Source organism: Streptomyces sp. NPDC107550 (assembly GCF_055639095.1).
This window is the reverse complement of record NZ_JBVKBC010000019.1, coordinates 57,672-114,344: the sequence shown is the minus strand read 5'-3', so window position 1 is coordinate 114,344 and position 56,673 is coordinate 57,672. Positions and strand designations below refer to the sequence as shown.

The window sequence follows — 56,673 nt, the reverse complement described above, 5'->3', positions numbered from 1 at the left end:
GGCGGCGGGTCTCGGTGCAGTCGGCGGCCCGGTAGCGAAAGCGCAGCCGCTCCTGCCCGGCCGCCGCCGACGCGATCACCGTCAGCGTCTCGGGCGCGATCGTCGCGCCGTCGCCCGAGGTCAGCGGCACGGTCGCGGCCTGGAGCGTGGCCACCCGGTGGCGCAGCCGGGACGGCAGCACCTGCTCCAGCTTGGCCAGCGCCCGTACCGACGCCTCCTCCACGCCCTCCACCGCGTGCCCGGCGCCCGCCCGCAGCCCGACCGCGATGGCCACGGCCTCCTCGTCGTCGAGGACCAGCGGGGGCAGCGCCTTGCCCGCGACCAGGCGGTAGCCGCCGTCGGAGCCCATCGTGGCCTGCACCGGATAGCCGAGGTCGCGCAGCCGGTCGATGTCGCGGCGGACCGTGCGCCGCGAGACGCGCAGCCGGTCGGCCAGCTCCCCGCCGGGCCACTCGCGCGGGGTCTGGAGGAGGGAGAGGAGCTGGAGCAGCCGGGCCGGGGTGTCCGTACTGGTCGTCGTCATGCCGCCCAGAATGCCGTGTATCTAGGACACGAGCTGACCTACATCACTCGTATGTTCTTCCCATGACCACCACCGCAGCAGTCGAAGCACCCGAGCCGGCCACGGACCGGCGCCGCTGGTTCGCCCTGGCCATCGTCATGACGGCCGCCTTCATGGACCTCGTCGACGTGACGATCGTGAACATCGCCCTGCCGACCATCAAGGCCGACGAGGGCGCCACGGACGGGCAGATCCAGTGGATCACCGCCGGTTACGCGCTGGCCTTCGCCGCCCTGCTCATCACCGGCGGCAGGCTCGGCGACATCTTCGGCCGCAAGCGGCTGTTCCTCCTCCGCATCGGCGGCTTCACGCTCGCCTCGGCGCTGTGCGGCCTCGCCGCGAACCCGGAGATGCTGCTCGCCTCGCGCATCCTCCAGGGCGGCATGGCGGCGATGATGGTCCCGCAGGTCCTGTCGATCGTGCACGCCACCTTCCCGGCGCACGAGCGCGGCAAGGTCTTCGGCCTGTTCGGCGCGATCGTCGGCCTCGGCGCGGTCTCAGGACCGCTGCTCGGCGCGCTGCTCACCGAGTGGGACATCGCCGGGCTGACCTGGCGCCCCATCTTCCTGATCAACCTGCCCGTCGGCGTCGCCGCCCTGATCCTCGGCGCCCGCTTCATCACCGAGTCGAAGGCGCCGCGCGCCCTCAAGCTGGACCTCGTCGGCGTCGCCCTGGTCACGCTCGCCATGCTGGCGCTGGTCTACCCGCTGACCCAGGGCCGCGAGAACGGCTGGCCGGTGTGGGGGTTCGTGATGATGGCCGGGTCCGTCGTCATCGCCGCCGCCCTCGTCGCGTACGAGCGGGCCAAGACCCGGCGCGACGGCTCGCCGCTGATCGAGCTGTCCCTGTTCCGCGTGAAGTCCTTCGCGGGCGGCATCGCCGTGCAGACCGTCTTCGGCGTCACCACCGGCATCTTCTTCCTCACCTGGACCCTGTACATGCAGCTCGGCCTCGGCTGGAGCGCGCTGCGGGCCGGTCTGACGGGCGTGCCGTTCTCCCTCGCCGTCTCGGTCGCGGCCGGGATGTCCGTGCAGAAGCTCGTGCCCCGCTTCGGCCGCAAGGTCCTCCAGGCGGGCGCCCTGGTCATGGCGGCGGGCGTGCTCGTCTATGTGTACGAGACCGAGCACTACGGCATGTCCATCGCCTCCTGGCAGATGGCGCTGCCGCTGGTCGTGATGGGCCTCGGCATGGGCCTGATCGTGGCCCCGCTGACCGACGCGGTGCTCTCCGAGGTGCCGCGTGAGCACGCCGGTTCGGCGTCCGGCCTGATCAACACGGTCATGCAGATGGGCAACGCGCTGGGCCTGAGCCTCGTCTCGGTGGTCTTCTTCAACGTCGTCGACGACCGCATGGCCTCCGGCGCGGGCCGCATGGCCTTCGTGGACGCCTTCCAGCACGCCTTGCTGTGGTCGGCGGGCATCCTCGTCGGCATCTTCCTGCTGATGTTCGCCCTGCCGCGCCGTCCGGCACACGGTGAGGCGCCCGCCGCGCCGGTCGAGGGCGGCGCCCCGGCCGAGGACGAGGCGCGGGAGACGCGTGAGCCGGCGACGGTCGCCTGATCCCCGTACGGGAAGGCACGAGGGCGCGGGCCCGGGGGGAGAACTCCCTCGGGCCCGCGCCCTTGTCCGTGCCGAGGACCTGGGCCGGCGGTCCGTGCCGGGGGTCAGTCGGAGGCGCGGCCGATCTGGTCCAGGCCCGCGAGGATCTCCGCCGGGCGGCTGCCGGGCATGACGGCGCGGCCGATGCGGTGGCGTACGGCGGTGCGCACGGTCGGCCACGAGCGCAGGCCCACCGGGTGGAACTCGGCGGACGGCATCTGGTCGACGAACGGCCACAGTTCGCGCTGCGAGCGGTCCGCGCGCAGTTGCTGCGAGCCGGTGAGCGTGACGGGCAGCGTCGACTGCCCGCCGCCGTACTTCTTCGCCGAGTTCTGGCTGAACAGGAACGTCAGGAACGCGCCCGCCGCGTCCGCGTGGCCGCCCTTCTCGAACGCCATCATCCAGTCGTTGAGGCCGACCGGCGGCGCCGCGCCGTCACCGTCCTTCTTCGGGAACGCCGCGTGCGCGTACGGCAGCCGCGCCTGGTCGGCGGCGCCGAGCAGCACCGGGTGCGCGATGAGCATGCCGGCCTTGCCCTTGAGGAACTCGGCGTACGCGTGCGTGCGGGTGAGCGTCGCCGGGTCGGCGCCCGCGAGACCCGGGGCGACCAGCTCGTCGCGCAGCCAGGCCAGGGTGCGCTCGTTGGTGGTCGAGCCGAAGTCGTAGCCGCCCGCGTCGGAGTAGCCGCCGCCGCCCGAAAGCAGCCAGGCGAGCAGTTCGTCCTCGGCGGCCTCGGGGCCGAGCTGGAGCGCGTACGGGGTGGGGACGCCGGTCGCCTTCAACGCCTCAGCGGCGGCGCGCAGTTCGGCCCACGACTTGGGCGGCCCGTCGAGCCCGGCGCGCTCGAACAGCGCCGTGTTGTAGAACAGGCGCGGCGTGCTGGCGAGGATCGGGATGCCGTACTGGACGTAGGAGACCTTGCCCGCGTCGGCGAACGAGCGGATGAAGTCGGCCTCGGTCGGCACGTCGAACAGCTTCGTCACCGGGTACAGCTCACCGTCCTCGGCGTACGGCGCGAAGATGTTGCCCTGGGCGATGTCCGGCGGGTTGCCGTCCTTGACCCGGCGCCGCAGCGTCGCGTCGATCTTCAGGAACGGCACGCGCTCGACCTCGACGCGGATGTTCGCGTGCTTCTTGTGGAACGCCTTGGTGACGTCGTCCCACTGGTCGCCGATGGACGCGCCGATGCTCTTGTCGTAGCTGGCGACGAGCAGCTTGAGGGTGGCATCGCCGCTGTCGCCGCTGCCGCAGCCGCTCAGGCCGAGGGCCCCCGCCCCCGTCACGCCCGCCGTGTTGATCAGGAACTGCCGCCGCCGCACCGTACTGCCCCGCTCACCGGCCATGCATCCGTGGCCATCTGTTCGACATCTTTGACATGATCATCTCTGGCGGTGGCAGATTGTGTCACATGGGCATACTCTGACTGTATGGCAGGTCCCGTATCCCCCCAGGCGACGACGCTGACGGAGCGGCGCAAGGCCGCCACCCGCCTGGACATCGCCCGCACCGCCGCGCAGCTCTTCGCCGAGCAGGGCCTGCGGGCCACCCGCGCCGAGGACATCGCGCGCGCGGCCGGCGTCGCGCCGCGCACCTTCTACCGCTACTTCGCCACGAAGGAAGAGGCGGTCGCCCCGCTGTTCGCGGCCGGCGCCCAGCAGTGGGCCGAGGCGGTGCGCGAGGCCCCGGCCGGGCTGTCCGTCCCCGAGGCCCTGCGCCATGCCGTCGATCGCGCCCTGACCGCCGGCGACCCGGCGAACGCGGCCTCCCTGGAGTGGGTCCGCACCCTCCTGCGCCTCACCGACCAGTCCCCGGCGCTGCGCGCGGTCTGGGCCGACACCGGCTGGGTCTCCGAGAAGACGCTGCTCACGGTGTTGGCGGAGCGCTCCGGCGCCGACCCGGCCGCGGCCCCGGTCGCCCTGCGGCTGACGGCGGCCGTGGCGTCGGCGGCGGTCCGCGTCGCCGTCGAGACCTGGGCGGCGACCGACGCCCCGCCCGCCGGTGACCTCGGCCCCGCCGCGCTGGCGGCCCGCCTGCTCCGCGACGCGCTGTCGCCCGCGCCCCCGGCCTGACCGCCCGCCCGGCGCGCCCCCTCTCGGCCCGGCCCGGCCGGCGCCGAGACCCCCGAACCTCGGAGGGACGACCTCCGGAACTACCTCCCCGAAGAAGTGGAACCCCCTCATGAACAACCTGAGCGGCAAGACCGTCATCGTCACCGGCGGAGCCCGCGGCATCGGCGGCCAGATCGCCCGGATCGCCACGGCCGCCGGTGCCAACGTCGTCATCGGTGACGTCCTGGACGACGAGGGCAAGGCCCTCGCCGCCGAGCTGGGCGACACCGCCCGCTACGTCCACCTCGACGTGACCTCCGAGGACGAGTGGCAGGCGGCCGTCGCCTACACCGTCGCGGAGTTCGGCGCGGTCCACGGCCTCGTCAACAACGCGGGCATCTCGACCGGCATGCCCTTCGACACCGAGAGCGTCGAGCGCTTCCGCAAGGTCATCGAGGTCAACCTCGTCGGCGTCTTCGCCGGCATGAAGTCCGTCGTCCCCTCGATGAAGGAGGCGGGCGGCGGCTCCATCGTCAACATCTCCTCCGCCGCCGGTCTCATGGGCCTCGCCCTGACCAGCTCGTACGGCGCCTCGAAGTGGGGCGTGCGCGGCCTGACGAAGATCGCCGCCGTCGAGCAGGGCACCGCCCGCATCCGCGTCAACTCCGTGCACCCGGGCATGACGTACACGCCGATGACCGCCCAGGTCGGCATCCAGCAGGGCGAGGGCAACTACCCGAACACGCCGATGGGCCGCGTCGGCGAGGCGGACGAGATCGCGAGCGCCGTGGTGTTCCTGCTCTCCGACGACGCCTCGTACGTCACCGGCGCCGAGCTGGCCGTCGACGGCGGCTGGACCACGGGCCCGACCGTCAAGTACGTCATGGGCCAGTAGGCACCACCGGCACCCACCCGCCGTCCGGGCCCGGTCTCCTCGCGGGAGGCCGGGCCCGGCCGTTTACGGTACGGGGGTCAGGGGGCTTTCCCGTACGGGGATCAGGGCGCCGCCGTCCGCCCGCTCATGCCCGTTCATGTCTGGCGCGTGCCCGATCGTGTTTACTTTCCCGTAAAGTGGTCGTAGCCTCGGGGGAGAGCAACAGATTCGGGCACAGAGCAAAGGCAGTCGGACATGTACGCACCGGAGCGCCAGCAGGAGATCCTCCGTATCGCCCGCGAGAGCGGCCGCGTCGACGTGCTGTCGCTGGCCGAGGAGTTCCAGGTCACCGCCGAGACCGTGCGCCGCGACCTGAAGGCCCTGGACCGCGCCGGACTCGTGCGCCGCGTGCACGGCGGCGCGATCCCCGCCGGCCGCCTCGACTTCGAGCCCGACCTCGCCGAGCGCGAGGGCACCGCCGCCGACGAGAAGGACCGCATCGCCCGCGCCGCCCTCGCGGAACTGCCCGGCGACGGCGGCAGCGTCATCCTCGACGCCGGTTCGACCGTCGCGCGCCTGGCCGCCGCCCTGCCGCTGGAGTCGGCGCTGACCGTCGTCACCCACGGCCTGCCCACCGCCGCCCGCCTCGCCGACCACCCCGGCGTCCAGCTCCACCTCGTCGGCGGCCGCGTACGCCACCGCACCCGCGCCGCCGTCGACGCCTGGGCCCTGCGCGCCTACGCCGAGATCCGCGCCGACGTCCTCTTCCTCGCGGCCAACGGGTTCTGCCCCCGCGCCGGACTGACCACCCCCGATCTCGCCGAGGCCGCCGTCAAGCGCGCCGCCGTCGCCGCCGCCCGCCGGGTCGTCCTGGTCGCGGACTCCGCCAAGCACGGGCAGGAGCACTTCGCGCGATTCGCCGGGCTCGACGCCATCGACCTGCTCATCACCGACACCGGCCTGTCCGACGAGGACGCCGCCGCCATCGAAACGTCCGGCACCCAGGTCCTGCGCGTCTGACACCCCGGCCGCGCGCCTCCCCGTACGGCACGACACCCCGACCCCCACCCCCCCCCACACGCACCAGCACGGGACAGCCCCATGATCCTCACCGTCACCCCCAACCCCTCCCTCGACCGCACCTACGAGATCCCCGCCCTCGACCGGGGCGAGGTCGTACGGGCGCGGGGTGAGCGCATGGACCCGGGCGGCAAGGGCGTCAACGTCTCCCGGGCCGTCGCCGCCGCCGGCGCCCCCACCCGCGCGGTCCTCCCGCTGGGCGGCGCCCCCGGCGCCCTCGTCGCCGAACTCCTCGACGGCCAGGGCATCGAGGTCGCCCCCGTCGCCGTGTCCGGCGCGACCCGCTCCAACATCGCCCTCGCCGAACCCGACGGCACCCTCACGAAGATCAACGCGCCGGGGCCCGAACTGACCGCCGCCGAGGCCGAGTCGCTGCTCACCGCCGTCGGCAAGCACTCCGCGGGCGCCGACTGGGTCGCCTGCTGCGGCAGCCTCCCGCGCGGCCTCGATCCGTCCTGGTACGCCGAGTTGGTCGCCCGCGCCCACGCCGCCGGCGCCCGTATCGCCCTCGACACCTCCGGGCCCGCGCTGCTCGCCGCCCTGAGCGAGCGGCCCGACGTCGTCAAGCCGAACGCCGAGGAGCTGGCCGGCGCGGTCGGCCGCCCCCTGACCACGGTCGGGGACGCGGTCCGCGCCGCCGGGGAACTGCGCGAGCGCGGCGCCGCCCGCGTCCTCGCCTCCCTCGGCGCCGACGGGCAGCTCCTCGTGGACGCCACCGGCGCCTGGTTCGCGTCGGCGCCGGTCGACGCGGTCCGCAGCAACGTCGGCGCGGGGGACTCCTCCCTCGCCGGGTTCCTCATCGCGGGCGGCGACGGACCGCAGGCGCTCGCCTCGGCGGTCGCCCACGGCGCGGCGGCCGTCCAGCTCCCCGGCAGCGCCATGCCCACCCCGCACGACCTGCGCCCCGGCGCGGTCCTCCTGACGGCCGAGGTCCCCCGGGACCGCCCGCTGACGGAACCGGCCCGATGACCAGCCCCGCAGCCTGCGCAGGTCCTCTGGCCCCCGCAGTCCCCGTAGCCCCCGCAGTCCCCGTACTCCTGCCGCCCCCCGTCCCCACCCCGCCGATGCGTGAGCAAAGGAGCCCGCGATGACGGAGATGATCACCGCGGACCTGGTCGACCTCGACCTGTCCGCCGACACCAAAGAGGCGGCGGCACGTTCGCTGGCCGAGCGCATGGTCGCGCAGGGCCGCGTCACCGACCTCGACGGCTTCCTCGCGGATGTCGCCGCCCGCGAGGCCCAGATGCCGACCGGCCTCGACGGCGGCATCGGCATCCCGCACTGCCGCAGCACCCATGTCACCGAGCCGACGCTCGCGTTCGGCCGCGCGGCCGGCGGCGTCGACTTCGGCGCGCCGGACGGCCCGGCCGACCTGATCTTCCTGATCGCCGCGCCCGCCGGGGCCGACGACGCCCACCTGACGATCCTGTCGTCGCTGGCCCGCCAGTTGATGGACGAGGACTTCAAGGCGGCGCTGCGGGCCGTGCGGGACGCGGGGGAGGCGGCGGCGCTGATCAGGGGCGACGCCGAGCCGTCCGGCTCCCCGGCCGGCACCCCCGTACCGGACGCGGCGCCTGCGCCTCACGCGGCACCCGCGCCGGAGGAGGCGCCCGCGCCGGAGGAGGGGGCGGCGGCTCGGCCCTTCAGGATCGTCGCCGTCACTTCCTGCCCCACCGGCATCGCCCACACCTATATGGCCGCCGAGTCCCTGGAGAACGCCGGCCGCGCCACCGACGGCGTCGAACTCGTCGTCGAGACCCAGGGCTCCGCCGGCTTCACCCGCCTCGACCCGGCGCTCATCGCCGCCGCCGACGGCGTGATCTTCGCCCACGACGTCCCCGTACGGGAGAAGGAACGCTTCGCCGGCAAGCCCACCGTGGACGTCGGCGTGAAGGCCGGCATCAACCGCCCCGCCGAACTCATCGGCGAGGTCCGCGAGAAGGCCGCCCGGGGCGAGACCACCGGCGCCGCCGACGCGCCGTCCACACCTGTGGACAACGCGGGCGATTCCGCGGACGGTTACGGGACGAAGCTGCGCAAGTGGCTGATGTCGGGCGTCAGTTACATGGTGCCCTTCGTCGCGGCCGGCGGTCTGCTCATCGCGCTCGGCTTCGCCATCGGCGGCTACAAGATCTCGGACGTGAAGGTCCAGACGCTGCTCGACAGCTTCGACTGGGGCTCCTCGCAGAGCTGGGCCGCGCTCCTCTTCTACACCGGCCAGGCCGCGTTCGCGTTCCTCGTCCCGGTGCTGGCCGGCTATATCGCGTACGGCATGGCGGACCGGCCGGGGCTCGTGCCCGGGTTCGTCGGCGGCTCCATCGCGCTCACCACCGAGGCGGGCTTCCTCGGCGGTCTCGCCGCGGGCCTGATCGCGGGCGGGGTCGTCATGGCGATCCAGAAGGTGAACGTGCCGGCCGTGCTGCGCGGCATCATGCCCGTCGTCGTGATCCCGCTGCTCTCCTCGATCGTCGTCGGCTTCCTGATGTTCGTCGTCATCGGCAAGCCCATCGCCTCGCTGCAGAGCGCCCTCACCGACTGGCTCAACTCGCTGTCCGGCGCCAACGCCCTCGTCCTCGGCGTCATCCTCGGCCTGATGGTCTGCTTCGACCTCGGCGGCCCGCTCAACAAGGTCGCGTACGCCTTCGCGGTCGGCGGCCTCGCCAGCCCCACGGACGGCTCCCTGAAGGTCATGGCCGCCGTGATGGCCGCCGGTATGGTGCCGCCGCTGGCGATGGCCCTCGCCACCACCGTGCGCGGCGCGCTGTTCACCAAGTCCGAACGGGAGAACGGCAAGGCGGCCTGGGTGCTCGGCGCCTCCTTCATCACCGAGGGCGCGATCCCCTTCGCCGCCGCCGACCCGCTGCGCGTCATCCCCGCGTCGATGGCGGGCGGCGCGGTCACCGGCGCCCTGTCCATGGCGTTCGGCTGCACCCTGCGCGCCCCGCACGGCGGCATCTTCGTCGTCCCCCTCATCGGCAGCCCCTGGCTCTACCTGGTGGCCGTCGCCGCCGGTGTCTGCGTCACGGCCGCCCTGGTGGTGCTGCTCAAGGGGCTGCGCCCGTCGAACCCGGGCGCCCCGGCCACCGAGCGGCCCGCGGCGGAGGAGGCGGCGCCCGCGACCGTCTGACCCGGGGGCGGCGCCCCCGGCCCGCCAAGGTCGAACTGTCCGTTCATGCGAGATACGTCACGGTCCGGGACCAAAGTCCCGGACCGTGGTGTTCACTGGACGCATGCCTGAGCACGTGTCGATCCTTCAGCAGATAGGTCTGGCGCTCCTCGCGGTCGCCACGGTGGCCTGGGTGGTCGGTCTCGTCCGCCTCGTACGCGTCGTCGCCCTCGCCCCGCCCGAGCCGCTGCCCGCGCTGCCGCTCGGCGCGCTGCCGGGACAGGCGCGGGCCCCCGCCGTGGAGTCGGTGCCGCTGACCGCCGACGAGCAGGACGCTTTCGCGGGCCTGGTACGGCAGTTCACCCGCTGACCGGCTGACCGCTGACGGGCTGACCCGCTGACCGGCCCGCGCAGCTCGCGCCGGCTCAGTTCGTGGGCGCGCCGCCGCAGCCCCGCGCCCGTGGTGCTCTCGCCGTGGCGGCGCGGCGGTCGATGGCCGCGCGGGCCGCTTCCTGCGAGAGATACACCTCGCACATGTGCCGCCCGTCCGGCGTCGCCGTGTGCTCGACCTCCCAGAGGCTGACCTCGGCGCCGTCGCGGAGCAGGAACGCGTGCTCGTACAGCGCGAACCCGTGACTGACGCGGCGGCCGAACGCCTGCGTGATCTGGTGCGCGCACGCCTCCCGCAGCAGCCGCGCCGTGCCGGGTCCCGGGCGCGTCTCCGGCTCCGGGTTCTCCGCGCGGCGCAGCAGGCGGCGCGCGTGGTCGACGGAGCCGCGCGGGTCCGCCGGGGTGAAGCTGTGCCGCTGGGGCGGCAGCGGCGGCAGTTGCTCAGGGGCGACCGCGCAGCGCAGGTCGAGGTCGGGGGCGGCCTCCGGCGGCAGCGGGAGCCGGCCCGTCGCCAGATGCAGTTCTTCCTCGCTGACGTACACCTCGTGCTGGGGCAGGCCGTCCCGCCCGGTGTTGTGGACCAGCTCCCACAGGGTCAGCGAACCGCCGTCCGCCAGCAGCCAGGTGTGCCGGTACGTCTCGCGGTGGCGGCCCGCGCTGTGGTGCGCGGAGTGCAGCGAACCGGCGTACACCAGCGCGCTGTCGAGGCGGGCGAGGACCTCGTCGGGCAGTTCGAAGGAGTTGAGCGCGCGGCCGAGCAGGCGTGTCAGATGCTCGGCGGGTGACGTGTGCGACTCGGTGTCGTCCGCGCAGCCGGACGCGACGCCGGACTCGACGGCGGACTGGAAGTCGTGCGGAACGCTCAAGGCACCTCCCGGTATTGCTTCGTGTCACCTCGTGGGTGCATACCGTAGCCCCTGGGTCCGACATCATGTCCGCGAAATGGCAAACGGCAAGCGGGAATTGAACAACGTACTTGCATAACGCGCGGGCCGCGCGGGAGGTTCCCGCGCGGCCCGTGGAGACGGCCGCCGCTGCGAGGGGCCGTGAGGGGCTGTGAAAGCCCGTGTGAGGTGCCGTCAGACGGCGCTGCCGGCCTTCCACTGCGACCAGTCCATGTTCCAGCCGTTGAGGCCGTTGTCCGGGGCGATGGTCTTGTCGTGCGAGTTGCGGACCTCCACGACGTCCCCGACCAGGGAGTTGTCGAAGAACCACTTGGCGGTCGTGTCGCCGCCCGCGCCCTTCACGTCCCGCATGCCGACACAGCCGTGACTCGTGCCCTGCGCGCCGAAGATGCCGGGCGAGCTCCAGTAGTTGCCGTGGATGAACGTCCCGGACTGCGACAGCCGCATCGCGTGCGGCACGTCCGCGATGTCGTACTCGCCGCCGAAGCCGACCGTCGACCCGTTCATCCGGGTCTGCACGAACTTCTCGGAGATGACCATGCGCCCGTTGTACGTGGGGTGCTGCGCGCTGCCCGTCGACACCGGGACCGAGCGCAGGGTGCGGCCGTCCCGTACGACGGTCATCTTCTGCGTGTTCACGTCGACCGTGGAGACCTGCTTGCGGCCCACGGTGAACGTCACGGTCTTGCTCTGCACGCCGCGCACGCCCGGAGCGCCCCGCACGCCCTCCAGGTCGATCTTCATGGTGACCTTGGAGCCGGCCTTCCAGTAGTCCTCCGGCCGGAAGTCCAGGCGCTGCGCGCCGAACCAGTGGCCGACGACCTGCTGGCCGCTGCTGGAGCTGACCTTGATGTGCGACTGCACGGCCTTCTTGTCGCTGATCGCCTTGTCGAACGTGAACGAGACCGGCATGCCCACGCCGACCGTCGTGCCGTCGTCGGGCGTGTACGTACCGATGAAGCTGTTGGCGCCGGAGACCGTCGTGAAGATCGAGTTGGCGGCGGCGGTGTGGCCCTCGCCGTCCTTCGCGGTCGCCGAGACGCGGTACTTGGTGCCGCGGTCAAGCTGCTCCTTCGGCTTCCACGTGGCGCCGTCGGCGCTGATCGTGCCGGGCACGGCCTTCCCGCCGGCCGCCGGCACCATCGTGACCTGGGTCAGCTTGCCGGCGCTGACCTTGACGCCGGTGGCGTTGATGGAGGCGCCGGTCGAGCCGTCCTTCGCGGAGATCGTGATGCGCGGGGAGTCGTCCGCGCGGTCCGCGCCGCCCTTGGGGTTGTCCGCGTTCGCGTTGCCGCCGCAGGCCGTGAGGGTCAGTGCGCCGAGGGCGAGTGCGGCGTACGCGACGACGGTCTTCTGCCTGCTCACGGGTCTGCTCCTGTTCCGTGGGGTGTTCTTGGGTGACGGGGGCCCAGCGCCCCGGTGGCCGGTCGTGACCGGCGTCAGGAGAGAGCGCCGGCTGACCGGAAAGGTTCCTTCGGGGCGGTGTGAGAGCAGACACGGAGACGGTTCTGTTACGTCTGTTACGGGGCGGGTGTGAAAGGGGGCCGGGGTTGGAGGCGTACGGGGCACTCCCGTGCGGGGTTGCCTGCGGGCTGGTGGGGCTCGCCCCTAGGTAGGTGGGTGGCTCCGGCCGGTGGGTTTCCTCGACTTTCGTCGTGGCTGATCGCGCAGTTCCCCGCGCCCCTGGAGGGGCGACTACGTCGCCACCTCCCCCCGGGGAAGCAGGGGCGAAGCCCCGCTTCCAGGGGCGCGGGGAACTGCGCGAGAAGCCCCACCGGCCGGAGGATGACCACGCACGGTAGTGCCCCGAAGGGGCGCGGGGAACTGCGCGAGAAGCCCCATGCACCCGCGGATGACCACGCACGGTCGTGCCCCAAAGGGGCGCGGGGAACTGCGCGAGCGGCCACCCACCGGGCCGCAGGTGAACGACTGCCTAGGGGCGCGGGGAACTGCGCGAGACGCCCCACCCACCCGCAGATGGTCACGAAGCCGCAGCCGCAGGCAGCCCGTAGAGGTCCGTGTAGGACAAATACGGACCCCCCGCCTCGGCGGAAACCGACACCGCCGCCCGCACCGCCCGCACAACCGCCCGGGTGACAAGATCCGCCCCAGCCTCCAGAACCGAGTTCAACGCAAGCGCCCCCGAGGGCAACGCCCGCACCCCCGTAGCGAGGGCGAACACCGTGTCACCGTCGTTCAGACCATGCACCGGCCGCACGGCCCGCGCCATCCCGTCATGCGCCGTCCCCGCGACCTTCCGCGCCTGCGCCCGGCTCAACACGGCATCCGTGGCGACGACGGCCAGCGTCGTGTTCAGCGGGGCCGGACCCTTCGCCGCCGCGACCCGCGCAAGCCGCTCACGGGCCGCCCGGTGCGTCGCGGGGTCGGGGTAGCTCACCGGCCCGGCGCCCGCGAAGAACTCCCCGTACAGCGCCCCGGTAGCCGCGTCCAGCGCGGACCCCGCCGCGTTGGCGACGACCAGCGCACCGACCGTGATCCCCGACTCCAGAACCGTGGACGCCGTACCGACACCGCCCTTGACGCCCCCGACGAGCGCACCGGTGCCCGCGCCGACGTTGCCCTCGGCGACCGGCGCCCCGAGCGGGCTCGCCGCCGCCGCCTCCACCGCCGCCCGGCCCGTCGCCGCGTCGGGTCTGGCCCGCCAGTCGCCGCCCCGGCCGAGATCGAACACGGCCGCCGCCGGAACCACCGGCACCACCTGCCCCGGCCCGCCCACCGGCACCCCGCGCCCCTGTTCCTCCAGCCACGCCATCACCCCGCTCGCCGCGTCGAGCCCGAACGCGCTGCCGCCCGTCAGCACCACCGCCTCCACCCGCTGCACCAGATTGCGCGGGTCGAGCGCGTCCGTCTCCCGGGTGCCGGGGCCGCCGCCGCGCACGTCGACGGCGGTGACCGCACCGCCCTCCGGCGCGAGCACCACCGTCGTCCCGGTCAGCAGCCCGCCGCCCACGCGCGTGGCATGCCCGACGCGCAGCCCCGGCACATCGGTCAGGGCATCGTTGAGAGTCGTCATGCCCCTTGCGTACCACGGCGCTCGCGCCCGGCGAGGAGCACACCGGCGGCGACCGTCAGCGCCGCGACGACGCCCGCCCAGAGCACCGCCCACCGCCCGGTGAACGTGCAGGCCAGCACCAGCACCGCCGCCACCGGCAACGTCAGTTGCTGCGCGAGCCCCCGCTTGAAGTGCCGTGCGTGCAACGCCCACACCATCAGCAGGAACACCGCCGAGGGCACCGTCACGGCCGCCGAAGCCGCCGTCGTCGACAGGTGCGCCGAGCCGACGGCCTGCTCGACGGCGACCTCGATCCCGGCGCCGATGGCCGCCGCCGACGCGAAGATGAAGTAGTGGCCGTACCCCCACAAGAAGGCCTGCCGGTTGGCGTGCAGCCGGTCGTGGATCGGCACCGCGAAGTAGATCCACCAGGCGGCGAACACGATCAGCAGCCCGCCCGCCGCGATCGGCAGCAACTCCCCGAGCGCGTCGTTCTCCGCGATGCCGGACTTCACGGCGACGGTCGCCGCCGCGATGGTCTCGCCGAGCACGATGATCGTGAACAGCCCGTAGCGCTCCGCGATGTGGTGCGGATGCCACGCCGTCTGCCGGTGCCGCTCGGCGACCATCGGCACGCTCAGCTCCGCCAGCACCATCACCAGGAAGACCCAGCCCTGCGCCCCGGCCGGCGCGAACATCAGCGCCACCCAGCCCACTTGGCACAGCAGCACCCCGCCCGCGTACCGCAGCGCCACCGCCCGCTCCGCGCCGGTCGTGGCGCGCGCCGCCCGCAGCCAGTGCGCCACCATCGCCAGCCGCATGATCACGTAACCGATGAAGACGACCGTGAAGTCGCCGTCCTCGAACGCTCGCGACACACCCGCCGCCAGCACCAGCACCCCCGCGATCTGCACGAGCGTGACGACCCGGTAGAGCACGTCGTCGTTGTCGTACGCGGAGGCGAACCACGTGAAGTTCATCCACGCCCACCAGATGGCGAAGAAGATCCGCGCGTACGCCAGTACTCCGTCGCCCGCGTGCCCCTCGGCGACGGCGTGCACCAGCTCCACGCCGCCCTGCGCGACCGCGACGACGAAACACAGGTCGAAGAACAGCTCAAGCGAGGAAGCGACCCGGTGCTCCTCCTGCGGACTGCGCTCCCGCATCCGCCGCAACGCTGACCGCCGCAGCTCGTGAGGTGGGCCGGGGTGGTGTGGCTGGTGGGGGCGGTGTGACTGGTGGGGTTGGTGTGACTGGTGGGCTCGGTGGGGCTCGTCCGGCGTGGGCGTCATGCGCCCAGGACAGCAGATCAGGCGGCGGCGTGTGCGGTGCGGCACGCCTGCCCGGGCTCCGGCGCCTCCAGTTCGCCCGAACCCTCCTGGTATCGCCGCTCCCCGGCCTCCCGGTACCGGCGTACGACGAGGTCGGCCACCGCCGGATGGTCGGCCAGCGGCGCGGTGACGAGGTCCGCGCCCATCGCGTCCAGCGCCCGCGTGAACCGTCCCGGCGCCAGCAGATGCGTCACGACCCCCACGCGCCGGTACCCCGCGCCCCGCAGCTCCGCCAGGGCCTGCGGCACGGTCGGCGCGGACGCCGAGCAGTACGCCGTGACCACCGGCGTCCCGTGCAGCCGGGCCGCGAGCCGCCGCGCCGCGACCAGGGCGCCGCCGTTGCCCCCGGGGCGGGAGGACCCGGCAGCCGCGAACACCCACGCCTGTGGCCCGCCCCGGACGCCCGCCCCGGCGCCGCCGAGCGCATCGTCCCCGCCAAGCGCCTCGGTGACGCGGTCGGCCAGGGCCGCGTCCAGCTCGGGCGCCCCGCTCAGGCTCGGCGTCAGGACGCACCGGGCGCCCCCGTGGGCGGCGAGGACGGCCGGGATGTCGACGGTGCGGTGGAAGCCGTCGCCCAGCAGCAGCGGGACCACGACGGTGTCCCCACCGAGATCACCGGGGTCGCCGGGATCACCGGGATCACCGGGACCACCGGGGTCGGCGGACACCCCGGGCTCGCCCGCGCCGGGGCCGCCCGGGACCGCGTGGGCCTCCAGCACCTGGGCGAGGGAGGGGAGTTGATGATCGAGATGCCCGACCGCGGGCCGCGTACCGAGCCGGTCCTCGACCGCGTCGAGCAGGCGCCCCACGGTGGCCCCGGCGGCGGGCAGCGCGCTGCCGTGGACGGCGAGTACGAGAGACATGGCCGGGCCCTCCAAGCCGCCTGCCACCGACAAAGCGGCACCCCGCGCCCCGGCCGGACGGCCGCCGGCCCCCGCGCCCCGGGTCCGCCCGCGCGCGTACAGCCTGCGGCGGGCGCGCGGATCACGCGCACCCGGCGGGCTCGCGGGCCCCGGTCGCGGGATGGTGTCGCGCACCCCGCGGACCGGAAGCCGCGCCGCACGGGCTGCGTCGGTGAGGTCGGGGGCAGCCCGTCGAGAACGACGCTACGCCCCGCCCCGCACCCCGCGCCGCCGCCGAAGGCCCCGCCTTCCCGGGGCGTTGGTCCCGCGCCGCCGGGCGCTTCGCCCCGGACGCCGCCCGCCCGCGCCGGCCGGGACCAACGGCCCCCGCGCCCGGGCCGCAGGTCCCCCTTCGTCGGGCCCAACGCGCCCTGGCCCGCGCCCCCCGCCCGCCTACCGTCGAAAGAGCCGACCGAGCCGAGACCGCCGCCACCGGCGCGACCCCCTGTCCCCGCACCTCCGGAGCGCGAGCCATGCCCCACCATCTGGTACTCATCGGACACGGCATGGTCGGCCACCACCTCCTCGAACTCCTCGCGGAGCGCGGCGCCCTCGGCGACTGGCGCGTCACCGTCCTCGCCGAGGAGGACCGGCCCGCCTACGACCGGGTGCACCTGTCCGCCGCGTTCACCGGCACCGACCCCGGCGAACTGGCCCTGTGCGGCCCCGACTTCCTCACCGAGCACGGCATCGACCTGCGCCTGGGCGACCCCGTCGAGCACATCGACACCGCCGCCCGCACTGTCACCACCACCTCCGGGTCCACCGTCGCCTACGACGCGCTCGTCCTCGCCACCGGCTCCTACCCCTTCGTGCCGCCCATCGACGGCGCCGACGCCCCCGGCTGCTTCACCTACCGCACCCTCTACGACGTCGAGTCCCTCACCGCCTACGCCGCCCGCGACGAGGCCCGCACCGGTGTCGTCATCGGCGGCGGCCTGCTCGGCCTCGAAGCCGCCGGCGCGCTGCGCACCCTCGGCCTCGCCACCCACGTCGTCGAGTTCGCGCCGCGCCTGATGCCGCTCCAGGTCGACGACGGCGGCTCCGCCGCGCTGCGCTCCACCATCGAGTCGATGGGCGTCGCCGTGCACACCGGCGTCGGCGCGCGCGCCGTGGAGACCGACGCCGACGGCCGCACCCGCGCCCTGCGCCTGACCGACGGCCGCGCGCTCGGCGCCGACGTCGTCGTCTTCTCGGCGGGTGTGCGCCCCCGCGACCGGCTCGCGCGCGAGGCCGGGCTCGCCGTGGGTGACCGGGGCGGCGTCGTCGTGGACGAGCACTGCCGCACCACCGACCCGTACGTCTACGCCATCGGCGAGTGCGCCCAGACCAGCGACGGCCGCGTCTACGGTCTCGTCGCGCCCGGCTACCAGATGGCGGAGGCCGTCGCGGACGCCCTCGCGGGCGACGGCACCACCCTGTTCACCGGCGCGGACACCTCGACCAAGCTGAAGCTGATGGGCGCCGACGTGGCCTCCTTCGGCGACCCGTTCACGCCCGAGGGCGGCGAGGCCGTGTCCGTCGTCTTCTCCGACTCCCGCGAGGGCGTCTACAAGAAGCTCGTCCTCGGCCCTGACGGGCGCCTGCTCGGCGGCATCCTCGTCGGTGACGCCGCCGCCTACGGCACCCTGCGCCCGCACGCCGGCCGCACCCTGCCCGGCGCCCCCGAGGCGTACATCCTGCCCAACACCGGCGAGCAGAACGTGCCGGGCGCCGACGCGCTGCCCGACGACGCCGTCGTGTGCAGTTGCCACAACGTCACCAAGGGCGCCGTCCGCGAGGCCGTCACCGCCGAGGGGCTCACCGACGTCGCCGGCATCAAGCGCTGCACGAAGGCGGGCACCGGCTGCGGCGGCTGCCTCGGCACGCTCCAGTCCGTCCTGGACGCCGAACTCGCCGCCGCCGGCGTCGAGGTGGCCCGGGGGCTGTGCGAGCACTTCGCGCTGACCCGCGCCGAGCTGTACGCCGTCGTCCGCGCCGAACGCATCGCCTCCTTCAGCGAACTCCTCGCCCGGCACGGCTCCGGTTCCGGCGCGGGCGCCGCCGACGGCTGCACCGTCTGCAAGCCCGTGGTCGCCAACATCCTCGGCACTCTCGCCCCCGAACTCGGCCTCACCCACGTCCTGGAGGGCGAGCAGGCCGCGCTCCAGGACTCCAACGACCTCTTCCTCGGCAACCTCCAGAAGGACGGCACCTACTCCGTCGTCCCGCGCGTCCCCGGCGGCGAGATCACCCCCGAGCAGCTCATCGCCATCGGCGAGATCGCCCGCGACCACGGCCTCTACACGAAGATCACCGGCGGTCAGCGCATCGACCTGTTCGGCGCCCGCAAGGAGGAACTGCCCGCGATCTGGCGCCGCCTCGTCGGTGCAGGGCTGGAGTCCGGTCAGGCGTACGGCAAGTCGCTGCGGACGGTGAAGTCCTGCGTCGGCTCCAAGTTCTGCCGGTTCGGACAGGGCGACTCCGTGCAGCTCGCCATCGACCTGGAGCTGCGCTACCGCGGCCTGCGCACCCCGCACAAGATCAAGGGCGGCGTCTCGGGCTGTCTGCGCGAGTGCGCCGAGGCCCGCGGCAAGGACATCGGCGTCATCGCCACCGCCGGCGGCTGGAACCTGTACGTGTGCGGCAACGGCGGCACCAACCCCCGCCACGCCGACCTCCTCGCCACCGACCTCACCCGCGACGAACTGCTGCGTCTGACCGACCGGTTCCTCATGTACTACGTGCGCACCGCCGAGCGCCTGGAGCGCACCGCGCCCTGGTTCGAGCGGATCGGCGGCCTCGACCACCTCAAGGAGGTGCTGATCGCGGACTCCCTCGGCATCGGCGCCGAGCTGGAGGCGCAGATGGACCGGCACGTCGCCGCCTACCGCGACGAGTGGCAGGCCGTCCTCGACGACCCCGAGGCGCTGGCCCGCTTCGAGGCCGCCGCAGGCGCCGATCCCGCGTTCCTGGAGCCCGGCCGGGGCCGCCCCGCCGTCCTCGCCGACGGCACCCGCGCCGCCCTGTTCAAGGACGCGGCCGGCACGGTCTACGCCCTCGACGACCGCGACCCGTTCTCCGGGGCCCGCGTCATCGCCGACGGCATCATGGGCGTACGCGGGGGAGTGCCGGTCGTCGCCTCCCCGATGCACAAGCAGGAGTTCGACCTGCGTACCGGGCAGTGCCTGGACGACCCCGAGGTGCGGCTCGCCACGCACGAGGTCCGCGCCGGCGCCGCCAGAACGGGCGCCGCAGTCCCCGAGGGGGCCTGAGCGCCGACGGGACCTTGGTCGCCCCCCGACCAGACCCTTCGGCGCCTCCGGAAGGCGACCAAGTTCCCTAACGCCCTTTATGTCGCGGCGGGAGCCTGGAGAGGCAAGAAGAACCCACCTCACCACCAGGAACACGCCATGAGTCCTGCCATCCAGCAGACCGCGTCCGTCGACGACGCGACGCGGTCCTACGACCCACAGCAGTACCGCCCAGGCCAGGTCATCTCCGACTGGGAACCGGAGAACGACCTCTTCTGGAAGTCCGTCGGCAAGCGGGTCGCCACCCGCAACCTGTGGATAGCGGTCCCCGCCCTGCTCGTCGCCTTCGTGGTGTGGCAGGTGTGGAGCGTCACCGCGACCAACCTGGCCGACGTCGGCTTCAATTTCAGCACCTCGCAGCTGTTCTGGCTGACCGCGGTGCCCGGCCTGACCGGCGGTACGGCCCGGATCTTCTACACGTTCCTCGGCCCGCGCATCGGGCAGCGCCGCTTCACCGCCCTGTCGACCGTGGTCCTGGTGGTGCCGCTGATCTGGCTCGGCTTCGCGGTGCAGGACACCTCCACCTCGTACGCCACACTCGTCGCCATCGCGGCGCTGTGCGGCTTCGGCGGCGCGAACTTCTCCTCCTCGCTCGCCAACATCGGCTTCTTCTTCCCCAAGCGCGAGAAGGGCAACGCCACCGGCATCAACGGCGGCCTCGGCAACCTCGGCGTCTCCGTCGTGCAGCTGCTGACCCCCATCGTCATCACGTCCTCGGCGCTCGCGCTCGGCTCCGCCCAGCACAAGGCCGACGGCAGCTCGGTGTGGCTGCAGAACGCCGCGTTCCTGTGGGTGCCGGTCCTCGTGCTGCTGGCCGCGCTCGCCTGGTTCGGGCAGAACGACCTGAAGGTCGCCTCCACCCCCTTCAGCCAGCAGAAGGTCATCTTCAAGCGCAAGCACAACTGGCTGATGACCTGGCTCTACGTCGGTACCTTCGGCTCGTTCATCGGCTTCGCCTCCGCGCTGCCGATGCTGATCAAGACGACCTGGACCCCGATCGACGCCGCCTACACGGCCGCCACGTACGCCTGGATCGGCCCGGCCGTCGGCGCGCTCGCCCGCTGGGGCGGCGGCTGGCTCAGCGACAAGCTGGGCGGCGCCCGCGTCACCATCATCTCGTTCGTCGGCATGGCCGCGTCCATCATCGGCGTCATCGCCTTCATGCCCTCGAACGGCGCCGGCGGCTCCTTCACCGGCTTCCTCCTCTGCTTCTACGCGGCCTTCCTGTTCAGCGGCTTCGGCAACGGCTCCACGTTCCGCCAGATCCCGGTGATCTTCCGCAACCAGCACCTCAAGGGGCTCACCGAGGGCACGCCCGAGTACACCAAGGCACTGAAGCAGTCCGAGATCGAGTCCGGCGCCGTCACCGGCTTCACCGCCGCCATCGCCGCCTACGGCTTCTTCTTCATCCCCGCGATGTTCGCCAACTTCGCGGTCACCAGCGCCCTGTGGTGCTTCGTGGGCTTCTACGCGACCTGCGTCGTCGTCTGCTGGTGGTACTACGCCCGCAAGGGCGCCGAATCCCCGAGCTGACCACCCCGGAAAAATCTTGTGAATACTTTCACAAGGTCTGTCGGGTCCAAAGACCCCGACGTATTCCCAGGTCAGACGGGCAATCCCGGCCCGGGCCGCGGCGGAAGCAGGCCCTTTGGTCCCGAACTCAGGACCAATGCGGCGCCTTACGCGGCCCCGCCGGGAGTCCAATGAATATGTAGCAACGAACCGGCCGAAGAGATGGGGAAGGTGCCGCAGATGACTGCCACTCCCGCGGAAAAGACGACACACGGCGAGGCATGGGACGGCTTCAAGGGCGGCCTGTGGCGCGACGCCATCGACGTACGCGACTTCGTGCAGCAGAACTACACGCCCTACGAGGGCGACGGTTCCTTCCTCGCCGGCCCCACCGAGCGCACCACCGCCGTCTGGAACAAGCTCCTCAGCATGTTCCCGACGGAGATCGAGCGCGGCATCTACGACGTCGACGTGAAGACCCCCTCGCGCATCGACGCGTTCAAGCCGGGCTACATCGACGGTGACGCCAAGGACCACAAGGACCTCATCGTCGGCCTCCAGACGGACGCCCCGCTGCGCCGCGCGATCATGCCGAACGGCGGCTGGCGGATGGTCGAGGGCGCCCTCAACGCCTACGGCTACGAGGCCGACCCCGAGGTCCGCGACATCTACACCCACCTGCGCAAGACCCACAACGAGGGCGTCTTCGACGCGTACACCCCCGAGATCCGCGCCTGCCGCTCCTCCGGCATCATCACGGGCCTCCCGGACGCCTACGGCCGCGGCCGGATCATCGGCGACTACCGCCGCGTCGCCCTCTACGGCGTCGACCACCTGATCGCCGCCAAGCAGGCCGACAAGGACCGCCTGGGCGCCGAGTGGCCGAGCGAGCGCGTCATCCGTGACCGCGAGGAGATCTCGGAGCAGATCAAGGCCCTCAACGAGCTGAAGGCCATGGCCCAGTCGTACGGCTACGACATCTCCGGCCCGGCCACCACCGGCCGCGAGGCCGTCCAGTGGCTGTACTTCGCCTACCTCGCCGCCGTCAAGGAGCAGAACGGCGCGGCCATGTCCATCGGCCGCATCGACAACTTCCTCGACATCTACCTCCAGCGCGACATCGACAACGGTCTGATCACCGAGGCCGAGGCGCAGGAGTTCATCGACGACTTCGTCGTCAAGCTGCGCATCGTCCGCTTCCTGCGCACCCCCGAGTACAACGACCTGTACTCCGGCGACCCGACCTGGGTCACCTGGTCCATGGCCGGCATCGGCGAGGACGGCCGCCCGCTCGTCTCGCGCACGACCTTCCGCGCCCTGCAGACCCTCTACAACCTCGGCCCGGCCCCCGAGCCGAACCTGACGGTCTTCTGGTCGCGCCACCTGCCGCAGGGCTTCAAGGACTTCGCCTCGCAGGTCGCCATCGACACCTCGGCCATCCAGTTCGAGTCCGATGAGCTGATGCGCCCGAAGTACGGCGACGACACGGCCATCGCCTGCTGCGTCTCCGCGATGGCGGTCGGCAAGCAGATGCAGTTCTTCGGCGCCCGCGTCAACGTCGCCAAGGCGCTGCTCTACGCGATCAACGGCGGCCGCGACGAGAAGTCCGGCAAGCAGGTCGTCGGCGGGTTCGAGCCCATCGAGGGCGAGTACCTCGACTACGAGACCGTCGCCGAGCGCTACGACGCGATGCTCGACTGGCTGGCGAAGACGTACGTCCACGCGCTCAACGTCATCCACTACATGCACGACAAGTACGCCTACGAGCGCATCGAGATGGCCCTGCACGACCAGGACATCCTGCGCACCATGGCGTGCGGCATCGCCGGCCTGTCCGTCGCCGCCGACTCGCTGTCCGCGATCAAGCACGCGAAGGTCAAGGTCGTCCGCGACGAGACCGGCCTCGCCGTCGACTACGAGATCGAGGGCGACTACCCGGCCTACGGCAACAACGACGACCGGGCCGACGAGATCGCCCGCTCCATCGTGCACGGCTTCATGGAGAAGGTCCGCAAGCACCCGACGTACCGCGACGCGGTCCACACCCAGTCGGTGCTGACGATCACCTCGAACGTCGTCTACGGCAAGAAGACCGGCAACACCCCGGACGGCCGCCGCGCCGGCACCCCGTTCGCCCCGGGCGCGAACCCGATGAACGGGCGTGACGAGCACGGCTACATCGCCTCCGCCCTGTCGGTCGCCAAGCTGCCCTACGACGACGCCGAGGACGGCATCTCGCTGACCAACACGATCACCCCGGACGCCCTGGGCCGCACCCCCGAGGAGCGGGTCCAGAACCTGTCCGGCGTGCTCGACGGCTTCATGGCCAGCGACGGCTTCCACATGAACGTCAACGTGCTCAACAAGGCGACCCTCCAGGACGCCATGGAGCACCCGGAGAACTACCCGCAGCTCACCATCCGGGTCTCCGGCTACGCGGTGAACTTCGTCCGCCTGACGCGCGAGCAGCAGCTGGACGTCATCAACCGCACCTTCCACGGCTCCCTGTGAGCCGGGAAACCCCCTGAACCGCGAGCCCGGGGCCGGGCCCTCACCCCGGCCCCGGGCGCCGCGATCCCCTCTTTCCCCGCATGTGGCCCGAGGAGCCCAGCCATGACCGTGCTGCTCACCCAGAACCTGACCGTGCACGACGCCACCACCCCGGCGGCCGCCGCGACGCGCCGGCCCACCGAGGGCTCGGTCCACTCGTGGGACCTGTCGACCGGCGTCGACGGACCGGGCACGCGCTTCGTCACGTTCCTCTCGGGCTGCCCGCTGACCTGCCTGTACTGCCACAACCCCGACACCTGGCGGATGCGTAACGGCAAGCGGACCTCGGCCGACGCCGTCGTCGCGGAAGCCTCCAAGTACACCCGGTTCATCGAGGCGGCGGGCGGCGGCGCCACCATCAGCGGCGGCGAACCCCTGCTCCAGCCCGTCTTCGCCGGCGAGCTGCTGCACCGCTTCAAGCACGAGCTGGGCCTGCACACCGCCCTGGACACCTCGGGCTTCCTCGGCGTGCGCGCCACCGACGCCCTGCTGCGCGACGTGGACCTCGTCCTGCTCGACATCAAGTCCTGGGACCGCGACACCTACAAGAAGGTCACCGGCCGGCCGCTGCGCCCCACCCTGGACTTCGCCCACCGCCTCGCCGACCTCGGCAAGAACGTCTGGGTCCGCTTCGTGCTCGTCCCGGGCCTGACCGACGCCCCGGAGAACATCGAGGGCGTCGCCGCCTTCGCCGCCTCGCTCGGCAACGTCTCCCGCGTCGACGTGCTGCCCTTCCACAAGCTCGGCGAGGCCAAGTGGGAGCGGCTCGGCAAGACCTTCGAACTGCACGACACGCCCTCGCCGGCGCCCGAGCAGGTCGCCGAGGCGAAGGCGATCTTCGCCTCCCACGGCCTCAAGGCCGTCTGAGCCCGCTGAGCCCGCTGAGTCCGCCCTCCCCGGGGCCCGGGCGCCGCCCCGCCCAGGGTCCGCCCCCGCGACGTACCCTGGATTCATGAGCAGCGCCCCCGACACCGCCCCCGAGCCCCGCGACCCCAAGGCCGCGCTGATCTTCGACGACCCGCTGTCCGCCCAGTCGGCCGACGACACGGACCGCGGGTGGGGCGAGCGCCCGACCGCCGCCGACAACAGCGCCGCGGACCTGGCCCGCTTCCTCGACGAGAAGCCGCCCCACCACCTGTGAAGGCCGGCTAGGAGTCGGTGTGGCCCGCGCCGCGCTGCGCGACGAGCGAGTCGCGGATCTCCTTGAGGACCTCCAGCTCGGAGACCTCCAGCACCTCGTGCGTGCCCTCCTTCTCCGCCTCCAGACGCGCCTTGCGGGCGAGGTACTTCGCCATCGGCAGCACCATCAGGAAGTACACGACGGCCGCCGTGATCAGGAAGCTGAGCGCCGCGCTGAGGACCGAGCCCCACATGATCGGCACACCGGTGACCACCTCGCCGGCCTTGTCGGTCTTGCAGGGGCCCTTCAGACAGGACGAGTAGCCGTTCAGGTCCTGCGTGCCGAAGGCGCCCACCAGCGGGTTGATGATCCCCTTGACGACCGCGTTCACGATGTTCGTGAACGCCGCGCCGATCACGACGGCGACCGCGAGGTCGATCACGTTGCCGCGCATCAGGAAGGACTTGAAGCCCTCCCACAGACTGGGATCCTTGGTCTCGCTCACCAGAAGGCCTCTCTTCAGTTGCACAGATTGTGGGGCAAACGGCTTCGCAACCTACGACAGTTCGGGTGAGACCTGTCCAATTCGGTAACTCGATCGGGGGACTTGACGAGAGGTACGTCACCACAGCGTCACCGCCAGTCGTGCCGTGGCCCCCGCTCCCGCGAGCCGCAGCGCCGTCGCGCGCTCCACCCTCAGCACCACCAACGCCCCGCCCCCGCCCGAGGTTTCGCCCCCACCGCCCTCGAACCCACCGCCCTCGGGCCCCGCGTCACCGCCCGCCGTATCCCGCCCCGGCACGGAGGCGACCCGCGCCCCCGCCGCGAGGACCCGCACGCCGGGCCTGCCGTCGGCCCGCGCCGCCACCACGTCCACCCGGTCACCGGCCCGCAACAGCCGCACCGCGCCCGCGTCCGCGATCCGCACCGGCGCCGACACCGTCACCGCCGGCCCGCGCCCCGGCCCATGCCCGCCGCCGGCCCGCGCCCCCGCCCGCTCCACACCGGGCCCCGCGCCCGAGGACGGCACGGCCAGCGCCAGCGCCACCGCACCCAGGGCGAGCCCCGCGACAGCCGCCGGGCGCCGCCGGTGCCGACCCGGCCGCCCGCGCCGCCACCGCCCGGCGCGCACCCGCACCGGAGGGAAGAGCGGCACCTCGCACGTCGGCGGGATCGCGGAGACGGAGGCGTCCGACGCGGCGGAGGCGGCCGGGAAAGACGGGCGGGAGGCAGCAAGGGCGGGCGCCGGAGCGGATGCCGGAGCGGGCGTCGGAAGGGAGGGCGTCGTGGTCATCGCGGTCACCGCCGGTACGGAAGGGCGCACCCGGCCCCGTACGGCGGGACCCGGCACGGACGGGCACCTCGCCCGTCACGCCCTCACGATCCACGCCCGGCCCGCATCCCGCTGAGCCCCGTGCACTACCGACGGGTTGTGGAAAACTCCCTCACCCGAACGGGACGTTCCAGCCCGCCGAGCCCTCGGCACCCCGTTCAGGGCAGCCGGATGCCCGGGTCCATCCCGCCCAGCGCCCCCACGCACAGGCACGCCCGGTCCTCCGTGGCCGGCAGCGCGGCGACGGCGTCGAACAGCACCGTCCGCAGCCGGTCCACGTTGGCCGCGAACACCCGCAGCACCTCGTCATGGGAGACGCCCTCCCCGCTCTCGGCGCCCGCGTCCAGGTCCGTGACCAGCGTCAACGACGTGTAGCAGAGCTCCAGCTCCCGGGCCAGCATCGCCTCGGGGTGCCCGGTCATACCGACGACGGACCAGCCCATCGAAGCGTGCCAGCGCGACTCGGCGCGGGTCGAGAAGCGCGGGCCCTCGACGACGACCAGCGTGCCGCCGTCCACCGGCTCCCAGTCCTTGCCGCGCGCGGCCGCCACCGCGGCCTTGCGGCCCACAGGGCAGTACGGGTCGGCGGGGGAGACATGCACGACGTTCGGGATCGTCCCGTCGGGCAGCGGATGCCCGTCGAAGTAGGTCTGGGCGCGCGACTTCGTACGGTCCACGAACTGGTCCGGCACCAGCAGCGTCCCCGGCCCGTACTCCGGCCGCAGCCCGCCCACCGCGCACGGCCCGAGGACCTGCCGTACGCCCACCGAACGCAGCGCCCACAGGTTGGCGCGGTAGTTGATGCGGTGCGGCGGCAGATGGTGGCCGCGCCCGTGCCGGGGCAGGAAGGCGACGCGGCGCCCGCCGACCTCGCCGAGGAACAGGGAGTCGCTGGGCGGCCCGTAGGGCGTCTCGACCTGGACCTCGGTGACGTCGTCGAGGAAGGAGTAGAAGCCGGAGCCGCCGATGACGCCGATCTCGGCGTCGGTACCTGGATGTGCGTGGGTCGCCATGGTCAGCACAGTAGCCAAGCCGCTCAGGCCGCCGACCGCCCCCCGGGGCACACCGAAGGCCCCGCTGTGCGCGACAGCGGGGCCTTGATGATCCGTACGGGGGGGCCTGCGCGGGGTCCTACGCGGCGGACGAGGACCCGGTGGAGGCCGAGGACGTGCTCGACGACGCCGTGGACTTCGAGTCGGAGGACGCCGACGACGCCGACGACGTCGAGGACGAGGCCGAGTCGGAGGACGCCGAGGACGACTTCGAGGCCGACGCCGGGCTGCTGCTCGACGAGGAGCCGCGGCTGTCGTTGCGGTAGAAGCCCGAGCCCTTGAAGACGATGCCGACGGCCGAGAACACCTTCTTCAGGCGTCCACCACAGTTCGGGCATTCGGTCAGGGCGTCGTCGGTGAACTTCTGCACCGCCTCGAGGCCCTCGCCGCACTCGGTGCACTGGTACTGGTAAGTCGGCACTGTGTCTTCCTCCTGGCACTCTCACTCAATGAGTGCTAACGACGCTCCATAGTGGCCTATTCCACGGGATCAGTCCACTGCCACCGACACGCGGTGACCGACGCCACGTGCCACAGTGCGCCCCGAGGAGGGCGGGACGAGGCGCGAACGCAGCAGCACCATGACCACCAGAGCGAGCACCGTGCCGCCCATCGGCATCAGGAAACCGGCACCGTCCCAGAAGCGGTCCTCCAGTTGTCCGGCGACCGTGACGGCCGCCGCCTGCCCGAGCGCGACGGCGCCCGTCAGCCAGGTGAACGCCTCGGTGCGCGAGCCCGCGGGCACGATCTTCTCGACCAGGGTGTAGCCGGTGATCAGGGCGGGCGCGATGCACACGCCGACCAGCAGGCCGAGCCCGGCGAGCAGCAGCATCGACTGCGCGGCCCACAGCCCGGACGCCATCAGGGCGAGCGCGGTGTACGCGACGAGCAGCCGGCGCTGCGGTGCGGCCTTCCAGGCGATGGCGCCGCAGACCAGGCCGGAGAGCATGTTGCCGGCGGCGAAGATCCCGTACAGGACGCCGTTCATGCCGGGCTGGCCGACCGCCTGCGTGTAGGCGGCGAGCGAGACCTGCATGCCGCCGAAGACGGAGCCGATGCCGAGGAAGCTGACGATCAGGACGCGTACGCCCGGGACGCGCAGCGCGGAGGTGTGCTCCACGCGCGCGTGGCCGGACGCGGCGCCCACGGGCGGCTGGGTGGCCTTCTGGGCGGCGAACAGCAGACCGCCGACGAGGGTGAGCGCGGCCTCGGTGATCAGGCCCGCCGCCGGGTTCACACCGGTGCACAGGGCCGTGGCGAACAGCGGGCCGAGCACGAAGGTGAACTCGTCGGTGACGGACTCGAACGCGGCGGCCGTCTGCATCAGCGGCGACCCGTTCAGCTTCACGCCCCAGCGGGAGCGGACCATGGGCCCGATCTGCGGGGTGGACGCGCCGGTGGGCACGGCCGCGAGGAACAGCGACCAGGTGGGCGCGCCGGACAGCGCGAGCACGGTCAGCGTGGCCCCTGACGCGGTGTGCACGAGGACGCCGGGCAGCAGCACGGCCCGCTGGCCGAACCGGTCGGCGAGCTTGCCCGTGTAGGGCGCGAAGAGCGCCATGGAGACGCCCGTGGTCGCGGAGACCGCGCCCGCGGTGCCGTACGAGCCGGTGGTGTGCTGCACGAGCAGCACGATGGAGATGGTCAGCATCGCGAACGGCTGGCGCGCGGCGAAGCCGGGGAGCAGGAACGTCCAGGCTCCGCGCGTACGCAGCAACTGTCCGTAGCCCGGACGCTTGCCGGGGGTGTCGGTGACCGTTGCCTTCTGGGGCACGGCCCTCGCCTTTCTGCCGCCTGGTAGCGCGTCCGCCCTCCTGGTCGAGGGGGAGGAGCGCGCCGAGAGCCGTCCTCATGCGCCGGGAACCGAGTGATACCTACGGTCCGCGCCAGGCGAGGTGTCCTGGCCATGCAGGTCAGCGAGGTGTGCTGCAAGGGGACCGCGGCCGCTTTGCGGTCGCGCCGGCTCTACGTCAGGCAGAGTCGGTGAAACGGTGGAACATGGGTCTTGTGCCCCCATGGTACCGGTCCCGACCGGTCCCTCCCGGTACGCAACGGCGACCGAGGCCCACACCACACCCCGCACCGCGCGCGTAGCGCCCGAAAACCGCCCGGCCCCCGGCCGCCACCCGCCTCACCGGGGCCCCGCCCCCGACCCCGACCGCCACCCGCTTCCCCGGGCCCGGTCCCCGCCCCGCGCCCGCCTCACCGGCCCGTGTCCGCGCCTCCCGTGCCGAGCCAGCCGGCGAGCTTGCCGCCGTGGGCGACGGCGCGCAGGCGGGCCTCCGCCGCGTCCCGTACCGGGTCGGTGGCGACGACGAGGAGTTCGTCCCCGCGCCGCAGCACGGTCGTGGGCCCCGGTACGAAGGACGAGCCGTCGCGCACGACGAGGGTGACGGCGGCGCCCTTCGGCATCCGCAGCTCCCCGACCTCGACGCCGTGCATCCGGGAGCCCTCAGGCACGGACACCGACAGGAGATGCCCGCGCAGGCGCTCCAGGGGCGCAGACTCGATGCCCAGGTCGGCGGCCTCCGAGGAGTCGCCGAGCTTCAGCTTGCGCGCGAGCCACGGCAGCGTCGGCCCCTGCACGAGGGTGTAGACGACGACCAGCACGAAGACGATGTTGAAGATGCGCTGGCTGTCGGCGACGCCGGTCACCATGGGGATCGTCGCCAGGATGATGGGCACCGCGCCGCGCAGCCCCGCCCACGACAGCAGCGCCTTCTCCTGCCAGGGCACCCGGAACGGCAGCAGACTGATGGCCACTTCCAGCGGCCGCGCCACCGCGGTGAGGATCAGGCCGATGACGAGCGCGGGCACGATGTCGCCCGCCAGGCTGTGCGGTGTGACGAGCAGGCCGAGCAGGACGAACATGCCGATCTGCGCGATCCAGCCGAGCCCTTCCGCGAAGCCCCGGGTGGCGGGCCAGTGCGGCAGCTTGGCGTTGCCCATGATCATGGCGGCCAGGTAGACCGCGAGGAAGCCGCTGCCGTGGGCCATGGCGCCCGCCGCGTACGCGGCCGTGGCGATGGCGAGGACGGCGATCGGGTAGAGGCCCGACGCGGGCAGCGCCACATGCCGCAGGCCGAACGAGCCGAGCCAGCCGACCGCGAGCCCGATGGCCGCGCCGATCGCCAGCTCCAGGGCGATCTCCCCGACGAGCACGTACCAGTGCTCCACGGGACCGGCGGTGGAGAACGCGACGACGAGGATGACGACCGGGGCGTCGTTGAACCCGGATTCCGCTTCGAGGATGCCCGTCACGCGCGCGGGGAGCGGCACTTTGCGCAGGACGGAGAAGACCGCCGCCGCGTCCGTGGAGGACACCACCGCGCCGATGATCAGCGACTGCCGCCACTCCAGGCCGACGAGGTAGTGCGCGCCGGTCGCCGTCACCCCCACGCTGACGGCGACGCCCACGAGTGACAGCGCGACCGCCGCCGGGAGGGCCGGACGGATCTCTTTCCACTTCGTGCCGAGGCCGCCCTCGGCCAGGATCACGACGAGGGCCGCGTATCCGATGACCTGCGTCAACTCGGCGTCGCTGAAGGAGATGTCGCCGACGCCGTCCTGGCCCATGGCGATGCCGATGCCCAGGTAGAGCAGCAGGCTCGGCAGCCCGCTGCGCGAGGAGACGCGGACCGCCGCGACGGCGACGAGCAGCACGAGGGCGCTGACGAGCAGGAGCTGGTTGAGGTGGTGGACAGTCAGGGGCTGTTCCTTCCGCGAGAAGTCGCAGGGGGCCGGTGTGGGGGGAGTGACTCCACAAGAGAGTTACTTCGTTACCTTACCTAATCGTTAACGCTTTCTTGATGGACGGACCGTCACGGCACCGCCCGGAGGGGCCTTTGTTCCCCACTCCGCGTCCGGGCCCGCTCCGCACTGCTCGTATGGTTGCTCTCGCCCGCCGCTAGCGAAGGACAGCAAGGATCGCGATGCCCTCCACTACGAACGCCTCTGCCGGGAGCAAGTCCGGCAAGAAGAAGGGGCGCCGCGCCCGACTGATCGTGATCGTCCTCGTCCTTGCCGTCGTCGCGGGCATCGGATACGGCGCCTACTGGGGCGTCGACAGCGTGCGCGCGTCGATGCCGCAGACCACGGGATCGATCAAGCTGGCGGGCCTGGACGGGCCGGTGCAGGTCAAGCGCGACGGCTACGGCGTCCCGCAGATCTACGCCTCCACCGACGAGGACCTGTTCATGGCACAGGGCTTCGTGCAGGCGCAGGACCGCTTCTACGAGATGGACGTGCGCCGCCACACGACGGCGGGCCGGCTGTCGGAGATGTTCGGCAAGAGCCAGGTCAAGACGGACGAGTTCCTGCGCACGCTCGGCTGGCGCCGCACCGCGCAGAAGGAGTACGACACCAAGCTCGCGCCCGACACGAAGAAGTACCTCCAGGCGTACTCCAAGGGCGTCAACGCCTACCTGGCGGGCAAGGACGGCAAGCAGATCTCCGCGGAGTACGTCGCGCTCGGCTTCGAGAACGACTACAAGCCGCAGAAGTGGACGCCGGTCGACTCGGTCGCGTGGCTCAAGGCGATGGCCTGGGACCTGCGCGGCAACATGCAGGACGAGATCGACCGCTCGCTGATGACGAGCCGCCTCGACGCCAAGCAGATCGCGGACCTGTACCCGGAGTACCCGTACGCGCGCAACAAGCCGATCGTGCAGGAGGGCGGCTACAACCAGGGCACGCGCTCCTACGACCCGTCCGCGTCGGGCCACGGCACCGCGGGCGGCCAGGGCACGGGCACCGGTACGGGCCTCGCGGGCGGCGGCGCCACGGGCGCCACAGGGGGCTCCACGGGCACGACGGGCTCCTCGGGTACCGGAACCGGTGCGGGCGGCTCCACGGGCTCCACAGGGGCCTCCAGCGGCCTCCAGAGCCAGCTCGGCGGCCTCGCCGACGCCCTGGACCAGATCCCCGACTCCGCGGGCCTCGGCCCGAACGGCAACGGCATCGGCTCCAACTCCTGGGTCGTCTCCGGCGACCACACCGTCAGCGGCAAGCCGCTGCTGGCCAACGACCCGCACCTCGCGCCGCAACTGCCGTCGGTCTGGTACCAGATGGGCCTGCACTGCACGAGCGTGTCCGCCAAGTGCCAGTACGACGTGGCGGGCTACACGTTCGCCGGCATGCCCGGTGTGGTCATCGGCCACAACCAGAACATCTCCTGGGGCCTGACCAACTCCGGCGTCGACGTCACCGACCTGTACCTGGAGAAGTTCAGCGGCGACGGCTACCTGTACGACGACAAGACCGTGCCGTTCAAGACGCGCAAGGAAGTCATCAAGGTCGCCGGCGGCGCCGACAAGACCATCACCATCCGCGAGACGAACAACGGCCCGCTCGTGTCCGACCGCAACGACGAGCTGGTGACGGTCGGCAAGAAGGCGCCCGTCGGCACGACCGCCCCCGACCGCGGCGACGGCTACGGCATCGCCCTGCGCTGGACCGCGCTCGACCCGGGCAACACCATGGACGCCGTCTTCGGCATCGACCGGGCGACGAACTGGAGCGAGTTCCGCAAGGCCGCCACCGACTTCCAGGTCCCCTCGCAGAACCTCACGTACGCCGACACCGAGGGCCACATCGGCTACCAGCTGCCCGGCCGCATCCCGATCCGCGGCGAGGGCGACGGCTCGCTGCCCTCGCCGGGCTGGGACCCGAAGTACCAGTGGGCCGGCTTCATCAAGCAGGCCGAGCTGCCGTACGAGTTCGACCCGAAGCGCGGCTACATCGTCACCGCCAACCAGGCCGTCGTCGGCAAGGGCTACCCGTACAAGCTGACGACCGACTGGGGTTACGGCGCGCGCAGCCAGCGCATCACCGACCTCATCAAGTCGAAGATCGACGGCGGCGGCAAGATCTCCACCGACGACATGCGCACCATGCAGATGGACAACAGCAGCGAGATCGCCAAGCTGCTCGTGCCCTACCTGCTGAAGATCGACGTCAAGGACTCCTACGTCCGTGAGGCGCAGCAGCTCCTGGAGAACTGGGACTACACGCAGAACCCGGACTCGGCGGCGGCGGCCTACTTCAACTCGGTGTGGCGCAACACACTCAAGCTGGCCTTCGGCAACAAGCTGCCCAAGGAGCTGCGCGTGGAGGGCCAGTGCCTGAGCGTGGCGCCGGTCGACAACAGCGGGCCCGCCGACGACAACCGCAAGGTCCGCGAGTGCGGCGAGCGGGACGCGTCCTCGGCGCAGCCCGACGGCGGCGACCGCTGGTTCCAGGTCGTACGCAACATCCTCGACAAGCCGTCCGACGCGTGGTGGAAGACGCCGGGCAACCGCAACAACGACCCGACGGACAACCGCGACCAGCTCCTGAAGCGGGCCATGAAGGACGCCCGCTGGGACCTGACGGCGAAGCTCGGCAAGGACATCGACACCTGGAGCTGGGGCCGGCTGCACAAGCTGGAGCTGAAGAACCAGACGCTGGGCACCGCGGGTCCCGGCTGGCTGCAGTACGTGCTCAACCGCGGCCCGTGGAAGCTCGGCGGCGGCGAGGCGGCCGTCGACGCGACCGGCTGGAACGCGGCGGGCGGCTACGGCGTGAACTGGGTGCCGTCGATGCGCATGGTGGTCAACCTCGCGGACCTCGACAAGTCCAAGTGGATCAACCTGACCGGCGCCTCGGGCCACACGTTCAGCGCGCACTACACGGACCAGACCGACAAGTGGGTCAAGGGCGATCTGCTGCCGTGGCGCTTCACGAAGAGCGCCGTGGACGCCGACACCTCGGACACGCTCGTCCTCGAACCGTGAGCGAGAGCGGGCGCTGAGCCCGCGACCACCGGAAGGGGCCTCCACGCGCGCGTGGAGGCCCCTTCCGGCTGTATGAGGCGGCGTCAGGCGGTGTCGGTGAACCGGTGGACGCCCGAGGGCGTGACGGCCGCGTCCACGCGCCGGTCGTGCGCCTCGGCGGGCAGGCGCTCGACGACCTCGCCGTCGTACAGGAGCACCACGAGCGCCGGATGGGCGCCCGCGGCGGCCAGCCGGGCGAGCACGCGGTCGTAGGAGCCGCCGCCCCGCCCGAGCCGCACCCCGCGCGCGTCCACGGCGAGCCCGGGCAGCAGCACCGCGTCGGCGTCCACGACGGCCTCGGGGCCGAGCCGGTCGCCGCCGGGTTCACGCAGCGCCATCTTGCCGGGGTGCTCGACGCGGACGAGCGATCCGGCGCCCTCGTACAGCCCCCAGTCGAGGTCGTTGTCGGGCAGCAGCACCGGCAGCAGCACCCGCGTCCCACGCGCGCGGAGGGCGTCCAGGAGGGCCCCGGTGCCCGGTTCGGTGCCGACCGAGACGTACGCGGCCACCGTGCGGGCCCCGGACAGCGCCCCGGCGTCGAGGGCGCGGTGTGCGAGAGCGGCCTCGGCCGCCCGTACGTCATCCGCCCGCAACCCGTTCCTCACCGCCAGGAACTCTCGCCGCAAGGTTCGTTTGTCACCGTGGGCGCCGTGCCCGTCCCGTGTGTGCCGGCTCATGTGCGACTCGCAAATCTCTCTTGTCCACGCATAGGTGCGCCTTCTAAGCGGACCCACAGATTCCGCCCATAGGCGCCGGATAGGGTGACCGCCATGACTGACGCGCACACCAGGATCACCAAGGCTGTCATCCCGGCCGCCGGTCTCGGCACCCGGTTCCTGCCGGCGACCAAGGCGACGCCGAAGGAGATGCTGCCGGTCGTCGACAAGCCGGCGATCCAGTACGTGGTCGAAGAGGCGGTGTCCGCGGGGCTCGACGACGTCCTCATGATCACCGGCCGCAACAAGCGGCCGCTGGAGGACCACTTCGACCGCAATTACGAACTGGAGTCCGCCCTCCAGAAGAAGGGCGACGCGGGCCGCCTCGCGCGCGTGCAGGAGTCCAGCGACCTCGCCACCATGCACTACGTGCGCCAGGGCGACCCCAAGGGCCTCGGCCACGCTGTCCTGTGCGCCGCCCCGCACGTCGGTCACGAGCCGTTCGCCGTCCTCCTCGGCGACGACCTCATCGACCCCCGCGACCCGCTCCTCGCCCGCATGGTCGAGGTGCAGGAGCAGTACGGCGGCAGCGTCATCGCGCTCATGGAGGTCGAGCCGTCGCAGATCCACCTCTACGGCTGCGCCGCCGTCGAACCCACCGCCGAGGGCGACCTCGTCAAGGTCACCGGCCTCGTCGAGAAGCCCGACGCCGCCGAAGCCCCCTCCAACTACGCGATCATCGGCCGCTATGTCCTCGACCCCCACATCTTCGACATACTGCGCAAGACCGAGCCGGGCCGTGGCGGCGAGATCCAACTCACCGACGCCCTCCAGCACCTCGCCGCCGACGAGCAGGTCGGCGGCCCCGTCCACGGCGTCGTCTTCAAGGGCCGGCGCTATGACACCGGGGACCGCGGCGACTATCTGCGTGCCATTGTCAGGCTCGCGTGCGAACGTGAGGACCTGGGCCCGGACTTCCGGACCTGGCTTCGCCGTTACGTCACCGAGGAGATGTAGCACCTTGAGCAGCGCGACCCCGTCGTCCCCCGGCCCCGACCAGCTCTGGTCGGTGGACGAGCACCTGGAGGACATCCTCAGCACCGTGCGGCCGCTCGACCCCATCGAGCTCCAACTCCTGGACGCCCAGGGCTGCGTACTCGTCGAGGACGTCACCGTGCCGGTCTCGCTGCCGCCCTTCGACAACAGCTCCATGGACGGCTACGCGGTCCGCGTCGCCGACGTCGAGGGCGCGAGCGAGGAGTACCCCGCCGTCCTCACCGTCATCGGCGACGTCGCCGCGGGCCAGGCCGAACAGCCCACTGTCGGCCCCGGCGAGGCCGTCCGCATCATGACCGGCGCCCCGTTGCCCCCCGGCGCCGAGGCGGTCGTCCCCGTCGAGTGGACCGACGGCGGACTCGGCGCGGGCCCCGCCACCGCCATGAGCGCCCACAGCAGCGCCCCCGAGGGCGCCGCCGGCGAGGTCGCCGTGCACCGCCCCGCGCGGGCGGGCGCGCACATCCGCCCCGCCGGCAGCGACGTGCAGGCGGGCGACAAGGCGCTGGAGGCCGGCACCGTCCTCGGCCCGCCGCAGATCGCCCTGCTCGCCGCCATCGGACGCGGCACCGTCCGCGTACGCCCGCGCCCGCGCGTGGTCGTCGTCTCCACCGGCAGCGAACTCGTCCAGCCCGGCGAAGGACTCGGCCCCGGCCAGATCCACGACTCCAACAGCTTCGCCCTCACCGCCGCCGCCCGCGACGCCGGCGCCATCGCCTACCGCGTCGGAGCCGTCGCCGACGACGCCGAGACCCTGCGCTCCACCATCGAGGACCAGCTCATCCGCGCCGACCTCGTCGTCACCACCGGCGGCGTCAGCGTCGGCGCCTACGACGTCGTCAAGGAAGCCCTCAGCGCTGTCGGCGACCCCGACGAGGACGACGGCCTCGGCGCGGGCGGCGGTGTCGACTTCCGCAAGCTCGCCATGCAGCCCGGCAAGCCCCAGGGCTTCGGCTCGGTCGGCCCCGACCACACCCCGCTGCTCGCCCTGCCCGGCAACCCGGTCTCCTCGTACGTCTCCTTCGAGCTGTTCGTCCGGCCCGCCATCCGCACCCTGATGGGGCTGCCCGCCGACACCGTGCGCCGCCCCGTCGTACGCGCCGTGCTCACCGCCGACAAGGCGCTCGGCTCGCCCGAGGGCCGCCGCCAGTTCCTGCGCGGCCGCTACGACGCCGAAGCCGCCACCGTCGCGCCCGTGGGCGGTTCCGGGTCCCACCTCGTCGCGGCCCTCGCCCACGCCGACGCGCTCATCGTCGTACCCGAGGACACCACGAGCGTCGAGCCCGGCACCGAGGTCGACGTGGTCCTGCTGGGCTGAGCGGGCCGCCTGTCGGTGGTGCGCGGTAGCGTGTCGCGCACAACAGTCCGGCGCGCCGCACCGCGCACGGCTCGGATCGGGAGCGCCACAGCACCATGAGCACTTCGCAGGACCGACTCACGCACATCGACGAGGCGGGCGCCGCCCGCATGGTCGATGTGTCCGCCAAGGACGTCACCGCGCGCACCGCCCGCGCCAGCGGGCGCGTCCGCGTGGCGCCGCGCGTGGTGGAACTGCTGCGAGGCGAGGGCGTCCCCAAGGGCGACGCCCTCGCCACCGCGCGGATCGCCGGGATCATGGGCGCCAAGCGCACCCCCGACCTGATCCCGCTCTGCCACCCGCTGGCCCTGTCCGGCGTCACCCTCGACCTGTCCGTCGTCGACGACGCCGTCGAGATCCTCGCCACCGTGCGCACCACGGACCGTACGGGCGTGGAGATGGAGGCGCTGACCGCCGTCACCGTCGCCGCCCTCACCGTCGTCGACATGGTCAAGGCCGTCGACAAGGGCGCCGTCATCAGCGACGTACGGGTGGAGGAGAAGACCGGCGGCAAGTCCGGCACCTGGCGGCGCGAGGAGCAGGCGTGAGCGCGGCGCGAGAAGAAGGCATGAGCGCGGAGCGAGAAGAAGGCATGAGCGCGGCGCGAGGAGCAGGCGTGAGCACCGGCTACCGCGCCCTCGTCGTCACCGCCTCCAACCGCGCCGCCGCCGGCGTCTACGAGGACAAGGGCGGCCCCCTGATCGCCGCCGCCCTGCGCGACCTGGGCTTCACCGTCGAGGGCCCCCAGGTCGTGCCGGACGGTGACCCCGTGGAGGCCGCGCTGCGGGCCGCCGTCGAGGCCGCGTACGACGTCGTGATCACCACCGGCGGCACCGGCATCTCGCCCACCGACCGCACCCCCGAGGCCACCGCCCGCGTCCTCACCACGGAGATCCCGGGCATCGCCGAGGCCATCCGGGCGTACGGCGTGCGCAAGGTGGCGACCGCCGCCCTCTCCCGCGGCCGCGCGGGCCTCGCCGGGCGCACACTGATCGTGAACCTGCCGGGGTCGAGCGGGGGAGTGAAGGACGGGCTCGCCGTCCTCGCGCCGCTGCTGACGCACGCCGTGGACCAGATCCGCGGCGGCGACCATCCCAGACCCGACGCAGACGCCGACGCCGGGGGTGCGCACTGAACAGCCCGTCCTGGCCCGTCGTCCTGACGGACGGCGACGTGACCCTGCGCCCGATAAAACTGCGCGACCAGCGCGCCTGGCGCGAGGTGAACCGGCGCAACCGCGACTGGCTGCGCCCCTGGGAGGCGACCATCCCGCCGCCCACCCCGAGCGGCCCGATAGCCCACCGCCCGACCTACCGGCAGATGGTGCGCCATCTGCGCGCCGAGGCGGCCGCGGGCCGCATGCTGCCCTTCGTCATCGAGTACCAGGGGCGCCTGGTGGGCCAGTTGACGGTCGCCGGCATCACCTGGGGTTCCATGTGCTCGGGCCACATCGGCTACTGGGTCGACCGGTCCGTCGCGGGGCGCGGAGTGATGCCGACGTCGGTGGCGCTCGCCGTCGACCACTGCTTCCGCACGGTGGGCCTGCACCGCATCGAGGTCTGCATTCGCCCGGAGAACGGGCCGAGCCGCAGGGTGGTCGAGAAACTCGGATTCCGCGAGGAGGGGCTGCGCCCGCGGTATCTGCACATCGACGGCGCCTGGCGCGACCACCTCGTGTTCGCGCTGACCGCCGAGGAGGTCCCCGAGGGCCTGCTCAAGCGGTGGCGGCGGACGCGGCGCGGCAACTCCGCAGGTCCGGGCGCGTCGAACACGGCGGACCCCGGCACCTCCTCCAAATAAAATAAATGTTCGAATTTGATCGAAGCGGGACCACTCCCGGGCATTGAATTCACCCCTCCGGCGGCCAGTTGATCGCATCGGTCACAAAAAAAGTTCGAAATATCAGCCAGATCGTGCGACACACCGGCCCAATTGGCGGATGGCCCTGTGCAAACCCCTCTACGGTGTGAGCGTGAGCAGCAGCGGCCTCATCTACGCAGTCATCGTCGGGGCCTGGGCCGCCTACTTGGTGCCGATGTGGCTCCGTAGGCAGGACGAGCTGAACGAAGCCCGTCCCACGGAACGCTTCAGCACCGCCATCCGGCTTCTCTCCGGCCGGGCGGGCATGGAGCGCCGGTACGCCAAGGACCTGCAAGCGCGCTCGCCCGAGGCGGACGAGTGGCGCGGTGCCACGGCCGACCCGGACGCGATCACCGACGCGGTGGACGTCCGGGCCTTCGTCACGCCTCCGGCCCAGGAGCACCGGCCCCCCCGGGCCGAACCCGAACCGGCGCCCGCGCCCGCGCCCGAGCCGGAACCGGCCCCCGAGCCGGAGCGGGAGCCCGCGCCCCGGCCCGCGTCCGCCGCCAAGTCCCGCGCCGCCCGCGCCGCGTCCGCCGAGGCCCAGGCCCGCGCCCGGCGCTCCAAGGTCCTCGCGCGCCGCCGCCGCACCACGGTGCTGCTGTTCATCGCCTTCACCGCAGGCGCCGTCGTGGCCGCCGTCGGCGGCGTCGCCTTCCTCTGGGCGCCCGCGGCCCCGGCCGCGCTGCTCAGCGCGTACATCGTCTATCTGCGCGCCCAGGAGCGCCGCAGGTTCGCGTACGTGATGGACCGCCGCCGCGCCGAACTCGCCGCCCAGCACCTGCGCGAGCGCCAGCCCCGCGGCCGCCGCCCGGCTGCGCACCGCGCCCCTGCCGAGGACGCGGACGAGGTCCCTGGCCCGGCCACCGAGCCGATCGCCACCGACCCCGGGCTCGAAGCGCTCGCCGCCGACCGGCGCGCCCTCGTCGAGCAGACCGACCACGCCGAGTGGGTCGACCAGCAGCGCGAGCGCCAGCGCCGGCCGGGACCCGGCGAGAGCTGGGACCCCGTCCCCGTCCCGCTGCCCACCTACGTCACCGCCCCCGTCGCCCCGCGCGGCACCGGCGGCATCGACTACGGCGCCCCCGAGACATGGAGCGCCGCCCGCTCCTCCGCCGCCGAGCAGGCCGCCCCCGAGCAGGCCGAGCCCGAGCCGGAGCAGCAGACCGCCGACGACGGCCGCAGCGACGCCCGCCGCGCCGCCTCCGCGCGCCGCTCCCGCGAGCGCGGGCGCACGCCCCTGTTCGACCAGTACGACGACGACGCCGACGGGCGTCCGCGCGCCGCCAACGAGTGAGCGGGAGGCCGCCCCGGCTGACCAGCCAGGGAGCGGATTTCCAAGCACCCCGATCGGGGTGCTAGAGTTTCACTCGTTGCAAGGGCCTGTGGCGCAGTCCGGTAGCGCACCTCGTTCGCATCGAGGGGGCCAGGGGTTCAAATCCCCTCAGGTCCACGCAACAAGAACCCCGCCGGGTGACCGGCGGGGTTCTTGCTTTGTGCCTACGGGCAGGCCGTGTGCCGCCTGCGGGCAGGCCCCGTACCGGAGTTGCCCGCCCGGCCGGGGCTCCGCACGCTAGAGCGGCTTGGCGAAGCAGCGGCTCAGCGGCTCGAAGCGGTAGTGCCCGAACTTCTCGCAGGGCGCGTAACCACTCGACGCGTACAGGGTGATGGCCTCCGGCTGCTTCGTGCCCGTCTCCAGGACCATGCGGACGCGGCCGGCCGCGCGGGCGTCCTCCTCCAGCGCCGCGAGGATGCGGCGGGCGAGCCCCAGACCGCGCGCCTCGGGCGTCACGTACATCCGCTTCAGCTCGGCGTCGCCGTCGGAGTAGTTCTCCTCGTTCTTGTCCATCGCGCGCCAGCCGCCCGTCGCCAGCGGGGTGCCCTCGGTGTCGTACGCGATGAGGTACAGGCCCTGCGGCGGGTCGAACTCCGTGAAGTCCAGCGGGGTGGCGTCGCCCCCGTCGCCGTAGCGCTCGGCGTACTCCGCCTGTACGCGGTCGTTGAGCGCCCGCGCGTCGGGGTGGCCGAAGGAGACGGGGCGCAGGGTGATCCCGCCTGCGGCGGCCGGAGGAGCGGGCTGCGCGGCGGGCTCGGACTGTATGATCATGCGAGGCATCGTATCTCTATGCTACGGGCGTGGGTCGGCTGACCGGTCCAGTGTGCCCGGACCGGTACCGTGGCCGCCGTGCTGACTGTTACCTCCGTGAACGTGAACGGGCTGCGAGCCGCCGCCAAGAAGGGCTTCGTCGAGTGGCTGGCCGAGACCTCCGCCGACGTCGTGTGCCTCCAGGAGGTGCGCGCCGAGCCCGGGCAACTGCCCGAGACCGTGCGTGAGCCCGAGGGCTGGCACGTCGTCCACGCCCCGGCCGCCGCCAAGGGCCGCGCCGGCGTCTCCCTCTACACGCGCCGCGAACCGGACCGGGTCCGCGTCGGCTTCGGCTCCTCCGAGTTCGACGGCAGCGGCCGGTACGTCGAGGCCGACCTGCCCGGCGTCACCGTCGCCTCCCTCTATCTGCCCTCGGGCGAGGTCGGCACCGAGCGCCAGGACGAGAAGATCCGCTTCATGGACGAGTTCCTCGGCTATCTCAAGGAACTGCGCGAGCGCTCCGCCGCCGAGGGCCGCGAGGTCGTCGTCTGCGGCGACTGGAACATCGCCCACCAGGAGGCGGACCTCAAGAACTGGAAGGCCAACAAGAAGAACTCCGGCTTCCTCCCGGAGGAACGCGCCTGGCTGACCCGCGTCCTCACCCCCGAGGACGGCGGCTACGTCGACGTCATCCGCACCCTCCACCCCGACACGGAGGGCCCCTACTCCTGGTGGTCCTACCGGGGGCGGGCTTTCGACAACGACGCAGGTTGGCGCATCGACTACCACCTCTCGACCCCCGGCCTGGCCGAGCGCGCCATCAAGGGGTACGTGGAGCGCGCCGCCACGCACGCCGAGCGCTGGTCGGACCACGCTCCGGTCACCGTCGTCTACGCGTGACGCCCGCGCGTACGGCTCCGGCTCCGGCTCCGTGAAGGTCTACGCGTAGGGCCCCGCCCGGCGCCCGCCCCCGGTCACGGGAGTTTTCGGTCCAGGGCCAGGGAGAGTTCCGCCTCGATGACCGACTTGGCCAGGGGGCGGAGGCGGGCGGGGTTCTTGTCGGTCGTGTGGGTTTCGACGAGGTCGGTGAAGAGGGTGGCCAGCGCCTCGGCGTGTTCGCGGACGCGGCGGGCCGCCGAGAGGACCTCGGCGAGGGGGATGCCCTCGCGGACCAGGGCCGCCGAGACGTCGAGCAGGCGGCGGCTGACGTGGACGATCTCCTCGCCGTCCGTGCCGAGGTAGCCGAGGTCGAGGGCTGCCTGGAGGTTCTCGGGGGTGACCTGGCCGGCGAAGACGTCGGCGAGTTCCGTCGCGGAGAGGCGGACCGGGGTCTCCTCGGTGGGGGTGCCGACGCCGAGGAGTTCGCCGACGTCCCGGCCCCGGTCGAACGCCTCGGACAGCTCCGCGATCCCGCTCAGGGTGTGGCCGCGCTCCAGAAGGGCCGCGATGGTGTGCAGCCGGGCCAGGTGGGTCTCGTCGTACCAGGCGATGCGGCCCTCGCGGCGCGGCGGCTTGATGAGGCCGCGCTCGCGGTAGAAGCGGACCGTGCGCACGGTGATGCCGGCCGCCTCGGCCAGTTCCGCCATGCGGTACTCGCGCACGCCCCGGTCCTCCGTCGCCTGTCCGTCCACCCTGAGACCCTATGTCGTACCGGCGGTAACTTTCCTCGGCCCGACCCCTACCCATCAGTACGGAGCTGCTCTACTCTCCGACTACGCCAGTGTTCACTGGCAGAGTCGCGCGGTAGGGAGGCGCCGGGATGGCCGAGCGTGAGCACGAGCATGTGAGGGTGGCGGTGATCGGGTCCGGCTTCGGCGGGCTCGGTGCGGCGGTCAGACTCCGCCGGGAGGGCGTGACCGACTTCGTCGTGCTGGAGCGGGCCGGCGCCGTCGGCGGCACCTGGCGCGACAACAGCTACCCGGGCTGCGCCTGCGACGTGCCGTCCCACCTCTACTCGTTCTCGTTCGCGCCCAACCCCGAGTGGCCCCGCACCTTCTCCGGGCAGGAGCACATCGGGCGGTATCTGGAGCACGTCGCCGACACCTTCGGCCTGCGCCCGCACATCCGGTTGAACGCCGAGGTGACGCGGCTGACGTGGGACCCCGACAAGCTGTGGTGGACGATCGAGACCGCGAGCGGCACGCTCACCGCCGACCTCGTCGTCTCCGCGACGGGCCCGCTGTCCGACCCGAAGGTGCCGGACATCAAGGGGCTCGACACGTTCCCCGGGAAGGTGTTCCACTCGGCGCGCTGGGACCACGACTACGACCTGCGCGGCAAGCGGGTCGCCATGGTCGGCACGGGCGCCTCCGCCATCCAGATCGTGCCCGCGATCCAGCCCGAGGTCGGCCGGCTCACCCTCTTCCAGCGCACCCCGCCCTGGGTGATGCCGCGCGCCGACCGGCCCATCACGGGCGCCGAGCGCTGGCTGCACCGCACGCTGCCCTTCACGACGCAGGCCCGGCGCGGACTGCTGTGGGGGATCAGGGAGTTGCAGGTCCAGGCGTTCACCAAGCGGCCGGACGAGCTGGGCCTCGTCGAGAAGCTGGCGAAGCGGAACATCCACCGGGCGGTCAAGGACCCGGCCCTGCGCGCCAAGCTGACCCCCGACTACCGCATCGGCTGCAAGCGCATCCTGCTGTCGAACACGTACTACCCGGCGCTGGCCCGCCCCAACGTGGACGTCGTGGCCGCCGGACTGACCGAGGTGCGCGGCAGCACGCTGGTCGGTGCGGACGGCAGCGAGACCGAGGCCGACGCGATCGTCTTCGGTACGGGGTTCCACGTCACGGACATGCCGATCGCGCAGCGCGTCGTCGGCGCCGACGGGACGACCCTCGCCGAGAGCTGGAAGGGCGGCATGGCGGCGCTGCGCGGGGCGACGGCGGCGGGCTTCCCGAACTTCATGACGATCATCGGCCCGAACACCGGCCTCGGTAACTCCTCGATGATCCTGATGATCGAGTCGCAGCTGAACTACATGGCGGACTTCCTGCGCCAGTTGAACGTGCTGGGCGGCCGCGTCGCCCTCACCTCGCGCGCGGAGGCGGTCGGCGCCTGGAACGCGCGCGTGCAGGAGCGCATGAAGCGGACGGTGTGGAACACCGGCGGCTGCACGAGCTGGTACCTCGACGAGAACGGCGTCAACACCACGGTGTGGCCGGGCACGACGACCGAGTTCCGGCAGGCGACCCGGCACGTGGACGTCGGCGAGTACGAGGTCGTACGGGCCCCCGCCACGGCCTCCCGCACAACAGAACAACCGAAGCGGGCCAAGCAGCAGCAGAAGAAGGAGTCGAGCGCCGCATGAGCCGTCTGACGCATGTGACGAGCGGGCCGTACGCGCCCCCCGTCGCCGCCCGCGAACTGACCGTCACCTCGGCGGACGGCGCCCGGCTGCACGTGGAGGTGCACGGCGAACCGGGCGCGCCCGCGATCGTGCTGGCGCACGGCTGGACGTGCTCCACCGCGTTCTGGGCGGCGCAGGTGCGGGCGCTCGCCGCTGACCACCGCGTGGTGGTGTACGACCAGCGCGGGCACGGCCGCAGTCCGGCGGCGGCCTCGCTCCCGTACACGACGGACATGCTCGCCGACGACCTGGAGGCGGTGCTCGCGGCGACGCTGGAGCCCGGGGAGCGGGCCGTGCTCGGCGGGCACTCCATGGGCGGCATGACGATGATGGCGGCGGCGTCGCGGCCGGGGTTCAAGGAGCACGCGGCGGCGGTGCTGCTGTGCAGCACGGGGTCCTCGCGGCTGGTCGCGGAGTCGACGGTCGTGCCGTTGCTCGGCGCGAGCGGGCTGCGGACCAGGCTGACGGCGGCGGTGCTCGGCTCGAAGGCGCCGCTCGGCCCGGTGACGCCGGTGACCCGGCGGGTGTTGCGGTACGCGACGATGGGCCCGGCGTCGGCGCCGGACAAGGTCGAGGCGTGCGCCCGGATCGTGCACGCCTGTCCGCGCGGGGTGCGGCACGGCTGGTCGCATGTGCTGGAGACGCTGGAACTCGACGCGAACCTGCGGGAGTTGACGATGCCGGTCGCGGTCATCGCGGGCACCGCCGACCGGATGACGCCGGTCGCGCACGCCCGCCGGATCGCGGCGGCCCTGCCGCACTGCGCGGGGCTCACGGAACTGCCCGGGATGGGGCACATGACGCCGGTGGAGGCCCCGGAGGCCGTCACGCGGGTGCTCAGGGAACTGGCCGAGGAACATGTGAAGTCGCAGAAGGGTGCGGATGCCGTATGAGCAGGGTCAGTCTTGAGGGGCAGGTCGCGGTCGTCACGGGCGCGGCGCGCGGCGTCGGCGAGCTGCTGGCGCGCAAGCTGTCGGCGCGCGGCGCGAAGATCGCGCTGGTGGGCCTGGAGCCGGACGAGCTGAAGCAGGTCGCGGGCCGGCTGCACGCGGAGGCCGACTGGTGGCACGCGGACGTCACCGACCACGAGGCGATGGCGAAGGTCGCCGCCGAGGTCAAGGAGCGGTTCGGCAAGGTCGACATCGTCGTGGCGAACGCGGGCGTGGCCACCGGCGGCCCGTTCGTGGACTCCGACCCGGTCGCCTGGCGGCGGGTCATCGAGGTCAACCTGATCGGTTCGGCGGTCACCGCGCGCGCGTTCCTGCCGGTGCTGATGGAGTCGCGCGGCTATCTGCTCCAGATCGCGTCGCTGGCCGCGCTCACCCCGGCGCCGATGATGACGGCGTACTGCGCGTCGAAGTCGGGCGTGGAGGCGTACGCGCACGCCCTGCGCGCGGAGGTCGGCTACAAGGGCGTACGGGTCGGCGTCGGCTATCTGTCGTGGACGGACACCGACATGGTGCGCGGCGCGGACCAGGACGACGTGATGCGGGAGCTGCGCCAGCGGCTGCCGTGGCCGTCGAACAAGACGTATCCGCTGGGCCCGGCCGTGGACCGGATCGTGGCGGGCATCGAGCGGCGCTCCTCGCATGTGTACGCGCAGTGGTGGCTGCGGGGCATGCAGGGCATCCGGGGCTATCTGCCGGGGCTCATCGGGACGGTCGGGCAGCGCGAGATGCGCCGCTTCGAGCCGCGTCTCGGGGAGGTCGGCAAGGGTCTGGTGGGCGCCGGGGGCGCGGCGGACGAGTCGGTCCGCGCGGGCTGAGGCGGCCGGTCCGTACGGGCGGCGAGGGCGCTCCCGTACGGACCGTGCACGCTCCGTCACTGATCGAAATGCGCGGTATGTCCGGGCGTGTCAGGCTGGCAGAGCCCGATTACCCCTCACCCACCTACGGGAGTGAACACGCATGGGCATCAGCGACCAGTTCAAGGACAAGGCTCAGGACCTCGGCCAGAAGGCCAAGGACGCCATGGGTGACCGCAAGGACGACGCTCAGGACCGCGCCCAGCAGGGCCGCGACGAGGCGTCGGAGCGCGGTACGCAGGCGCGTGACCGCGCTGAGCAGGCCGCTCAGGACGCCCAGGACAAGTTCGGCCAGAACGACTCCTGACGCGGTCCGGTCCTGCATCCAGGACTTCTGAAGACCCCCACCCGGGACGCCGGGCGGGGGTCTTCTGCCGTGCACGCGCGTGTGCGTGCACGTGTGCGCGTGTGGGCGTGTGCGCGTGCTCGTGTACGGGGAAGCCGCCTCGCCCGTACGGGGACGCGCTCCCGCCCATACGGGAACGGAACGGGGGTGCGCTCCCGCCGTACGGGCGACGGGTCAGCGGGGCGGGAGGCGGGGGCGGCGGCGGTCGGGGATGTCGGAGTAGTCCGGCGGGGTGAGCGCGCCCTGTTCCTTGAGCAGGTCGAGGGCGAGATGCACGGCGTCGTCGAGCTGCGCGTGCCGGCCCTCGGCCCAGTCGAGCGGGGTGCGCAGCGCCTCGATGTCGGGGTCGACGCCCCGGTTCTCGATGCTCCACCCGTACTCGGGGAACCAGGCCGCGTTCATCGGCACGGTGATGACCGTGCCGTCGCCGAGCCGGTGCCGGCCGGTCATGCCGACGACACCGCCCCAGGTGCGCTGCCCGACGACGGGCCCGAGCGCGAGGAGCTTGAACGCGGCGGTGATCATGTCGCCGTCGGACGAGGTCGCCTCGTCGGCGAGGGCGACGACCGGGCCGCGCGGCGCGTTCGAGGCGTACGAGACGGCCTGGGCGTTGCGCGTGAGGTCCCAGCCGATGATCTTCCGGGTGAGTTTCTCGACGACGAGTTCGCTGATGTGCCCGCCCGCGTTGCCGCGCACGTCGACGATGAGCGCGGGGCGGGAGACCTCCATGCGCAGATCGCGGTTGAACTGGGCCCAGCCGGAGCCGCCCATGTCGGGGATGTGCAGATAGCCGCACTTGCCGTTGCTCAGCTCCCGGACGACCGCGCGGCGCTTGGCGACCCAGTCCTGGTAGCGCAGGGGGCGTTCGTCGACGAGGGGGACGACGGCGACGCGGCGGGCGCGGCCGGTGCCCTCGGCGGGCGTGAACGTCAGCTCCACGGTCGTGCCGCCCGCCCCGGCCAGCAGCGGGAACGGCCCGGTGACCGGGTCGACCGGGCGGCCGTCGACGTGGGTGAGGGCCGCGCCCTCGCGGATGCCGGTGCCGGCCAGCGGGGAGCGGGCCTTGGAGTCGGAGGAGTCGCCGGGCAGGATCCGGGCGAGGATCCAGCGCCCGTCGCGGCACGCGAAGTTGGCGCCGAGCAGGCCCTGGGCGCGCTGGTAGTGCGGGGGGCCCTCGTTGCGGCGGGCGGCGGAGACGTAGGCGTGCGAGGTGCCGAGTTCGCCGAGTACCTCGCGCAGCAGGTCGGCGAACTCGTCGGGGGACGCGACGTGTTCGACCAGCGGCCGGTACTGGGCGAGGACCGCGTCCCAGTCGATGCCGCACATGTCGGGGGCCCAGAAGTAGGCGCGGATGATGCGGCCCGCCTCCGCGTACGCCTGGCGCCACTCGGCGGCCGGGTCCACCTCGTGCAGGATGCGCCGCAGGTCGATCCAGACGGTCGTGTCGCCGTCGCCCGGCTCGGTGGCGGGCACGGCCCGCAGCTCGGCCTCGTCGCCGACGACGAGCCGGGAGCCGTCGCCGCTGACGGCGAACCAGTCCATGTGGTCGACGAGCTGGGTCCGCTTGCCCTTGGCCAGGTCGAAGTGTTCGAGGGTGGGCTGCGAGGAGGTGTCGGCCGGGTTGGCGAACGTCTCGCCGAGCGCGCCGGAGATCGGCCAGCGCAGCCAGACCAGGCCGCCGCCGCTGACCGGGGTGAGCGCCGAGTACTTGGACGCGGCGACCGGGAACGGCACGACCCGGTTGGCGAGCCCCTCGATCTCCACCATCGGCGTGCCGCCCCCGGCGGCGGAGGCCAGCGTGCTGCCCCCGCCCCGGTCCTCGACCGGGTCGAGCCCGCCGGCGGCGGTGCGCCCGTCGGGCGAGAGCGCGAACGGGGACGGTGTAGCCGACGACAGCGGTACGAGGTAGGGGCGGCAGCCCAGCGGGAACGACAGGTCGCCGGTGTGCACGTCGTACACCGGGTCGAAGCCGCGCCACGACAGGAACGCGAGGTAGCGGCCGTCCCGCGTGAAGACGGGGTTCTCGTCCTCGAAGCGGCCGTTGGTGACGTCGACGACCGTACGGTCCTGGATGCGGGCCATCTTGATCTGGCGCAGGGAGCGGCCGATGCCGGGGTGCGACCAGGTCAGCCAGGCGCCGTCCGGGGAGAAGGCGAGGTCGCGGACCGGGCCGTTCGTGGACCGGATCAGCTCGGTGACCTCGCCCGCGGACTCCTCGCCGGTGTCCAGGAGCAGCAGCCGGCCGTCGTTGGAGGCGATGGCGAGGCGTTCGCCGTCCGGGTCGGAGACGAGTTCCTGCACCCGGCCCAGTTCCCCCGAGGCGAGCCTGCGGGGCGGGCGGTCGCCGCTCGCGCGGGGCAGCGAGGCGATCTCGACGGCGTCCTCGCCCTCGGCGTCGGTGACGTACGCGACCTGCCCGCCGAGCCCGAGCATCTCCGGCAGGCGTACGCGGACGCCGGGGGTGTCGGTGAGGGTGCGGGCGGGGCCGTCGCGGTGGGTGAGCCAGTACAGGCTGCCGCGTACGACGACCGCGCTGGCCCGGCCCGTCTCGTCCACGGACAGCGCGTCCACGTGCTGGGCGGCGGGCACCTGGTAGGGGCGGCGGCCGTTGCGCGGGCCGCCGAGCCTGACGCGCAGGCGGCGCGGGCGCGAGTCGGGGGTGAGCGCGTCCAGGATCCACAGGTCGCCGGCGCACTGGTAGACCACTCGGGTGCCGTCGGACGAGGCGTGCCGGGCGTAGAACGCGTCGTGGTCGGTGTGCCGGGTCAGGTCGCTGCCGTCGGGGAGGCAGGAGTAGACGTTGCCGACGCCCTCGTGGTCGGAGAGGAACGCGATCCTGCCGCCGACGAACATGGGGGCGTCCAGATGGCCGTCCAGGTCCGCGAGGACCCGCTGCCCGTGCACCCACAGGCGGCCCTGCGCGCCGCCCCGGTACCGCTTCCACGCGGCGGGCTCGTGCGGGGGCGTGCCGGTGAGCAGCAGCGTGCGGCGCTCCCCGTCGATGTCCGCGACCTGGATGTCGGAGACCGGGCCCCAGGGGAGCTTGCCGCCGGGGGAGCCGTCCGTGGGGACGCTGTAGGCGAACGTGAAGTACGAGAACGGCTCGCCGTGGGAGGCGACCGCCAGGATGTCGCCGTCCGGGGTCCAGCCCCTGACCTGCGTGTCGGCGCTGCCCCAGTAGGTCAGGCGGCGGGCCGGGCCGCCGTCCACCGGGGTGAGGTGGATCTCCGGGTCCAGGCTGCGCCAGGTCGTGTACGCGATGTGGGTGCCGGTGGGGGAGAAGCGGGGGTGGCCGATCTTGGTGCGGTCGGCCGTCAGGCGCCAGGCTCTGGCCGAGCCGTCCAGGGGGGCGGTCCAGAGGTCGTCCTCGGCCACGAAGCACAGGCGCTCGCCGCTCAGGTGGGGGAATCTCAGGTAGGCCCCGTCCCTGGCGCCGGCGTCCTCTGTCGTCGTCACGTCGCTCACGCCCCCATGCTTTTCCCTCCGGGTCCCCCCGGCAACCGCGAACCCGGCAATCCCAGCCCCGGGCAGGTCGATGTTGTGCGTCCGGTTCAGCCCCGGTGGGGCTTCTCGCGCAGTTCCCCGCGCCCCTGACGGGGCTTGTCTCAGCGCCGGTCAATTCAAGCCCCTCCGGCGATTGAGGAGCGGGGTCTGGGGCGGAGCCCCGGGGTTCAGTGCCGGGTGCGTGATCGTTGTGCGTCCAGTTCAGCCCGGTGGGGCTTCTCGCGCAGTTCCCCGCGCCCCCTTGCGGGGCTGGCCTCGGCGTCAGATGGGCTTTATGCGGAGCGTATGGGTGTGGTGGAGGGCACGTACGAAACCGTTTCGTTTCGATAAGGCGGGCGGTAGATTGGGGGCCGGAAGAACAGGAAGGGGCGGACATGGCCGTCGACACGGGGCGCAGGACCCGACTCACACCAGAACGTGAGGCGGAGCTGTACGCCGCGGTCCTCGACCTGCTCAGGGAGGTCGGTTACGACGCCCTGACGATGGACGCCGTAGCCACCCGCACCCGCTCCAGCAAGGCCACCCTCTACCGCCAGTGGGGCGGCAAGGCCGAACTGGTCGTCAAGGCCCTGCGCCAGCAGAAGCCGAAGTTCGACGAGATCGACACCGGCTCGCTCAGAGGCGACCTGCACGCGATGGCGCGGCGCGAGGACGACTGCCTCATGGAGCGCAACAGCGCGCTGATGCACGGCCTGATGGTCGCGGTGCACACCAATCCGGATCTGCTCGCCGCGTTCCAGGAGTGGGTGATCGCCCCCGAGGTGTCCGGCCTGGACCGGATGCTCCAGCGGGCGGTGGCCCGGGGCGAGATCCCGCCCGACTGCCCGGCGGCGGACTTCGTGATCCACATGCTGGTCGGCGCGTTCGTCACCCGGACGTTCATCGACGAGCAGCCGCCGACCCAGGCCTTCCTGGCCTCCTACCTGGACGCCGTGGTCCTCCCCGCCCTCGGCGTCTGACCCCCGACCGACCCACCAGCACCCCCCGCCCCGCACCTGACGCACGACCGCTCACGTCGTCGGGCCGATGACCCCTGCCCGTAAGCCCCGACCCGACCGGGAGTACGCCTCCGTGGCCACGTTCCTCTACAAACTCGGCAAGTTCGCCTTCCGCCGACGCCATTTCGTCGCCCTGATCTGGGTGGCCCTGCTCACGCTCGCGGGCGTGGGCGCCGCGTCCGCGCCGACCGCCGCCTCCAGCTCGTTCTCCATCCCGGGGACCGAGGCGCAGAAGGCGTTCGACCTCCTCGACCAGCGCTTCCCCGGGTCGGCCGCCGACGGCGCGACCGCCCGCGTCGTCTTCAAGGCGCCGGCCGGCGAGAAGCTCACCGACGCCGGCAACAAGGCGGACGTCCAGGACACCGTCGCGCGGATCAAGTCCAGTTCGAAGCAGGTGGCGTCCGCGAGCGACCCGTACACCACGGGCACCGTCAGCAAGGACGGCCGGATCGCCTACACGTCCGCGTCCTACAAGGTCTCCTCGATGGAGCTGACCGACAAGGACCGCGACGCGCTCCAGGAGGTCATCGACCACGCGAAGGGCAGCGGCCTGACCGTGGAGGTCGGCGGTGACGCGCTCCAGGCCATGCCGGAGACCGGCGCCACCGAGATCATCGGCATCGGCATCGCGGCCGTCGTCCTCGTCATCACGTTCGGCTCGCTGATCGCGGCCGGGCTGCCGCTGCTGACCGCGCTGATCGGCGTCGGCATCGGCGTCTCCACGATCACCGCGCTCGCCAGCGCCCTGGACCTCGGCTCGACCACGTCCACCCTCGCCATGATGATCGGCCTCGCGGTCGGCATCGACTACGCCCTGTTCATCGTCTCGCGCTACCGGGGCGAGCTGGCCGAGGGCCGTGAGCGCGAGGAGGCGGCCGGCCGGGCCGTGGGCACCGCGGGCTCCGCGGTCGTCTTCGCCGGGCTCACCGTCGTCATCGCGCTGGTCGGCCTCGCCGTCGTCAACATCCCGATGCTCACCAAGATGGGCGTCGCCGCCGCCGGCACCGTCGCCATCGCCGTGCTCATCGCGCTGACCCTCATCCCGGCGCTGCTCGGCTACACGGGCAAGCGGGTGCACGGCCGCAAGGCCCGTAAGAACCTCGACCTGGCCACGACCGGCGACACCGCCGCGCAGGCCGAGGCCAAGCCCAACATGGGCACCCGCTGGGCCCGCTTCGTGCTGCGCCGCCCGGTCATGGTGCTGCTCGCCGGTGTCATCGGCCTGGGCGCGCTGGCCGTGCCGGTCGCCTCGATGCAGCTGGGCCTGCCCGACGACGGCGTCCAGCCCGCCGACACCACTCAGCGCAAGGCGTACGACCTGATCTCCGACGGCTTCGGCCCCGGCGTCAACGGCCCGCTGCTGACCGTCGTCGACGCCCAGGGAGCCAAGGACCCGAAGGCCGCCGTCGACACCGTCGTGAAGACGATCAAGGGCGTGGACGGGGTCGCCGCGGTCGCCCCGCCGGCCTTCAACAAGGCCGGTGACACGGCCATCGTCACCGTCATCTCGAAGTACAAGCCCTCCTCGACGCAGACCGAGGACGTCGTCCACGCGATCCGCGCGGAGGGCAAGGAGCTGAAGACGTCGGCGGGCGCGGAGCTGAGCGTCACCGGTTCGACCGCGATGAACATCGACGTGTCGCAGAAGCTCAACGACGCGCTCGTGCCCTACCTGGCGCTCGTCGTCGGCCTCGCGTTCCTGCTCCTGATGGTGGTCTTCCGCTCGGTCCTGGTCCCGCTCAAGGCGGCCCTCGGCTTCCTGCTCTCGGTGCTCGCCGCGCTCGGCGCCGTCGTCGCCGTCTTCCAGTGGGGCTGGCTCGGCTCGCTGTTCGGCGTGGAGCAGGCCACCCCGATCATGTCCATGATGCCGATCTTCATGGTGGGCGTGGTCTTCGGCCTGGCGATGGACTACGAGGTCTTCCTCGTGACCCGCATGCGGGAGGCGTACGTGCACGGGGAGCGGCCCGCGCAGGCGATCGTGACCGGGTTCCGGCACGGGGCGCGGGTGGTCACGGCGGCGGCGGTCATCATGATCGCGGTGTTCGCGGGCTTCATCGGCTCCTCGGAGCAGATGATCAAGATGATCGGCTTCGGCCTCGCCATCGCCGTCTTCTTCGACGCCTTCGTCGTACGGATGACGCTGGTGCCGGCCGTCCTCGCGCTGCTCGGCGAGCGCGCCTGGTGGCTGCCGAAGTGGCTGGACCGGGTGCTGCCCAACGTGGACGTCGAGGGCGAGGCCCTGGCCCGGCACACGGACTCCGGCCGCCCCGAGGGCGAGCGCGAGCTGGTCGACGCGTAAGCCGGTACGCGCACGGCGATACGCATACGACGGTACGCGTGAGCCGGTGCGCGGAGGTGTGATCGCCGGCGGCCCCCTCAGGGGGTCGTCGGCACCGGGGTGACGGCCGTGTGGGTGCGGCGCAGGAAGCGGATCAGTGCTTTCGCGTCGAGCTGCACGAGCGTCACCCCGTGCCGTGCGGGGACCTCGATGACGGTCTGGACCCGGCCGCAGGGCCAGATCCGCACGCCCTCGCCGGCGGCGGGGGCCCGCAGACCCCGCTCCAGCAGGTCGCGGGGGAAGGACCAGACGCCGGTGTCCGGCAGGGACATCCGGACCTGCCCGCCGTCGTAGCGCAGCACCACGGGGACGGCCCGGGGCGCGTCGGGGGACTCGGTGACGACGCGGGCACGGGCGTACTGCTCCACGAACTGCTCGACCGGGCTCATGGTTCTAATGTCCCATATGTTCACAATTCAGGGCCAGGATATTCACACGATCGGCCCGAATGGAACACCCTCTGTTGACTTCCGGGCGCTCTTGCAAGCCGTTCGCAACAAGGCACTATCATCGAACGGTTCACCTGCCGACCGAACGCCGGAGTGCCCCCATGCATGTCCCCGACGGATTCATCAACGCGCCCGTCTCGGCCGCCGCCGGTGTCGTCGCCGCGGGCGCCGTCGCCGTCAGCCTGCGCGGCGCGCGCCGCGAACTGGACGAGCGGACCGCGCCGCTGGCCGGCCTGGTCGCCGCGTTCATCTTCGCCGTGCAGATGCTGAACTTCCCCGTCGCCGCCGGCACCAGCGGCCATCTCCTCGGCGGCGCCCTCGCGGCGATACTCGTCGGGCCCTGTACGGGCGTGCTCTGTGTGTCCGTCGTGCTGCTCATGCAGGGCGTCCTGTTCGCCGACGGCGGCCTGACCGCGCTCGGCGTCAACATCACCGACATGGCGATCACCACGACCGTCGTCGCCTACCTCGTCTTCCGCGGCCTGGTGAAGATCCTGCCGCGCACCCGCCGCTCGATCACCATCGCCTCCTTCGCCGCGGCCCTGCTCTCCGTACCGGCCGCCGCCGTCGTCTTCACCTTGATCTACGCCCTCGGCGGCACCACCGACGTCTCCCTCGGCAAGGTCGCCACCGCCATGGTCGGCGTCCACGTCCTCATCGGCATCGGCGAGGCCGTCATCACCGCGCTCACCGTCGGCGCCGCCGTCGCCGTCCGCCCCGACCTCGTGTACGGGGCCCGCGGCCTGACCCAGCCGCTCAAGCTCCGCGTCGGCGGCGAACTGGTCGACGCCCCCGCGGCCGCGCCCGCCCCCGCCGCCGCCCGCTCGCACCGCAAGATCTGGATCACCGGGCTGGTCACCTCCCTCGTGCTCGCCGGGTTCGTCTCCTTCTACGCCTCCGCGAGCCCCGACGGCCTGGAGAAGGTCGCCCACGACAAGGGCATCGACAAGAAGACCCGCGCGCACGCCTCCGCCGACTCCCCGCTCGCCGACTACGGAGTCAAGGACATCACCGACGCCCGCCTGTCCGGCGGCCTCGCGGGCGTCATCGGCGTCGGCGTCACCGTCGTCGCCGGGTCCGGGATCTTCTGGGCGCTGCGCAGGCGCCCTACCGCCGACGCGGCCTCCACCGAAGTGAGCGCGCCCGAGAAGACGTCGGTCTGACATGGGTGCCGGACACGCCCACCGCCTCTACCGGCACGGCGCCTCGCCCGTGCACGCGCTGCCCCCGCACACCAAGCTCGCCGCCACCTTCTGTTTCGTCGTGGTGGTCGTGTCCACCCCGCGCGAGGCCATGTGGGCGTTCGCGCTGTACGCCGTGCTCCTCGCGGCCGTCGCGTACGCGGCGAGGATCCCTGCCGGCTTCCTGCTCAAGCGGCTGCTGATCGAGGTGCCGTTCGTCGCGTTCGCCGTGCTCATGCCGTTCGTCGCGGAGGGGCCGCGCGTCCACGTCCTCGGCCTGTCGCTCAGTGAGAGCGGCCTGTGGGGCGCGTGGAACGTACTGGCCAAGGGCACCCTCGGCGTCGCCGCGTCCGTACTGCTGGCCTCCACCACCGAACTGCGCGAACTCCTCCTCGGCCTCCAGCGCCTCAAGCTGCCCCCGCTGCTCGTCCAGATCGCCTCGTTCATGATCCGGTACGGGGACGTCATCACCGACGAGATGCGGCGCATGCGGATCGCCCGCGAGTCCCGGGGCTTCGAGGCGTCCGGCGTCCGCCACTGGGGCGTCCTCGCCAAGTCGGCGGGCGCCCTGTTCATCCGCTCCTACGAGCGCGGCGAGCGCGTCCACCTGGCGATGGTCAGCCGCGGCTACGCCGGGTCGATGCCCGTCATCGACGACATCCGCGCCACGCGCACGCAGTGGTCGTACGCCCTGGCCCTCCCCGTCCTCGCCCTGTGCGTCTGTCTGATGGGATGGGCGCTGTGACAGTTCCTTCCTTGGAGGTCTCCGGCCTCGCCTTCGCCTACCCCGACGGCCACCAGGCCCTGTTCGGCGTGGACTTCTCCATCGCGCGCGGCGAGCGGGTCGCGCTGCTCGGGCCCAACGGCGCCGGCAAGACCACCCTCGTCCTGCACCTCAACGGCATCCTCGGCGGGGGCGCGGGCACGGTGCGGGTGGCCGGGCTGCCCGTCGACAAGGGGCACATGGCGGAGATCCGGCGCAAGGTCGGCATCGTCTTCCAGGACCCCGACGACCAGTTGTTCATGCCCACGGTCCGCGAGGACGTCGCCTTCGGGCCGGCGGCGGCCGGGATGAAGGGGCCCGAACTGGAGGCCCGCGTCCACAAGGCGCTCTCCCTCGTCGGCATGGCCGAGTACGCGGAGCGGCCTCCGCACCATCTCTCCTTCGGGCAGCGGCGCCGGGTGGCTGTCGCCACGGTGCTCGCCATGGAGCCGGAGATCCTCGTCCTGGACGAGCCGTCCTCCAACCTCGATCCCGCGTCCCGGCGGGAGCTGGCGGACATTCTGCGGGCGCTGGACGTGACGGTCCTCATGGTCACGCATGACCTGCCGTACGCGCTCGAACTGTGTCCCCGGGCGCTCATCCTCAGTGACGGGGTCATCGCGGCGGACGGTTCCACCGCGGATCTCCTCACGGACGCGTCCCTCATGAACGCGCATCGCCTGGAACTCCCTTACGGCTTCGACCCCAAGTCGGTCATCACGTAACGCTTCATCGTGCGGCCGGTCCGGGGGCGGGCGGTGCCCCTTGGGGTTGTCCTTCACCTGCGGGTGGGTGGGGGCTGGTCGCGCAGTTCCCCGCGCCCCTGGGGAGTTCTCCAGCGGAGGCTGCTTGCAGCTGAGGTTGCGCAGTTCCCCGCGCCCCTGTCGGGGCCCGGGAGGAGGTGGCGACGTAGTCGCCCCTCCAGGGGCGCGGGGAACTGCGCGACCAGGCCCCACCGGGCCGCAGGTGACGGACAACCCGAGGGCCCCTTCAAGCGCCCCGCGCTGGAGGACTCGGAATCATCCGGAGCGCCGGCGTGTTGGAAACGCCGTGGATATCGCAGTGAACGGCACCGTAAGCCCTGGTTTCGAAGGCGTGATGACCGCTTTCGCCCGTAATTTCAATACTCAGGGCGAGCGCGGCGCCGCAATCGCCGTCTACCGGCACGGCCACCGGATCGTAGACCTGCACGCCGGGACGAGGGACGTCGACACCCCCGCCCCCTGGACCCAGGACACCGCCCAGATCCTGCGCTCCGCCACGAAGGGCATCGCCGCCACCGCCCTCCTCCTCCTGCACCAGCGCGGCGACCTGGACCTGACCGCCCCGGTCGGCACGTACTGGCCCGAGTTCAAGGCCCACGGCAAGGAGAACACCCGCGTACGGGACGTCCTCGCGCACCGCGCGGGCGTACCGTCCCTGGACCGCACCCTCACCCCCGCCGAGGC

General features: G+C 72.5%; 49 protein-coding genes and 1 tRNA gene (2 of these 50 running past the window's edge). 32 read left to right on the top strand and 18 right to left on the bottom strand.

Going from position 1 to position 56,673, the window contains the following annotated elements:
- On the bottom strand, positions 1-523 hold the 5' portion of the coding sequence (locus ACZ7LY_RS23685; protein WP_471626668.1) for a helix-turn-helix transcriptional regulator. It extends 509 nt beyond the left edge of the window; the window shows 523 of its 1,032 coding nt (coding positions 1-523); it begins with the start codon at positions 521-523; the stop codon falls past the left edge of the window.
- Positions 524-585: 62 nt separating this feature from the next.
- On the opposite strand from ACZ7LY_RS23685, the gene ACZ7LY_RS23680 reads away from it, so the two are divergent.
- On the top strand, positions 586-2,121 hold the full coding sequence (locus tag ACZ7LY_RS23680; protein ID WP_471626667.1) for an MFS transporter: 1,536 nt from the start codon (positions 586-588) through the stop codon (positions 2,119-2,121).
- 104 nt (positions 2,122-2,225) lie between these two features.
- On the opposite strand, the gene ACZ7LY_RS23675 is transcribed toward ACZ7LY_RS23680, so the two are convergent.
- Positions 2,226-3,503 (bottom strand): ABC transporter substrate-binding protein, encoded by a 1,278-nt coding sequence (locus ACZ7LY_RS23675; RefSeq protein WP_471626666.1) that lies wholly within the window; start codon positions 3,501-3,503, stop codon positions 2,226-2,228.
- Between the two features lie 84 nt (positions 3,504-3,587).
- Here ACZ7LY_RS23675 and ACZ7LY_RS23670 point away from each other — a divergent pair, with 84 nt between their 5' ends.
- The 6 genes from ACZ7LY_RS23670 (at position 3,588) to ACZ7LY_RS23645 (ending at position 9,638) form a co-directional block, all read left to right on the top strand.
- Positions 3,588-4,229, top strand: a complete 642-nt coding sequence (locus ACZ7LY_RS23670; RefSeq protein WP_471626665.1) for a TetR family transcriptional regulator — start codon at positions 3,588-3,590, stop codon at positions 4,227-4,229.
- Between the two features lie 109 nt (positions 4,230-4,338).
- Positions 4,339-5,103: a glucose 1-dehydrogenase gene (locus tag ACZ7LY_RS23665; protein ID WP_471626664.1), complete on the top strand. Its 765-nt coding sequence runs from the start codon at positions 4,339-4,341 to the stop codon at positions 5,101-5,103.
- A 234-nt stretch (positions 5,104-5,337) separates the two neighbouring features.
- Entirely contained in the window at positions 5,338-6,102 is a 765-nt protein-coding gene (locus ACZ7LY_RS23660) for a DeoR/GlpR family DNA-binding transcription regulator (protein WP_471626663.1), read from the top strand.
- A gap of 81 nt (positions 6,103-6,183) precedes the next feature.
- Entirely contained in the window at positions 6,184-7,131 is a 948-nt protein-coding gene (gene pfkB, locus ACZ7LY_RS23655; protein ID WP_471626662.1) for a 1-phosphofructokinase, read from the top strand.
- Between the two features lie 118 nt (positions 7,132-7,249).
- A complete protein-coding gene (locus tag ACZ7LY_RS23650; RefSeq protein ID WP_471626661.1) occupies positions 7,250-9,289 on the top strand; it encodes a PTS fructose transporter subunit IIABC in 2,040 nt (679 codons plus the stop codon).
- Positions 9,290-9,392: 103 nt separating this feature from the next.
- The gene (locus tag ACZ7LY_RS23645; RefSeq protein WP_471626660.1) at positions 9,393-9,638 is read left to right on the top strand and encodes a hypothetical protein; all 246 of its coding nucleotides are present in this window, start codon (positions 9,393-9,395) and stop codon (positions 9,636-9,638) included.
- Between the two features lie 55 nt (positions 9,639-9,693).
- Here the strand turns inward: ACZ7LY_RS23645 and ACZ7LY_RS23640 are convergent, their stop codons facing one another.
- The 5 genes from ACZ7LY_RS23640 to ACZ7LY_RS23620 all read right to left on the bottom strand — a co-directional run bounded on the left by ACZ7LY_RS23640 (position 9,694) and on the right by ACZ7LY_RS23620 (position 15,770).
- A complete protein-coding gene (locus tag ACZ7LY_RS23640; protein WP_471626659.1) occupies positions 9,694-10,524 on the bottom strand; it encodes a DUF6227 family protein in 831 nt (276 codons plus the stop codon).
- 213 nt (positions 10,525-10,737) lie between these two features.
- Positions 10,738-11,928, bottom strand: coding sequence for a L,D-transpeptidase (locus tag ACZ7LY_RS23635; protein ID WP_471626658.1), 1,191 nt, complete (start codon positions 11,926-11,928; stop codon positions 10,738-10,740).
- A 616-nt stretch (positions 11,929-12,544) separates the two neighbouring features.
- Positions 12,545-13,597, bottom strand: coding sequence for a P1 family peptidase (locus tag ACZ7LY_RS23630; RefSeq protein ID WP_471626657.1), 1,053 nt, complete (start codon positions 13,595-13,597; stop codon positions 12,545-12,547).
- Positions 13,594-14,742: a low temperature requirement protein A gene (locus ACZ7LY_RS23625; RefSeq protein ID WP_471626656.1), complete on the bottom strand. Its 1,149-nt coding sequence runs from the start codon at positions 14,740-14,742 to the stop codon at positions 13,594-13,596. Before ACZ7LY_RS23625 ends, ACZ7LY_RS23630 begins: the two co-directional genes overlap by 4 nt.
- Positions 14,743-14,885: 143 nt before the next feature.
- Positions 14,886-15,770 (bottom strand): sirohydrochlorin chelatase, encoded by an 885-nt coding sequence (locus ACZ7LY_RS23620; RefSeq protein ID WP_471626655.1) that lies wholly within the window; start codon positions 15,768-15,770, stop codon positions 14,886-14,888.
- Between the two features lie 512 nt (positions 15,771-16,282).
- Between ACZ7LY_RS23620 and nirB the strand changes: the two genes are divergently transcribed.
- The 5 genes from nirB (at position 16,283) to ACZ7LY_RS23595 (ending at position 24,305) form a co-directional block, all read left to right on the top strand.
- Complete coding sequence (nirB, locus tag ACZ7LY_RS23615) at positions 16,283-19,063, top strand: nitrite reductase large subunit NirB (RefSeq protein ID WP_471626654.1); 2,781 nt, start codon at positions 16,283-16,285, stop codon at positions 19,061-19,063.
- 138 nt (positions 19,064-19,201) lie between these two features.
- Positions 19,202-20,635 carry a NarK family nitrate/nitrite MFS transporter gene (locus tag ACZ7LY_RS23610; protein WP_471626653.1) on the top strand — a complete coding sequence of 478 codons (1,434 nt, stop codon included), beginning with the start codon at positions 19,202-19,204 and terminating at the stop codon, positions 20,633-20,635.
- A 219-nt stretch (positions 20,636-20,854) separates the two neighbouring features.
- Entirely contained in the window at positions 20,855-23,125 is a 2,271-nt protein-coding gene (gene pflB / locus ACZ7LY_RS23605) for a formate C-acetyltransferase (protein WP_471626652.1), read from the top strand.
- 102 nt (positions 23,126-23,227) lie between these two features.
- Entirely contained in the window at positions 23,228-24,031 is an 804-nt protein-coding gene (gene pflA, locus ACZ7LY_RS23600) for a pyruvate formate-lyase-activating protein (RefSeq protein ID WP_471626651.1), read from the top strand.
- 85 nt (positions 24,032-24,116) lie between these two features.
- A complete protein-coding gene (locus ACZ7LY_RS23595; protein WP_471626650.1) occupies positions 24,117-24,305 on the top strand; it encodes a hypothetical protein in 189 nt (62 codons plus the stop codon).
- A gap of 7 nt (positions 24,306-24,312) precedes the next feature.
- Here the strand turns inward: ACZ7LY_RS23595 and mscL are convergent, their stop codons facing one another.
- Both mscL and ACZ7LY_RS23585 read right to left on the bottom strand, forming a co-directional pair.
- Positions 24,313-24,792, bottom strand: coding sequence for a large conductance mechanosensitive channel protein MscL (mscL, locus tag ACZ7LY_RS23590; protein WP_471626683.1), 480 nt, complete (start codon positions 24,790-24,792; stop codon positions 24,313-24,315).
- Between the two features lie 114 nt (positions 24,793-24,906).
- Positions 24,907-25,578: a hypothetical protein gene (locus ACZ7LY_RS23585; RefSeq protein WP_471626649.1), complete on the bottom strand. Its 672-nt coding sequence runs from the start codon at positions 25,576-25,578 to the stop codon at positions 24,907-24,909.
- On the opposite strand from ACZ7LY_RS23585, the gene ACZ7LY_RS23580 reads away from it, so the two are divergent.
- The gene (locus tag ACZ7LY_RS23580; RefSeq protein WP_471626648.1) at positions 25,571-25,693 is read left to right on the top strand and encodes a hypothetical protein; all 123 of its coding nucleotides are present in this window, start codon (positions 25,571-25,573) and stop codon (positions 25,691-25,693) included. The two genes, ACZ7LY_RS23585 and ACZ7LY_RS23580, sit on opposite strands and share 8 nt — an antisense overlap.
- An 82-nt stretch (positions 25,694-25,775) precedes the next feature.
- Here the strand turns inward: ACZ7LY_RS23580 and ACZ7LY_RS23575 are convergent, their stop codons facing one another.
- The 4 genes from ACZ7LY_RS23575 to ACZ7LY_RS23560 form a co-directional block, all read right to left on the bottom strand.
- A complete protein-coding gene (locus ACZ7LY_RS23575; protein ID WP_471626647.1) occupies positions 25,776-26,630 on the bottom strand; it encodes an S-methyl-5'-thioadenosine phosphorylase in 855 nt (284 codons plus the stop codon).
- 118 nt (positions 26,631-26,748) lie between these two features.
- Positions 26,749-27,090 carry an FmdB family zinc ribbon protein gene (locus ACZ7LY_RS23570; RefSeq protein WP_471626646.1) on the bottom strand — a complete coding sequence of 114 codons (342 nt, stop codon included), beginning with the start codon at positions 27,088-27,090 and terminating at the stop codon, positions 26,749-26,751.
- 69 nt (positions 27,091-27,159) lie between these two features.
- Positions 27,160-28,443 (bottom strand): MFS transporter, encoded by a 1,284-nt coding sequence (locus tag ACZ7LY_RS23565; protein WP_471626645.1) that lies wholly within the window; start codon positions 28,441-28,443, stop codon positions 27,160-27,162.
- Between the two features lie 428 nt (positions 28,444-28,871).
- Entirely contained in the window at positions 28,872-30,332 is a 1,461-nt protein-coding gene (locus ACZ7LY_RS23560; protein ID WP_471626644.1) for a potassium/proton antiporter, read from the bottom strand.
- 269 nt (positions 30,333-30,601) lie between these two features.
- On the opposite strand from ACZ7LY_RS23560, the gene ACZ7LY_RS23555 reads away from it, so the two are divergent.
- The gene (locus ACZ7LY_RS23555; protein WP_471626643.1) at positions 30,602-33,442 is read left to right on the top strand and encodes a penicillin acylase family protein; all 2,841 of its coding nucleotides are present in this window, start codon (positions 30,602-30,604) and stop codon (positions 33,440-33,442) included.
- Positions 33,443-33,525: 83 nt separating this feature from the next.
- On the opposite strand, the gene ACZ7LY_RS23550 is transcribed toward ACZ7LY_RS23555, so the two are convergent.
- Positions 33,526-34,158 (bottom strand): 5-formyltetrahydrofolate cyclo-ligase, encoded by a 633-nt coding sequence (locus tag ACZ7LY_RS23550; protein WP_471626642.1) that lies wholly within the window; start codon positions 34,156-34,158, stop codon positions 33,526-33,528.
- Positions 34,159-34,251: 93 nt separating this feature from the next.
- Between ACZ7LY_RS23550 and galU the strand changes: the two genes are divergently transcribed.
- The 7 genes from galU to ACZ7LY_RS23515 all read left to right on the top strand — a co-directional run bounded on the left by galU (position 34,252) and on the right by ACZ7LY_RS23515 (position 39,860).
- Positions 34,252-35,154 (top strand): UTP--glucose-1-phosphate uridylyltransferase GalU, encoded by a 903-nt coding sequence (galU, locus tag ACZ7LY_RS23545; protein ID WP_471626641.1) that lies wholly within the window; start codon positions 34,252-34,254, stop codon positions 35,152-35,154.
- A 4-nt stretch (positions 35,155-35,158) separates the two neighbouring features.
- The gene (glp, locus tag ACZ7LY_RS23540) at positions 35,159-36,508 is read left to right on the top strand and encodes a molybdotransferase-like divisome protein Glp (protein WP_471626640.1); all 1,350 of its coding nucleotides are present in this window, start codon (positions 35,159-35,161) and stop codon (positions 36,506-36,508) included.
- A gap of 95 nt (positions 36,509-36,603) precedes the next feature.
- Positions 36,604-37,095 (top strand): cyclic pyranopterin monophosphate synthase MoaC, encoded by a 492-nt coding sequence (gene moaC / locus ACZ7LY_RS23535; RefSeq protein WP_471626639.1) that lies wholly within the window; start codon positions 36,604-36,606, stop codon positions 37,093-37,095.
- Between the two features lie 44 nt (positions 37,096-37,139).
- A complete protein-coding gene (locus ACZ7LY_RS23530; RefSeq protein WP_471626682.1) occupies positions 37,140-37,682 on the top strand; it encodes a MogA/MoaB family molybdenum cofactor biosynthesis protein in 543 nt (180 codons plus the stop codon).
- Positions 37,679-38,347 (top strand): GNAT family N-acetyltransferase, encoded by a 669-nt coding sequence (locus ACZ7LY_RS23525; protein WP_471626681.1) that lies wholly within the window; start codon positions 37,679-37,681, stop codon positions 38,345-38,347. The genes ACZ7LY_RS23530 and ACZ7LY_RS23525 overlap by 4 nt, the downstream gene beginning before the upstream one ends.
- Before the next feature lie 172 nt (positions 38,348-38,519).
- Positions 38,520-39,704 (top strand): divisome protein SepX/GlpR, encoded by a 1,185-nt coding sequence (sepX, locus tag ACZ7LY_RS23520; protein WP_471626638.1) that lies wholly within the window; start codon positions 38,520-38,522, stop codon positions 39,702-39,704.
- 82 nt (positions 39,705-39,786) lie between these two features.
- Positions 39,787-39,860, top strand: a tRNA-Ala gene (locus ACZ7LY_RS23515).
- A 120-nt stretch (positions 39,861-39,980) separates the two neighbouring features.
- Here the strand turns inward: ACZ7LY_RS23515 and ACZ7LY_RS23510 are convergent.
- The gene (locus ACZ7LY_RS23510; RefSeq protein WP_471626637.1) at positions 39,981-40,514 is read right to left on the bottom strand and encodes a GNAT family N-acetyltransferase; all 534 of its coding nucleotides are present in this window, start codon (positions 40,512-40,514) and stop codon (positions 39,981-39,983) included.
- Positions 40,515-40,592: 78 nt separating this feature from the next.
- On the opposite strand from ACZ7LY_RS23510, the gene ACZ7LY_RS23505 reads away from it, so the two are divergent.
- Entirely contained in the window at positions 40,593-41,393 is an 801-nt protein-coding gene (locus tag ACZ7LY_RS23505; RefSeq protein WP_471626636.1) for an exodeoxyribonuclease III, read from the top strand.
- A 74-nt stretch (positions 41,394-41,467) separates the two neighbouring features.
- Here the strand turns inward: ACZ7LY_RS23505 and ACZ7LY_RS23500 are convergent, their stop codons facing one another.
- Positions 41,468-42,079, bottom strand: a complete 612-nt coding sequence (locus ACZ7LY_RS23500; protein WP_471626680.1) for a MerR family transcriptional regulator — start codon at positions 42,077-42,079, stop codon at positions 41,468-41,470.
- Positions 42,080-42,252: 173 nt separating this feature from the next.
- On the opposite strand from ACZ7LY_RS23500, the gene ACZ7LY_RS23495 reads away from it, so the two are divergent.
- The 4 genes from ACZ7LY_RS23495 (at position 42,253) to ACZ7LY_RS23480 (ending at position 45,953) form a co-directional block, all read left to right on the top strand.
- Entirely contained in the window at positions 42,253-43,803 is a 1,551-nt protein-coding gene (locus ACZ7LY_RS23495; protein WP_471626635.1) for a flavin-containing monooxygenase, read from the top strand.
- Positions 43,800-44,735, top strand: a complete 936-nt coding sequence (locus ACZ7LY_RS23490; protein ID WP_471626634.1) for an alpha/beta fold hydrolase — start codon at positions 43,800-43,802, stop codon at positions 44,733-44,735. Before ACZ7LY_RS23495 ends, ACZ7LY_RS23490 begins: the two co-directional genes overlap by 4 nt.
- Positions 44,732-45,607, top strand: a complete 876-nt coding sequence (locus ACZ7LY_RS23485; RefSeq protein ID WP_471626633.1) for an SDR family oxidoreductase — start codon at positions 44,732-44,734, stop codon at positions 45,605-45,607. Before ACZ7LY_RS23490 ends, ACZ7LY_RS23485 begins: the two co-directional genes overlap by 4 nt.
- 142 nt (positions 45,608-45,749) lie before the next feature.
- Positions 45,750-45,953 carry a hypothetical protein gene (locus ACZ7LY_RS23480; RefSeq protein ID WP_471626632.1) on the top strand — a complete coding sequence of 68 codons (204 nt, stop codon included), beginning with the start codon at positions 45,750-45,752 and terminating at the stop codon, positions 45,951-45,953.
- Between the two features lie 213 nt (positions 45,954-46,166).
- Here the strand turns inward: ACZ7LY_RS23480 and ACZ7LY_RS23475 are convergent, their stop codons facing one another.
- Positions 46,167-49,457 (bottom strand): S41 family peptidase, encoded by a 3,291-nt coding sequence (locus tag ACZ7LY_RS23475; RefSeq protein ID WP_471626631.1) that lies wholly within the window; start codon positions 49,455-49,457, stop codon positions 46,167-46,169.
- 413 nt (positions 49,458-49,870) lie between these two features.
- On the opposite strand from ACZ7LY_RS23475, the gene ACZ7LY_RS23470 reads away from it, so the two are divergent.
- Positions 49,871-50,455, top strand: coding sequence for a TetR/AcrR family transcriptional regulator (locus ACZ7LY_RS23470; protein ID WP_471626630.1), 585 nt, complete (start codon positions 49,871-49,873; stop codon positions 50,453-50,455).
- Positions 50,456-50,567: 112 nt separating this feature from the next.
- Positions 50,568-52,793, top strand: a complete 2,226-nt coding sequence (locus tag ACZ7LY_RS23465) for an MMPL family transporter (RefSeq protein WP_471626679.1) — start codon at positions 50,568-50,570, stop codon at positions 52,791-52,793.
- Positions 52,794-52,870: 77 nt separating this feature from the next.
- Here the strand turns inward: ACZ7LY_RS23465 and ACZ7LY_RS23460 are convergent, their stop codons facing one another.
- Complete coding sequence (locus ACZ7LY_RS23460; protein WP_471626629.1) at positions 52,871-53,221, bottom strand: SsgA family sporulation/cell division regulator; 351 nt, start codon at positions 53,219-53,221, stop codon at positions 52,871-52,873.
- Between the two features lie 161 nt (positions 53,222-53,382).
- Between ACZ7LY_RS23460 and ACZ7LY_RS23455 the strand changes: the two genes are divergently transcribed.
- The 4 genes from ACZ7LY_RS23455 to ACZ7LY_RS23440 form a co-directional block, all read left to right on the top strand.
- Positions 53,383-54,444, top strand: coding sequence for an energy-coupling factor ABC transporter permease (locus ACZ7LY_RS23455; protein WP_471626628.1), 1,062 nt, complete (start codon positions 53,383-53,385; stop codon positions 54,442-54,444).
- 1 nt (position 54,445) lies between these two features.
- Entirely contained in the window at positions 54,446-55,207 is a 762-nt protein-coding gene (cbiQ, locus tag ACZ7LY_RS23450; RefSeq protein ID WP_471626627.1) for a cobalt ECF transporter T component CbiQ, read from the top strand.
- Positions 55,195-55,950 (top strand): energy-coupling factor ABC transporter ATP-binding protein, encoded by a 756-nt coding sequence (locus ACZ7LY_RS23445; RefSeq protein ID WP_471626626.1) that lies wholly within the window; start codon positions 55,195-55,197, stop codon positions 55,948-55,950. The genes cbiQ and ACZ7LY_RS23445 overlap by 13 nt, the downstream gene beginning before the upstream one ends.
- 373 nt (positions 55,951-56,323) lie before the next feature.
- Positions 56,324-56,673: the beginning of a serine hydrolase domain-containing protein gene (locus ACZ7LY_RS23440; RefSeq protein WP_471626625.1), read on the top strand. 787 nt of this gene lie beyond the right edge of the window; 350 of the gene's 1,137 nt are visible here — the first part of the coding sequence; the start codon lies at positions 56,324-56,326; the stop codon falls past the right edge of the window.

What these genes read in the sequence shown, in the direction of transcription:
- ACZ7LY_RS23680 (WP_471626667.1), top strand. Translation starts at nt 586, where the DNA reads ATGACCACCACCGCAGCAGTCGAAGCACCCGAGCCGGCCACGGACCGG.
- ACZ7LY_RS23675 (WP_471626666.1), bottom strand. Translation starts at nt 3,503, where the DNA reads ATGGCCGGTGAGCGGGGCAGTACGGTGCGGCGGCGGCAGTTCCTGATC.
- ACZ7LY_RS23670 (WP_471626665.1), top strand. Translation starts at nt 3,588, where the DNA reads ATGGCAGGTCCCGTATCCCCCCAGGCGACGACGCTGACGGAGCGGCGC.
- ACZ7LY_RS23665 (WP_471626664.1), top strand. Translation starts at nt 4,339, where the DNA reads ATGAACAACCTGAGCGGCAAGACCGTCATCGTCACCGGCGGAGCCCGC.
- ACZ7LY_RS23660 (WP_471626663.1), top strand. Translation starts at nt 5,338, where the DNA reads ATGTACGCACCGGAGCGCCAGCAGGAGATCCTCCGTATCGCCCGCGAG.
- pfkB (WP_471626662.1), top strand. Translation starts at nt 6,184, where the DNA reads ATGATCCTCACCGTCACCCCCAACCCCTCCCTCGACCGCACCTACGAG.
- ACZ7LY_RS23650 (WP_471626661.1), top strand. Translation starts at nt 7,250, where the DNA reads ATGACGGAGATGATCACCGCGGACCTGGTCGACCTCGACCTGTCCGCC.
- ACZ7LY_RS23645 (WP_471626660.1), top strand. Translation starts at nt 9,393, where the DNA reads ATGCCTGAGCACGTGTCGATCCTTCAGCAGATAGGTCTGGCGCTCCTC.
- ACZ7LY_RS23630 (WP_471626657.1), bottom strand. Translation starts at nt 13,597, where the DNA reads ATGACGACTCTCAACGATGCCCTGACCGATGTGCCGGGGCTGCGCGTC.
- ACZ7LY_RS23625 (WP_471626656.1), bottom strand. Translation starts at nt 14,742, where the DNA reads ATGCGGGAGCGCAGTCCGCAGGAGGAGCACCGGGTCGCTTCCTCGCTT.
- ACZ7LY_RS23620 (WP_471626655.1), bottom strand. Translation starts at nt 15,770, where the DNA reads ATGTCTCTCGTACTCGCCGTCCACGGCAGCGCGCTGCCCGCCGCCGGG.
- nirB (WP_471626654.1), top strand. Translation starts at nt 16,283, where the DNA reads ATGCCCCACCATCTGGTACTCATCGGACACGGCATGGTCGGCCACCAC.
- ACZ7LY_RS23610 (WP_471626653.1), top strand. Translation starts at nt 19,202, where the DNA reads ATGAGTCCTGCCATCCAGCAGACCGCGTCCGTCGACGACGCGACGCGG.
- pflB (WP_471626652.1), top strand. Translation starts at nt 20,855, where the DNA reads ATGACTGCCACTCCCGCGGAAAAGACGACACACGGCGAGGCATGGGAC.
- pflA (WP_471626651.1), top strand. Translation starts at nt 23,228, where the DNA reads ATGACCGTGCTGCTCACCCAGAACCTGACCGTGCACGACGCCACCACC.
- ACZ7LY_RS23595 (WP_471626650.1), top strand. Translation starts at nt 24,117, where the DNA reads ATGAGCAGCGCCCCCGACACCGCCCCCGAGCCCCGCGACCCCAAGGCC.
- ACZ7LY_RS23585 (WP_471626649.1), bottom strand. Translation starts at nt 25,578, where the DNA reads ATGACCACGACGCCCTCCCTTCCGACGCCCGCTCCGGCATCCGCTCCG.
- ACZ7LY_RS23575 (WP_471626647.1), bottom strand. Translation starts at nt 26,630, where the DNA reads ATGGCGACCCACGCACATCCAGGTACCGACGCCGAGATCGGCGTCATC.
- ACZ7LY_RS23555 (WP_471626643.1), top strand. Translation starts at nt 30,602, where the DNA reads ATGCCCTCCACTACGAACGCCTCTGCCGGGAGCAAGTCCGGCAAGAAG.
- ACZ7LY_RS23550 (WP_471626642.1), bottom strand. Translation starts at nt 34,158, where the DNA reads ATGAGCCGGCACACACGGGACGGGCACGGCGCCCACGGTGACAAACGA.
- galU (WP_471626641.1), top strand. Translation starts at nt 34,252, where the DNA reads ATGACTGACGCGCACACCAGGATCACCAAGGCTGTCATCCCGGCCGCC.
- moaC (WP_471626639.1), top strand. Translation starts at nt 36,604, where the DNA reads ATGAGCACTTCGCAGGACCGACTCACGCACATCGACGAGGCGGGCGCC.
- ACZ7LY_RS23530 (WP_471626682.1), top strand. Translation starts at nt 37,140, where the DNA reads ATGAGCGCGGCGCGAGGAGCAGGCGTGAGCACCGGCTACCGCGCCCTC.
- ACZ7LY_RS23510 (WP_471626637.1), bottom strand. Translation starts at nt 40,514, where the DNA reads ATGATCATACAGTCCGAGCCCGCCGCGCAGCCCGCTCCTCCGGCCGCC.
- ACZ7LY_RS23500 (WP_471626680.1), bottom strand. Translation starts at nt 42,079, where the DNA reads ATGGCGGAACTGGCCGAGGCGGCCGGCATCACCGTGCGCACGGTCCGC.
- ACZ7LY_RS23495 (WP_471626635.1), top strand. Translation starts at nt 42,253, where the DNA reads ATGGCCGAGCGTGAGCACGAGCATGTGAGGGTGGCGGTGATCGGGTCC.
- ACZ7LY_RS23490 (WP_471626634.1), top strand. Translation starts at nt 43,800, where the DNA reads ATGAGCCGTCTGACGCATGTGACGAGCGGGCCGTACGCGCCCCCCGTC.
- ACZ7LY_RS23485 (WP_471626633.1), top strand. Translation starts at nt 44,732, where the DNA reads ATGAGCAGGGTCAGTCTTGAGGGGCAGGTCGCGGTCGTCACGGGCGCG.
- ACZ7LY_RS23480 (WP_471626632.1), top strand. Translation starts at nt 45,750, where the DNA reads ATGGGCATCAGCGACCAGTTCAAGGACAAGGCTCAGGACCTCGGCCAG.
- ACZ7LY_RS23470 (WP_471626630.1), top strand. Translation starts at nt 49,871, where the DNA reads ATGGCCGTCGACACGGGGCGCAGGACCCGACTCACACCAGAACGTGAG.
- ACZ7LY_RS23460 (WP_471626629.1), bottom strand. Translation starts at nt 53,221, where the DNA reads ATGAGCCCGGTCGAGCAGTTCGTGGAGCAGTACGCCCGTGCCCGCGTC.
- ACZ7LY_RS23455 (WP_471626628.1), top strand. Translation starts at nt 53,383, where the DNA reads ATGCATGTCCCCGACGGATTCATCAACGCGCCCGTCTCGGCCGCCGCC.
- cbiQ (WP_471626627.1), top strand. Translation starts at nt 54,446, where the DNA reads ATGGGTGCCGGACACGCCCACCGCCTCTACCGGCACGGCGCCTCGCCC.
- ACZ7LY_RS23445 (WP_471626626.1), top strand. Translation starts at nt 55,195, where the DNA reads ATGGGCGCTGTGACAGTTCCTTCCTTGGAGGTCTCCGGCCTCGCCTTC.